56 protein-coding genes (2 of these 56 cut by a window edge) are annotated in these 55207 nt (G+C 71.4%); 29 read left to right on the top strand and 27 right to left on the bottom strand.

Annotated elements, in window-relative coordinates; genetic code table 11:
* Nucleotides 1–57, bottom strand: the 5' portion of a protein-coding gene (locus tag ACZ4EG_RS13855) for a substrate-binding and VWA domain-containing protein (protein ID WP_467790781.1). 1716 nt of this gene lie to the left of the window's left edge; the window shows 57 of its 1773 coding nt (coding positions 1–57); it begins with the start codon at nt 55–57; the stop codon falls past the left edge of the window.
* A 122-nt stretch (nt 58–179) separates the two neighbouring features.
* Here ACZ4EG_RS13855 and ACZ4EG_RS13850 point away from each other — a divergent pair, with 122 nt between their 5' ends.
* Nucleotides 180–980, top strand: coding sequence for a CPBP family intramembrane glutamic endopeptidase (locus ACZ4EG_RS13850; RefSeq protein ID WP_453554149.1), 801 nt, complete (start codon nt 180–182; stop codon nt 978–980).
* On the opposite strand, the gene ACZ4EG_RS13845 is transcribed toward ACZ4EG_RS13850, so the two are convergent.
* The 4 genes from ACZ4EG_RS13845 to ACZ4EG_RS13830 form a co-directional block, all read right to left on the bottom strand.
* A complete protein-coding gene (locus ACZ4EG_RS13845) occupies nt 970–1782 on the bottom strand; it encodes a PhzF family phenazine biosynthesis protein (protein WP_467790780.1) in 813 nt (270 codons plus the stop codon). The two genes, ACZ4EG_RS13850 and ACZ4EG_RS13845, sit on opposite strands and share 11 nt — an antisense overlap.
* Nucleotides 1783–1956: 174 nt before the next feature.
* Nucleotides 1957–2658: a response regulator gene (locus ACZ4EG_RS13840; RefSeq protein WP_467790779.1), complete on the bottom strand. Its 702-nt coding sequence runs from the start codon at nt 2656–2658 to the stop codon at nt 1957–1959.
* 148 nt (nt 2659–2806) lie between these two features.
* Entirely contained in the window at nt 2807–3271 is a 465-nt protein-coding gene (locus ACZ4EG_RS13835) for a Crp/Fnr family transcriptional regulator (protein WP_453554143.1), read from the bottom strand.
* A 191-nt stretch (nt 3272–3462) separates the two neighbouring features.
* Nucleotides 3463–5253 (bottom strand): SulP family inorganic anion transporter, encoded by a 1791-nt coding sequence (locus ACZ4EG_RS13830; protein WP_467790778.1) that lies wholly within the window; start codon nt 5251–5253, stop codon nt 3463–3465.
* A 410-nt stretch (nt 5254–5663) separates the two neighbouring features.
* On the opposite strand from ACZ4EG_RS13830, the gene ACZ4EG_RS13825 reads away from it, so the two are divergent.
* Both ACZ4EG_RS13825 and ACZ4EG_RS13820 read left to right on the top strand, forming a co-directional pair.
* Entirely contained in the window at nt 5664–6578 is a 915-nt protein-coding gene (locus ACZ4EG_RS13825; protein ID WP_467790777.1) for a universal stress protein, read from the top strand.
* 106 nt (nt 6579–6684) lie between these two features.
* On the top strand, nt 6685–7548 hold the full coding sequence (locus ACZ4EG_RS13820; protein WP_453554228.1) for a universal stress protein: 864 nt from the start codon (nt 6685–6687) through the stop codon (nt 7546–7548).
* 17 nt (nt 7549–7565) lie between these two features.
* Here the strand turns inward: ACZ4EG_RS13820 and ppk2 are convergent, their stop codons facing one another.
* Nucleotides 7566–8369 carry a polyphosphate kinase 2 gene (ppk2, locus tag ACZ4EG_RS13815; RefSeq protein WP_467790776.1) on the bottom strand — a complete coding sequence of 268 codons (804 nt, stop codon included), beginning with the start codon at nt 8367–8369 and terminating at the stop codon, nt 7566–7568.
* Between the two features lie 53 nt (nt 8370–8422).
* Between ppk2 and ACZ4EG_RS13810 the strand changes: the two genes are divergently transcribed.
* Nucleotides 8423–10804: a phosphoketolase family protein gene (locus tag ACZ4EG_RS13810; protein ID WP_453554136.1), complete on the top strand. Its 2382-nt coding sequence runs from the start codon at nt 8423–8425 to the stop codon at nt 10802–10804.
* A gap of 110 nt (nt 10805–10914) precedes the next feature.
* Nucleotides 10915–11544: a PadR family transcriptional regulator gene (locus ACZ4EG_RS13805; RefSeq protein WP_453554134.1), complete on the top strand. Its 630-nt coding sequence runs from the start codon at nt 10915–10917 to the stop codon at nt 11542–11544.
* Between the two features lie 92 nt (nt 11545–11636).
* Here the strand turns inward: ACZ4EG_RS13805 and ACZ4EG_RS13800 are convergent, their stop codons facing one another.
* Nucleotides 11637–12065, bottom strand: coding sequence for a type II toxin-antitoxin system Rv0910 family toxin (locus ACZ4EG_RS13800; protein WP_453554132.1), 429 nt, complete (start codon nt 12063–12065; stop codon nt 11637–11639).
* A 234-nt stretch (nt 12066–12299) separates the two neighbouring features.
* On the opposite strand from ACZ4EG_RS13800, the gene ACZ4EG_RS13795 reads away from it, so the two are divergent.
* Both ACZ4EG_RS13795 and ACZ4EG_RS13790 read left to right on the top strand, forming a co-directional pair.
* Nucleotides 12300–12848 (top strand): peptidase, encoded by a 549-nt coding sequence (locus tag ACZ4EG_RS13795; RefSeq protein WP_467790775.1) that lies wholly within the window; start codon nt 12300–12302, stop codon nt 12846–12848.
* Nucleotides 12849–12918: 70 nt separating this feature from the next.
* Nucleotides 12919–13935 carry an EamA family transporter gene (locus tag ACZ4EG_RS13790; RefSeq protein WP_467790774.1) on the top strand — a complete coding sequence of 339 codons (1017 nt, stop codon included), beginning with the start codon at nt 12919–12921 and terminating at the stop codon, nt 13933–13935.
* 24 nt (nt 13936–13959) lie between these two features.
* Here ACZ4EG_RS13790 and ACZ4EG_RS13785 read toward each other — a convergent pair whose 3' ends face one another.
* Together ACZ4EG_RS13785 and ACZ4EG_RS13780 are read right to left on the bottom strand one after the other, a co-directional pair.
* Entirely contained in the window at nt 13960–14592 is a 633-nt protein-coding gene (locus ACZ4EG_RS13785; protein ID WP_467790773.1) for an FMN-binding negative transcriptional regulator, read from the bottom strand.
* Nucleotides 14592–15275 carry a pyridoxamine 5'-phosphate oxidase family protein gene (locus ACZ4EG_RS13780; RefSeq protein ID WP_467790772.1) on the bottom strand — a complete coding sequence of 228 codons (684 nt, stop codon included), beginning with the start codon at nt 15273–15275 and terminating at the stop codon, nt 14592–14594. The genes ACZ4EG_RS13785 and ACZ4EG_RS13780 overlap by 1 nt, the downstream gene beginning before the upstream one ends.
* 35 nt (nt 15276–15310) lie before the next feature.
* On the opposite strand from ACZ4EG_RS13780, the gene ACZ4EG_RS13775 reads away from it, so the two are divergent.
* A complete protein-coding gene (locus tag ACZ4EG_RS13775; protein WP_467790771.1) occupies nt 15311–16642 on the top strand; it encodes an aminotransferase class I/II-fold pyridoxal phosphate-dependent enzyme in 1332 nt (443 codons plus the stop codon).
* A gap of 12 nt (nt 16643–16654) precedes the next feature.
* Here ACZ4EG_RS13775 and ACZ4EG_RS13770 read toward each other — a convergent pair whose 3' ends face one another.
* Entirely contained in the window at nt 16655–17593 is a 939-nt protein-coding gene (locus ACZ4EG_RS13770) for a DMT family transporter (protein ID WP_467790770.1), read from the bottom strand.
* 74 nt (nt 17594–17667) lie between these two features.
* Between ACZ4EG_RS13770 and ACZ4EG_RS13765 the strand changes: the two genes are divergently transcribed.
* Nucleotides 17668–18570 carry a LysR family transcriptional regulator gene (locus ACZ4EG_RS13765; protein WP_467790769.1) on the top strand — a complete coding sequence of 301 codons (903 nt, stop codon included), beginning with the start codon at nt 17668–17670 and terminating at the stop codon, nt 18568–18570.
* A gap of 48 nt (nt 18571–18618) precedes the next feature.
* Here the strand turns inward: ACZ4EG_RS13765 and ACZ4EG_RS13760 are convergent, their stop codons facing one another.
* Nucleotides 18619–19086: a pyridoxamine 5'-phosphate oxidase family protein gene (locus tag ACZ4EG_RS13760; RefSeq protein ID WP_453554117.1), complete on the bottom strand. Its 468-nt coding sequence runs from the start codon at nt 19084–19086 to the stop codon at nt 18619–18621.
* A gap of 159 nt (nt 19087–19245) precedes the next feature.
* On the opposite strand from ACZ4EG_RS13760, the gene ACZ4EG_RS13755 reads away from it, so the two are divergent.
* Nucleotides 19246–19890, top strand: coding sequence for a cysteine hydrolase family protein (locus ACZ4EG_RS13755; RefSeq protein WP_467790768.1), 645 nt, complete (start codon nt 19246–19248; stop codon nt 19888–19890).
* A 3-nt stretch (nt 19891–19893) separates the two neighbouring features.
* Here ACZ4EG_RS13755 and ACZ4EG_RS13750 read toward each other — a convergent pair whose 3' ends face one another.
* Nucleotides 19894–20421 carry a Rieske (2Fe-2S) protein gene (locus tag ACZ4EG_RS13750; RefSeq protein ID WP_453554113.1) on the bottom strand — a complete coding sequence of 176 codons (528 nt, stop codon included), beginning with the start codon at nt 20419–20421 and terminating at the stop codon, nt 19894–19896.
* Nucleotides 20422–20597: 176 nt separating this feature from the next.
* On the opposite strand from ACZ4EG_RS13750, the gene ACZ4EG_RS13745 reads away from it, so the two are divergent.
* From ACZ4EG_RS13745 to ACZ4EG_RS13715, 7 genes are all read left to right on the top strand, one after another.
* The gene (locus ACZ4EG_RS13745; protein ID WP_467790767.1) at nt 20598–21362 is read left to right on the top strand and encodes a HipA family kinase; all 765 of its coding nucleotides are present in this window, start codon (nt 20598–20600) and stop codon (nt 21360–21362) included.
* Entirely contained in the window at nt 21359–21808 is a 450-nt protein-coding gene (locus ACZ4EG_RS13740) for a DUF3037 domain-containing protein (protein WP_390710322.1), read from the top strand. The genes ACZ4EG_RS13745 and ACZ4EG_RS13740 overlap by 4 nt, the downstream gene beginning before the upstream one ends.
* Nucleotides 21809–21933: 125 nt before the next feature.
* Nucleotides 21934–22695 carry a 3-oxoacyl-ACP reductase FabG gene (gene fabG / locus ACZ4EG_RS13735; RefSeq protein ID WP_363299984.1) on the top strand — a complete coding sequence of 254 codons (762 nt, stop codon included), beginning with the start codon at nt 21934–21936 and terminating at the stop codon, nt 22693–22695.
* A gap of 30 nt (nt 22696–22725) precedes the next feature.
* Nucleotides 22726–23487, top strand: a complete 762-nt coding sequence (locus tag ACZ4EG_RS13730; RefSeq protein WP_453554107.1) for an SDR family oxidoreductase — start codon at nt 22726–22728, stop codon at nt 23485–23487.
* Nucleotides 23488–23694: 207 nt separating this feature from the next.
* The gene (locus ACZ4EG_RS13725; protein ID WP_467790766.1) at nt 23695–25269 is read left to right on the top strand and encodes an ABC transporter substrate-binding protein; all 1575 of its coding nucleotides are present in this window, start codon (nt 23695–23697) and stop codon (nt 25267–25269) included.
* A 91-nt stretch (nt 25270–25360) separates the two neighbouring features.
* Nucleotides 25361–26044: a uracil-DNA glycosylase gene (gene ung / locus ACZ4EG_RS13720; protein WP_453554103.1), complete on the top strand. Its 684-nt coding sequence runs from the start codon at nt 25361–25363 to the stop codon at nt 26042–26044.
* 120 nt (nt 26045–26164) lie between these two features.
* On the top strand, nt 26165–26677 hold the full coding sequence (locus ACZ4EG_RS13715) for a hypothetical protein (protein ID WP_453554226.1): 513 nt from the start codon (nt 26165–26167) through the stop codon (nt 26675–26677).
* A gap of 20 nt (nt 26678–26697) precedes the next feature.
* Here the strand turns inward: ACZ4EG_RS13715 and ACZ4EG_RS13710 are convergent, their stop codons facing one another.
* Together ACZ4EG_RS13710 and ACZ4EG_RS13705 are read right to left on the bottom strand one after the other, a co-directional pair.
* Nucleotides 26698–27150 carry a hypothetical protein gene (locus tag ACZ4EG_RS13710; RefSeq protein WP_453554101.1) on the bottom strand — a complete coding sequence of 151 codons (453 nt, stop codon included), beginning with the start codon at nt 27148–27150 and terminating at the stop codon, nt 26698–26700.
* 137 nt (nt 27151–27287) lie between these two features.
* Nucleotides 27288–27878 (bottom strand): TetR/AcrR family transcriptional regulator, encoded by a 591-nt coding sequence (locus tag ACZ4EG_RS13705; RefSeq protein ID WP_390710326.1) that lies wholly within the window; start codon nt 27876–27878, stop codon nt 27288–27290.
* Nucleotides 27879–27986: 108 nt separating this feature from the next.
* Between ACZ4EG_RS13705 and ACZ4EG_RS13700 the strand changes: the two genes are divergently transcribed.
* Nucleotides 27987–29162 (top strand): FAD-dependent monooxygenase, encoded by a 1176-nt coding sequence (locus ACZ4EG_RS13700; RefSeq protein ID WP_467790765.1) that lies wholly within the window; start codon nt 27987–27989, stop codon nt 29160–29162.
* 10 nt (nt 29163–29172) lie between these two features.
* Nucleotides 29173–30084 carry a Gfo/Idh/MocA family protein gene (locus ACZ4EG_RS13695; protein ID WP_467790764.1) on the top strand — a complete coding sequence of 304 codons (912 nt, stop codon included), beginning with the start codon at nt 29173–29175 and terminating at the stop codon, nt 30082–30084.
* Here the strand turns inward: ACZ4EG_RS13695 and lnt are convergent.
* From lnt to ACZ4EG_RS13655, 8 genes are all read right to left on the bottom strand, one after another.
* The gene (lnt, locus tag ACZ4EG_RS13690; protein ID WP_467790763.1) at nt 30002–31567 is read right to left on the bottom strand and encodes an apolipoprotein N-acyltransferase; all 1566 of its coding nucleotides are present in this window, start codon (nt 31565–31567) and stop codon (nt 30002–30004) included. The two genes, ACZ4EG_RS13695 and lnt, sit on opposite strands and share 83 nt — an antisense overlap.
* Nucleotides 31568–31638: 71 nt before the next feature.
* Nucleotides 31639–32124, bottom strand: a complete 486-nt coding sequence (locus tag ACZ4EG_RS13685) for a nuclear transport factor 2 family protein (RefSeq protein WP_453554093.1) — start codon at nt 32122–32124, stop codon at nt 31639–31641.
* A 64-nt stretch (nt 32125–32188) separates the two neighbouring features.
* Nucleotides 32189–34558, bottom strand: coding sequence for an FxSxx-COOH system tetratricopeptide repeat protein (gene fxsT, locus ACZ4EG_RS13680; RefSeq protein WP_467790762.1), 2370 nt, complete (start codon nt 34556–34558; stop codon nt 32189–32191).
* Nucleotides 34558–34938 carry a hypothetical protein gene (locus tag ACZ4EG_RS13675; RefSeq protein WP_453554089.1) on the bottom strand — a complete coding sequence of 127 codons (381 nt, stop codon included), beginning with the start codon at nt 34936–34938 and terminating at the stop codon, nt 34558–34560. Before ACZ4EG_RS13675 ends, fxsT begins: the two co-directional genes overlap by 1 nt.
* Nucleotides 34939–35061: 123 nt before the next feature.
* On the bottom strand, nt 35062–36018 hold the full coding sequence (gene tgmB / locus ACZ4EG_RS13670; RefSeq protein WP_453554087.1) for an ATP-grasp ribosomal peptide maturase: 957 nt from the start codon (nt 36016–36018) through the stop codon (nt 35062–35064).
* A 14-nt stretch (nt 36019–36032) separates the two neighbouring features.
* Nucleotides 36033–36224, bottom strand: coding sequence for a putative ATP-grasp-modified RiPP (tgmA, locus tag ACZ4EG_RS13665; protein WP_263206284.1), 192 nt, complete (start codon nt 36222–36224; stop codon nt 36033–36035).
* Nucleotides 36225–37007: 783 nt separating this feature from the next.
* Entirely contained in the window at nt 37008–37187 is a 180-nt protein-coding gene (locus tag ACZ4EG_RS13660; RefSeq protein ID WP_467790761.1) for a hypothetical protein, read from the bottom strand.
* Between the two features lie 414 nt (nt 37188–37601).
* Nucleotides 37602–38477, bottom strand: a complete 876-nt coding sequence (locus ACZ4EG_RS13655; RefSeq protein WP_467790760.1) for an undecaprenyl-diphosphate phosphatase — start codon at nt 38475–38477, stop codon at nt 37602–37604.
* Nucleotides 38478–38777: 300 nt separating this feature from the next.
* Between ACZ4EG_RS13655 and ACZ4EG_RS13650 the strand changes: the two genes are divergently transcribed.
* From ACZ4EG_RS13650 to ACZ4EG_RS13640, 3 genes are read left to right on the top strand one after another with little or no spacing between them, the layout of a single operon-like run.
* Nucleotides 38778–39926 (top strand): Gfo/Idh/MocA family protein, encoded by a 1149-nt coding sequence (locus ACZ4EG_RS13650; RefSeq protein ID WP_467790759.1) that lies wholly within the window; start codon nt 38778–38780, stop codon nt 39924–39926.
* Nucleotides 39923–40852 carry a DUF6807 domain-containing protein gene (locus tag ACZ4EG_RS13645; protein ID WP_467790758.1) on the top strand — a complete coding sequence of 310 codons (930 nt, stop codon included), beginning with the start codon at nt 39923–39925 and terminating at the stop codon, nt 40850–40852. The genes ACZ4EG_RS13650 and ACZ4EG_RS13645 overlap by 4 nt, the downstream gene beginning before the upstream one ends.
* Nucleotides 40846–41613, top strand: coding sequence for a cupin domain-containing protein (locus ACZ4EG_RS13640; RefSeq protein WP_467790757.1), 768 nt, complete (start codon nt 40846–40848; stop codon nt 41611–41613). Before ACZ4EG_RS13645 ends, ACZ4EG_RS13640 begins: the two co-directional genes overlap by 7 nt.
* Here ACZ4EG_RS13640 and ACZ4EG_RS13635 read toward each other — a convergent pair.
* Complete coding sequence (locus ACZ4EG_RS13635; protein ID WP_467790756.1) at nt 41591–42061, bottom strand: winged helix-turn-helix transcriptional regulator; 471 nt, start codon at nt 42059–42061, stop codon at nt 41591–41593. The genes ACZ4EG_RS13640 and ACZ4EG_RS13635 overlap by 23 nt on opposite strands.
* A 118-nt stretch (nt 42062–42179) precedes the next feature.
* Between ACZ4EG_RS13635 and ACZ4EG_RS13630 the strand changes: the two genes are divergently transcribed.
* A complete protein-coding gene (locus tag ACZ4EG_RS13630) occupies nt 42180–43349 on the top strand; it encodes a thiolase family protein (protein WP_453554073.1) in 1170 nt (389 codons plus the stop codon).
* A 47-nt stretch (nt 43350–43396) separates the two neighbouring features.
* Here the strand turns inward: ACZ4EG_RS13630 and ACZ4EG_RS13625 are convergent, their stop codons facing one another.
* A complete protein-coding gene (locus ACZ4EG_RS13625) occupies nt 43397–44182 on the bottom strand; it encodes a TVP38/TMEM64 family protein (protein WP_453554071.1) in 786 nt (261 codons plus the stop codon).
* Nucleotides 44183–44231: 49 nt separating this feature from the next.
* On the opposite strand from ACZ4EG_RS13625, the gene ACZ4EG_RS13620 reads away from it, so the two are divergent.
* The 3 genes from ACZ4EG_RS13620 (at nt 44232) to ACZ4EG_RS13610 (ending at nt 47397) form a co-directional block, all read left to right on the top strand.
* A complete protein-coding gene (locus ACZ4EG_RS13620) occupies nt 44232–44954 on the top strand; it encodes a DNA alkylation repair protein (RefSeq protein WP_467790755.1) in 723 nt (240 codons plus the stop codon).
* Nucleotides 44955–45220: 266 nt separating this feature from the next.
* A complete protein-coding gene (gene tuf, locus ACZ4EG_RS13615; RefSeq protein WP_453554067.1) occupies nt 45221–46390 on the top strand; it encodes an elongation factor Tu in 1170 nt (389 codons plus the stop codon).
* Nucleotides 46391–46551: 161 nt separating this feature from the next.
* A complete protein-coding gene (locus ACZ4EG_RS13610; protein ID WP_467790754.1) occupies nt 46552–47397 on the top strand; it encodes a spermidine synthase in 846 nt (281 codons plus the stop codon).
* 79 nt (nt 47398–47476) lie between these two features.
* On the opposite strand, the gene ACZ4EG_RS13605 is transcribed toward ACZ4EG_RS13610, so the two are convergent.
* Both ACZ4EG_RS13605 and ACZ4EG_RS13600 read right to left on the bottom strand, forming a co-directional pair.
* A complete protein-coding gene (locus ACZ4EG_RS13605) occupies nt 47477–48487 on the bottom strand; it encodes a DUF8017 domain-containing protein (RefSeq protein WP_453554065.1) in 1011 nt (336 codons plus the stop codon).
* A gap of 100 nt (nt 48488–48587) precedes the next feature.
* On the bottom strand, nt 48588–49538 hold the full coding sequence (locus ACZ4EG_RS13600) for a DUF8017 domain-containing protein (RefSeq protein ID WP_467790753.1): 951 nt from the start codon (nt 49536–49538) through the stop codon (nt 48588–48590).
* An 87-nt stretch (nt 49539–49625) separates the two neighbouring features.
* Between ACZ4EG_RS13600 and ACZ4EG_RS13595 the strand changes: the two genes are divergently transcribed.
* Nucleotides 49626–50063: a DUF4442 domain-containing protein gene (locus tag ACZ4EG_RS13595; RefSeq protein WP_390710573.1), complete on the top strand. Its 438-nt coding sequence runs from the start codon at nt 49626–49628 to the stop codon at nt 50061–50063.
* Nucleotides 50064–50165: 102 nt separating this feature from the next.
* Here the strand turns inward: ACZ4EG_RS13595 and ACZ4EG_RS13590 are convergent, their stop codons facing one another.
* Nucleotides 50166–50315, bottom strand: coding sequence for a hypothetical protein (locus ACZ4EG_RS13590; RefSeq protein ID WP_467790752.1), 150 nt, complete (start codon nt 50313–50315; stop codon nt 50166–50168).
* A 328-nt stretch (nt 50316–50643) separates the two neighbouring features.
* On the opposite strand from ACZ4EG_RS13590, the gene ACZ4EG_RS13585 reads away from it, so the two are divergent.
* Both ACZ4EG_RS13585 and ACZ4EG_RS13580 read left to right on the top strand, forming a co-directional pair.
* Nucleotides 50644–52338 (top strand): RICIN domain-containing protein, encoded by a 1695-nt coding sequence (locus ACZ4EG_RS13585; RefSeq protein ID WP_467790751.1) that lies wholly within the window; start codon nt 50644–50646, stop codon nt 52336–52338.
* A 392-nt stretch (nt 52339–52730) separates the two neighbouring features.
* Nucleotides 52731–55207: the 5' end (the start) of an SDR family oxidoreductase gene (locus tag ACZ4EG_RS13580; protein ID WP_467790750.1), read on the top strand. 4393 nt of this gene lie beyond the right edge of the window; the window shows 2477 of its 6870 coding nt (coding positions 1–2477); the start codon lies at nt 52731–52733; the stop codon falls past the right edge of the window.

Raw genomic sequence — 55207 nt, 5'->3', positions numbered from 1 at the left:
AGGGCGGGGGTCGGCCGTGCCCGCCCCGTACCGATCGGGCAAGCTGTGACGTCCCATGACGGTGGTGCCCCTCCCTGTCCCCCCGACAGTCCGTGGCGCACGTTCTTCGTAACTGCTTTCGAGACACTAGCGGGGCGAAGATGGGCATGGGGCGGGATTACCCAACCCTGGAGGCAGGTGTGCAGGTGGAGGCGGACCCGGTGGCCGATTCTTATCCGCTGGAGCGGCCCTCGCGCCGGATGTTCCGGGACGAGACGCTGCTCGTGCTGGGGCTTTCGCTGGGCGCGAGCGGAGTGTCCGCCCTGATCAGCTTTGTCGGATCGGTCACGAAACCGGGCGGCCTCAAGGACCAGGCGGCCACCCTCAATGCCTCGGCCGCGCCGGGCCGTCCCTGGCTCGATCTCGCCTGGCAGCTCTTCGGTATCGCGTCGGCACTCGTGCCCGTCCTGCTCGTCGCCCACCTGCTGATGCGAGAGGGCGAGGGCCTGCGCACCCTCGGCTTCGACCGCACCCGCCCCTGGCCCGACCTCGGCCGCGGGGCGGGCGTCGCGGCCGTGATCGGCAGCACCGGGATCGCCTTCTACCTGGCCGCCCGCGGCCTCGGCTTCAATCTCACCGTGGTGCCCGAGGCGCTGCCCGACGTGTGGTGGAAGTACCCGGTGCTGATCCTCTCGGCGCTGCAGAACGCGATCCTCGAAGAGGTGATCGTCGTCGGCTATCTGCTGCGCAGGCTGGGCCAGTTGGGCTGGACCCCCGGCACCGCGCTGGTGGCCAGTTCCGTGCTGCGCGGCTCGTACCACCTGTACCAGGGCATCGGCGGCTTCGTCGGCAACATGGTCATGGGCGTGGTGTTCGTCCACCTGTACCGGCGCTGGGGCCGGGTCGGTCCCCTGGTGGTGGCCCATTCCCTGCTCGACATCGGGGCGTTCGTGGGATACGCGGTGCTGGCGGGAAAGGTGGGCTGGCTGCCTACGGCGTGAGCAGCTCGCCCTCGATGGTGGTGACCGCTCGGCCCGTCAGCAGGGTGCGGTCGCCGCGCAGTCCGGTGCGGACGAGGCCGGAGCGCCGGGAGGCCTGGAGGCCGGTCAGATCGGGGCGGGCCAGGCGCTCGGACCAGTAGGGGGCCAGCGCGGTGTGGGCGCTGCCGGTGACCGGGTCCTCGTCGATGCCGACGTTGGGGAAGAAGCACCGCGAGACGAAGTCGTATCCCCGGGCCGGGTCCTCGGCGCGGGCCGTGGCGATGATGCCGCGCGCGGAGTAGGCGCCGAGCGCCTTGTGGTCGGGGGTGAGTCCGAGGACGGTCTTCTCGTCGGCCAGCTCCACCACCAGGTCCCCGACGTTCGGCCCGGTGTCGAACGCCGCGAGCGGCTCCGCGCCGAGCGCCTCGGCGACCCCGGCCGGGATCTCGACCGCGGTGAGCGGCGCGGTCGGGAAGTCCATGGTGATCCAGCCGCCCTCGCCGGGCGTGGCGACGAGCACACCACTGCGGGTCGCGAACCGCACCGGGCCCTCGTGGGCGCCGCTGGTGTGCAGGACGTGGGCCGTGGCGAGCGTGGCGTGCCCGCACATCGCGACCTCGGCGACGGGAGTGAACCAGCGCAGCGCCCAGTCCGCCGCACCGCCCTTCGGCAGCGGGTGCGCGAACGCCGTCTCGGCGTGATTGACCTCCATGGCGACGCTCTGGAGCCAGTCGTCGTCCGGGAAGGCGTCGAGGAGCAGAACCCCGGCCGGGTTGCCGGCGAAGGGACGGTCGGTGAAGGCATCGACGATACGAATCCGCATGCGCCGACGCTAAACGCCCCGCGCACCCGGGCACCAAGGCCAATTCGGGGATGCTGGACCGATGTCGCGGTGCGTCCCGGGGGAGCCGGCAGAGCGGCCGGGACGCGGGCTTCACCGCGCAGCGTGTGTTCCGGAGGGGGCGGGGGACGGGGGAGGGGACGGGGGTGCGGGGGGTCAGCGTGTGGCGTGGTCGGTGGTTTCCAGTTGGTCCAGGTGGGAGGCGAGGACCGCGGCCTGGACGCGGCGCTGTACGCCGAGCTTGGCCAGGAGACGGGAGATGTGGTTCTTGACCGTCTTCTCGGAGAGGTAGAGCTTCTTGCCGATCTCGCGGTTGGTCAGGCCGTCGCCGATCAGGGCGAGAATGTCGCGCTCGCGCGGCGACAGGCTCGCGAGTTCGGCCGGCATGGCCGGAGTGTCCGCGGGGTCGGCGCGCAGCGAGCGCATCAGGCGGGCCGTGGTCGCGGGGTCCAGCATCGACTGGCCCGAGGCGACGGTGCGCACCGCCGAGATCAGGTCCGAGCCCTTGATCTGCTTGAGGACATAGCCCGAGGCCCCGGCCATGATCGCGTCCAGCAGCGCGTCCTCGTCGTCGAACGACGTGAGCATCAGACACGCGAGCTCCGGCATCCGGCTGCGCAGCTCCCGGCAGACCGTGATGCCGTCGCCGTCGGGGAGACGGACGTCCAGCACGGCGACATTCGGGCGCAGCGCGGGACCGCGGACCAGCGCCTGCTCGACGCTGTCCGCGTCGCCGACCACGGAGATGTCGGGCTCGCCGTCGAGCAGGTCTGTCAGACCGCGCCGTACGACCTCGTGATCGTCGAGCAGAAACACGCGGATCGGATTCCGCTCGTCGAAAGTGCCTGTGTCGGCCATGGCGATCCCTCGCTCCCCGGTGGCGGACGGCCTGTGGGCAGTCCGTGAGGCCGATCATCACTCGCCGGGACCGGTCGTACTAGGGCCGACCGGCCCCACTCACCGGGGCCCACCGGGTCGTCGTCGGTGCCGGTCCGGTCCGGGCCGGTCAGACGAGGCTGCCGGCGCCGTACGGGGCGTACAGGTCCAGGAGCCGGCCCCGGGCGGAACGCAGCCGGTGGGCCAGTACCTCGCCGACCCACTGCGCGACGGCGTTGCCCAGCTCCGCATCCTCCCGGCACATGGTGCGCACGGTCTCGGCGTCGAACTCGTACGCACGCACCGGCGTCACCGCCTCGGCGCCCAGGTGCCAGACATGCGGCGAGAACAGCCAGGACCAGCCGACCAGCTCGTTCGGCCGGAGCATCTCGATGACGGCGGCCTTGCGGCCGGGCACATGCATGTCGAGTTCGATGCTGCCGGTGCGGAGGATCCAGAACCGGTCGGCGCGCCCACCCTCCTCGAACAGGCGTGTCCCCTGCGGGAAGGACACCTCCCGGGCGACGCTCATCAGCTGCTGCCGGTACTCGGCGGGCAGGGCCTGCAGCATGCTGGGCGTACGAGTAGTGATCATGGCGTGCCTCCCGGCGGCGCGTAGGAACTGCCGAGGCCAGCGTGTGTCCGTCGGGCGCGGCGGGCCATGGGCCACCCGGCCCGTCGGTCGGGCCACTCGGCTCTCGTCGGTTCCCACGACGGTCGCACCCGCGCCGAGGGCCCCGCCGGCCATGCTTGGCGGGGCCGCTGAAGAACGACTTGAGGATCGGTTCAGCCGCGGTCGTTCCCATCCGGAGCGCCGTCCCCGCCCGGAGCGCCGTCTCCACCGGGAGCGCCGTCCCCACCCGGAGCCCGGCCCTCGCGCCACCTCCGGTAGGCGGCCACGGCGGTCGGCAGCGTCGGGAAGATGAGATCCGACCCGACGGACTTCTCCAGGCCGTACGCCCGCAGGTCGTCCAGGAGGTCCTGCTTGACCCGGGCGAGGGCGAACACGACGCCCCGCCCGACGAGTTCACGGCGCAGTTCGTCGACCGCGTCCAGGGCCGTGATGTCGACCTCGACGTTGGCCTCCGTGTTCAGGACGAACCAGCGCACGGGATCGGTCTGTTCGTCGACCGAGGCCAGCGCCCGGCGCCGGAAGTCCTCCGCGTTGGCGAAGAACAGCGGGGAGTCGTAGCGGTAGACCAGCAGGCCGGGGATCGTACGGGCCGCGGGGTAGTCGTCCACGTCGTGCATGCCGGCCATCCCGGGCACCAGCCCCTCGACCGCGTCGTGCGGCCGGGCCACCCGCGTCAGCAGCTCGGCCACCGACAGCCCGACGGCGACCAGCACGCCGTACAGGATGTCCAGGGCGAGCACCCCGGCCAGGCAGCCGAGGGCCAGCATGAGTTCCCGGCGGCGGAAGGACGCCAGCCGGCGGAAACCCGCGAAGTCGATCATGCGGGCCGCCGCGTAGACGACGAGCGCACCGAGCACGGCCGAGGGGGTGCGGGAGAGCAGCGGGCTGAGGAACAGCAGGACGGCGAGCACCGCGGCCCCCGCCACCAGGGAGTACGCCTGGCTGCGGGCCCCCGCCGAGGAGGCGAGCGCGGTGCGGCTGGCGCTGCTGCTCACCGGGAAGCCGTGCAGCACACCGGCGCCGAGGTTGGCCGTCCCCAGCGCGAGGAACTCCTGGTTGGCGTCCAGGCCGGGGCCCTCGTCGGCGCCGCCGGTGAACGCCCGCGCGGTGAGGATGAAGTCCGTGTACGCGACGATCAGCACACCGAGCGCGGGCAGGACCAGACGCGGCAGGTCGCTCAGGTCGGGCAGGGCGAGGTCCGGCACTCCCGACGGGACCTCGCCGATCACCTTGATGCCGTACCGGTCGTCGAGGTCGAACGCCACCACCGCGGCCGTGCCGAGGACCACCGCGAGCAGGGGGCCCGGCACCACGCGGGCATACCGCGCCACCACGAACAGGAACACGAGCACCGTGGCCGAGAAGACGACCGTGGCCGCGTGGGCGTCGGACAGGTGCGTGACGAACGACCAGACCTGAGGGAAGAACTCGGTGCCCGTCGTGGCGACTCCGGTGAGCTTCGTCAGCTGATCCACGGTCATGATCAGCGCCACGCCCGCGAGATAGCCGATCAGGACCGGCCGGGAGAGCAGATCGGCGAGGAATCCCAGCCGCACCGCCCACGCCACCACGCACAGCAGCCCGACCGTGACCGCGAGCGCGGCCGCCAGCGTCGCGTACCGCCCGGAGTCGCCCGCCGCCAGCGGACCGACCACGGTGGCCGTCATCAGGGCGGTCGTGGACTCGGGGCCGACCGAGAGCAGCCGGGAGGAGCCGAACAGTGCGTACAGCGCGAGCGCGGGCAGGATCGCCCACAGCCCGGCGACCGGCGGCAGCCCGGCCACTCCGGCGTAGGCCATGACCTGCGGCACGAGATACGCGGCGACGGTCGCGCCGGCCAGCAGGTCGCCCCTCAGCCACGAGCGGCGATAGCGGAGCAGGACCGCGAGCCCCGGTACCGGACGGCGCCACCACGAAGCCTGTGCGGCCGAGCCCTGGGACATGCGCCACCCTTCTCCGTGCCTGACCTCATGATCCACCGACGTACGACCCGTTGCGAGACGTATCCGCGAACTCGTCCGCCACGCCCGCGCCGTCGAGCCCGACGAGCCCCGCGTGCGGGACCGTTCAACCCCGTGGCCACCGGCCTTCGGCATCGGACCTGCCCTGGTCGGAGGTATCGCGCTGCGGATCGCGGCAGTCATGGGCACCATGATGAGGGCGTTGATGAGGCGCGCCGTCCTCCTGATCGTCCTGGCCGCCGTGTCCGCCGCCGACCCCCTCCACGGCGGCGGACCGCGGGCCCCGGCTCCCCGAGGGCCCATCGGCCTTTCTCCGGGACCTGCGGCCCCTGCCCCCCGCCCGGTCCCTGCACGAGGCTCGAATCGCGAACCCCACTCAGGAGGTGGAGATCATGACCCGCACCGTCACGGTCGGCCTGGACGGCTCGGCAGAGAGCCGCGCCGCGGCCGAATGGGCGGCCCGCGAGGCAGAACTGCTAGGTCTGCCGCTGAAGCTGCTCCAGGTGTGGGAGCCGGTACCGGAGCCCATGGCACAGGCCCCGCTGCTCGGGTCCGAGACCCACCAGCACTGGACCGACCGGATCACCCGCGAGGCGGCCGCAGACATCGCCCGGCGCCACCCCGGCCTCGAAGTGACCACCGAGCAGCTGTCCGGCACCCCCGGCGAGGTCCTCGCGAACGCGGCGAAGGACGCCGAACTGCTGGTCCTCGGTTCGCGCGGGCTGGGCGGCGCGGCCGGTTTCATGGTCGGCTCGGTCGGACTCTCGGTCGTCGCCCACGCCGAACGACCCGTCGTGCTGGTCAGGGCGGGGAAGCAGGCCGCCGACGAGCACGAGACGGACCCGACGGGCAGCCCGTCCGCCGCGACACCGTTCCGCCCCGTGGTCCTGGGCCTGGACGTGGACTCCCCGGACGAGGAGCTGATCGGGTTCGCGTTCCAGGCGGCGGCCCGGCGCGGTACGACCCTGCGTGTCGTCCACGGCTGGACCCCACCGCCGTACTACACGGAAGCCGTCACCGCGGACCTCGTGATCCAGGCGCCCGAGGCGCCCGAGACGCTCGGCGAAGAGACCCCCCTGGCCGAGACCCTCCTGCCGTGGCGGCAGAAGTTCCCGGGCGTCGAGGTCACCACCGAGTGCCACTGCGGAACCCCCGCCGACCATCTGGTCGACGCCGCCCGCGAAGCCTCCCTGCTGGTCGTGGGCCGGCGGATCCGCCGCAGCCCGTTCGGCACGCACATCGGTCCCGTCACCCACGCCGCCCTGCACCACGCCACCGCTCCGGTCGCCGTGGTCGCGCACGACTGACCCAGCGATTCGACCGACCCACCCCGGAGGAGAGGAAACCCATGAAGGCAGCGGTTGTTCGGGCCTTTGGTGAGCCCCTGGCGATCGGGGCGGGGCGGTGAGCGCGGTGGACCTGCCCCTGGTCGTAGGGGTCGACGGGTCGGAGCCGAGTCTGCGCGCGGTGGACTGGGCGGCGGACGAGGCGGTGCTGCGCGGGGTGCCGCTGCGGCTGGTGTACGCCTCGCTGTGGGAGCGCTACGAGGGCACCTCGCCGGCGCAGGACGTGGGCAGGCCGTCCGAGCAGGTGATGGCCGAGGACATCGTTGCCGCCGCGGCCCGGCGCGCGGCGCGGCGTCAGGCCGGTGTGAAGGTCTCCACCGACGTTCTGCCCGAGGAACCCGAATACGCGCTGGTCCGTGAGAGCCGCGTCGCGTCCGCGCTGGTGATGGGCGCACGGGGCCGTAGTGGAGTCGCCGAGATGCTGCTCGGCTCGGTCAGCCTGGCCGTGGCCGCCCATGCCGACTGCCCGGTGATCGTGCTCCGCGGCGGCCAGGACCAGCACGGCGGGCCGGAGACGCACGGCCGGATCGTGGTGGGCGTGGCGGAAGGGCCGGCCGGTTCTGCGGCGGTGCGCTTCGCCGCCGCGGAGGCGGAGCTGCGCGGGGTGCCCCTGGAGGCCGTACGCGCCTGGCGGCACCCGGCACATCCGGCCGGCGGTGAGTCCGCCCGGTTGCACGAGGAGCGGGCCGCCGAGACCCTGGAAGCGGCCGTGAGCGAGGCGGCCGAGCAGCACCCTGGCGTCGACCTGCGACGGCGTACCGTCGAGGGCCACGCACGCCGGGTGCTGCTGGACGTCTCGCGCGACGCGGGCCTGCTGGTCGTGGGTGCCCAGCGCACGCAGGGCGCCGTCGGGCTCCAGCTCGGTCGCGTCACTCACGGCGTTCTGCACCACGCCGCCTGCCCCGTCGCGGTCGTACCCCATCGGTCGTGAACGCGGTGGGCGGTGGTTCAGAGGCTCGCCGCGTGGTCCGGGACGTATGTCTGCAGATCCCGCGGCGGGCGCTCGTAGCCGGTCGGCGGCGGTCGCTCCGGCAGCTTCAGCACCGGCGGCTTCACCTCGTGGTACGGGACGGAGTCCAGCAGATGGGCGATCATGTTCAGCCGGGCGCGGCGCTTGTCGTCGCTCTCGACGACGTACCAGGGCGCCTCGGAGACGTCGGTGTGGACCAGCATCTCGTCCTTGGCCCGGGAGTAGGCCTCCCAGCGGGTGATCGACTCCAGGTCCATCGGCGACAGCTTCCAGCGCCGCACCGGATCGTGGAGGCGCCGCCGGAACCGCTCCTGCTGCTCGGTGTCGCTCACCGAGAACCAGTACTTGCGCAGCAGGATCCCGTCCTCCACCAGCATCCGCTCGAAGATCGGGCACTGGCGCAGGAAGCGCTGGTACTCCTGCTGCGTACAGAAGCCCATCACATGCTCGACACCGGCCCGGTTGTACCAGGACCGGTCGAACAGCACCATCTCCCCGGCGGCCGGCAGGTGCTCCACATACCGCTGGAAGTACCACTGCGTGCGCTCGCGCTCGGTCGGCTTGGGCAGCGCCGCGACGCGGGCCACGCGCGGATTGAGGAACTGGGTCACCCGCTTGATCGCGCCGCCCTTGCCCGCCGCGTCCCGCCCCTCGAAGACGACGACCAGCCGGGCGCCCTCCGCCCGCACCCACTCCTGCAGCTTCACCAACTCGGTCTGCAGGCGCAGCAGTTCCTTCTCGTACACCTTCCGCGGCAGCTCCGCCGCTTTTTGGTCGGCCATGCCGCCTCCACCGCCCGATGACCTCTACGTCGACGACTTCCGGAGTCTCACCCATGTCCAAGGTCGAACACCAGGACGCCACCGTACTTTCCGACGACGAACTGCGCACCCTGGACGCGCACTGGCGCGCCGCCAACTACCTTGCGGCGGGCCAGATCTATCTGATGGCCAACCCGCTGCTGACCGAGCCGCTGAGGCCGGAGCACATCAAGCCGCGGCTGCTCGGTCACTGGGGCACCTCGCCCGGCCTCAACCTCGTGTACACCCATCTCAACCGTGTGATCAGGACGCGCGGCCTCGACGCGCTGGCCATCTGGGGGCCGGGGCACGGCGGGCCCTCGGTGGTGGCCAACTCCTGGCTGGAGGGCAGCTACAGCGAGACCTACCCGGACGTGTCGCGTGACGGGGCGGGCATGGAGCGGCTGTTCCGGCAGTTCTCGTTCCCGGGCGGGGTGCCCAGCCATGTGGCCCCGGAGACACCCGGTTCGATCCACGAGGGCGGCGAACTCGGCTACTCGCTCGCCCATGCCTACGGCGCCGCCCTCGACAACCCGGACCTGCTGGTCGCCTGTGTGATCGGCGACGGCGAGGCGGAGACCGGACCGCTGGCCGCCTCCTGGCACTCGAACAAGTTCCTGGACCCGGTGTACGACGGAGCGGTCCTGCCGATCCTGCACCTCAACGGGTACAAGATCGCCAACCCGACGGTGCTCGCCCGTCTTCCCGAGTCCGAACTCGACGAGCTCCTGCGGGGATACGGCCATGAGCCGATCCATGTGACCGGCGACGTCCCGGCCGAGGTGCACCGGGCGATGGCCGCGGCGCTCGACGAGGCGCTGGACCGTATCGCGGTGGCACAGCGGACCGCCCGCGAGGACGGCGTCGGCGAGCGCGTGCACTGGCCGGTGATCGTGCTGCGCACGCCGAAGGGCTGGACCGGTCCGGCCGAGGTGGACGGCAAGCCGGTCGAGGGCACCTGGCGCGCCCACCAGGTCCCGCTGGCCGGTGTCCGCGAGAACCCCGAGCATCTGCGGCAGTTGGAGGCCTGGCTGCGCTCGTACCGGCCCGAGGAGCTCTTCGGCTCCGACGGCAGGCCCGTCCCCGATGTCCTGGCCTGCCTTCCCGAGGGCAACAAGCGGCTCGGTGCCACGCCGCACGCCAACGGCGGCCTCCTCGTACGGGACCTGCCGATCCGCGGCCTCGACGACTTCGCGGTCCCGGTCGACAAGCCGGGGACGACGCTGCACGAGCCGACCCGGGTCCTCGGCGACCTGCTCGAACAGGTCATGAAGGACACCAGCGGGCGCCGGGACTTCCGCGTGGTGGGTCCCGACGAGACCGCCTCCAACCGGCTGCAGGCCGTCTTCGACGCCAGCGGAAAGGCCTGGCAGGCACAGATCCTTCCGGTCGACGAACACCTGGAGCGGCACGGCCGGGTGATGGAGATCCTCTCCGAACACCTCTGCCAGGGCTGGCTGGAGGGCTATCTCCTCACCGGCAGGCACGGACTGTTCTCCTGCTACGAGGCCTTCGTGCACATCGTCGACTCGATGGTCAACCAGCACATCAAGTGGCTGAAGACCTCCAGGGACCTGCCCTGGCGCGCGCCCATCGCCTCCCTCAACTACCTGCTGACCTCGCATGTGTGGCGCCAGGACCACAACGGCTTCTCCCACCAGGACCCCGGCTTCGTCGACCACGTCCTCAACAAGAGCCCCGAGGTCGTGCGCGTGTACATGCCGCCGGACGCCAACACGCTCCTGTCGGTCGCGGACCACGCCCTGCGCAGCCGGGACTACGTGAACGTGATCGTGGCCGGGAAGCAGCCGTGCTTCGACTGGCTGTCCATGGACCAGGCCCGGGTCCACTGTGCGCGGGGAGCCGGCATCTGGGAGTGGGCCGGCACGGAGAACGGCGGCGAACCGGACGTGGTGCTGGCCTGCGCCGGGGACGTGCCCACCCAGGAGGTCCTGGCCGCGGCCCAGCTGCTGCGCAGGCATCTGCCCCAGCTCGCGGTGCGCGTCGTCAACGTGGTCGACATGACACGGCTGATGCCGCGCGAGGAGCATCCGCACGGCATGACCGACTTCGAGTTCGACGGTCTCTTCACCACCGACAAGCCGGTGATCTTCGCCTACCACGGCTACCCGTGGCTGATCCACCGCCTCGCCTACCGCCGCGCCGGGCACCGGAACCTGCACGTCCGCGGCTACAAGGAGTCCGGCACCACGACCACGCCGTTCGACATGGTCGTGCGCAACGATCTCGACCGCTACCGCCTGGTGATGGACGTCATCGACCGCGTCCCGGACCTCGCGGCGGGCGCCGCCCGCGTGCGCCAGCAGATGGCCGACGCCCGCACCCGCCACCACGCCTGGATCCGCGAGCACGGCGTTGACCTGCCCGAAGTCGCCGAGTGGAGCTGGAACGCCTGATTCAGGAAACGGCGGAGCCGCCGTAGGTGCCGAAGAGGCTTGTCATCCGATCGCTTCCGATATATCGTTGACGCATCGCGATAGATCAACGATGAAATGGAGTGATGGCGATGCGTTCCCACGGATACGAGCACGGACATCGACACGACGGCGGCTCCCGGCGCGACCGGGGCGGTTTCGAGGGGCTGCGGGCGGCCTTCGGGCCCTTCGGCCCGGGCGGCGGCCCCGGCTTCGGTCCCGGCGGACCCGGTTTCGGGCCGGGCCCCTGGGGTCATCGAGGGCGCGGCGGCCCCAGGGGAAGGGCGCGGCGCGGTGACGTACGGGCCTCGATCCTGGCCCTGCTCAAGGACCGGCCGATGCACGGTTACGAGATGATCCAGGAGATCGCCGAGCGCAGCGGCGGCGCGTGGAAGCCGAGCCCCGGCTCGGTGTACCCCACCCTGCAACTGCTGGAGGACGAGGGCCTGATCGCCAGCGAGTCCGAGGGTGGCAAGAAGCTGTTCTCGCTCACCGAGGACGGCCGCACCGCGGCGGACGAGGGGCCCGACGCGCCCTGGGAGGAGGCCTCGCGCGGGGTCGACTGGGAAGCCCTCGGTGAGATCCGGCAGGCCGGTTTCGGTCTGATGGAGGCCTTCGGGCAGGTCTGGAAGACCGGCAGCAAGGAACAGCGCGAGAAGGCGCTGGCCGTCATCAACGACGCCCGCAAGAAGCTGTATCTGATCCTCGCCGACGAAGGCTGAGCCTCCTCCTCACGAGGAGCGAGGGCACTGACCGAGGCGCCCCGCGGAGCAATCCGCGGGGCGCCTTCCGTCATGCCTTCTGTCCTGCTGTCTCAGGCCACCAGCCCGCCCAGCTTGCGCAGCGACTCGTTCAGGGCCGCCGTCGCCGAGTCCTTGAGCTTGCCCGCCATCAGCGACACGGCGGCGCCGGTGAACTCGCCGTCGATGCGCACCGTCGTGGCGTCGCCGTCCGGGGTGAGCGTGTAGCGCGTGGCGACGGTCACCGCCATCGGGCCCTTGCCGCGAATGGCGAGCACCCGGGCCGGATCCAGCTCCTCGATGGTCCACTCGACCTCGGCCGGGAACCCCATCAGCTTCATGTTCTCCTGGAAGGTGCCGCCCACCGCCAGGGTCTCGGGGCCGCCCTTGGGGAAGTTGGTGTGGGTCGCGTTCCACTCCCCGTACGCCGGCCAGTCCGTGAGCTGCGCCCACACCTTCTCGGCCGGTGCCCCGATGCGTGCCTCCGCGCTGACTTCGGCCATGCGACCACCTCTCAGTGTCGGGCTGTGGTGTCGCGGAACGTAGCCGCAGGGCCCGGAACATTCAATACTGATGAACTGTCAGAAAGTGTGGAGAGCGCGCGCTCCCGCAGGCGCATCGGCCTGATCTCCTCCGTAAGGAGGAGATTCCGGCCGGGGTTGTCCACTCACCGTGGGACGCGAAAATGCTTCCCCTCGGCGATGACCTCGGCCCGAGAGGCTGATGGGGTAGGGGATGTGCAACCCCGTATTCCCCACCAGTCCGCCCATGACCAGGGAATCCTCCGCGCGGATGCCGATGCCGGGCTCAGTGCCGAGCTGGCAGCGGTGGTCGCCGGTGCCCGCCGCAGGGCTGTTCGGGACGGGGACCGGCAGATCGACACCGCCCATCTGCTGCACTCGCTCCTGGAGTCCGATCCCGACGTACGGGCCGTGATCGGCGCCCCTCCGCAGATCGCCCGCCTGCTCGGCTACCTCGTGCAGCGCAGCATCGGCTACGGCCTGCGCTGGCAGAGCACCGTGGAGGACTCGGGCGCGATGCCCACCCCGAAGGGGGCCGAGGGCTGGTCGCCGCTGGCCTCCGCCGCCATGGTCCACGCCGTCGAGCGGGCCCGGCTGCGCGGCGGCGAACGGGCGGGCGGCACCGATCTGCTCGTCGCGCTCGTCCGGGACCCGCAGGCCCGGGCCGTCGAGGTGCTCGCGCGCGCCGGGATCGAGGTGACCGGCCTGCCGGCCCGGATCGCCGGCTGGGGGGAGTACGCGGGGGACGGCGGCGCGGCCTGCTGAGCGCGCGCCCCGTCCAGCCGCTGAGACAGGTGCCATTGGGGGTGACGCTCATGTCATCGCCTGTCATCATGTGCCGGTGCATACGTCTGAAAGCAGCCAGGGCAGCCATGGGAAGGGCGTCGGGCTCGGCCTCGCGCTCGCCTCGGCGCTCGCCTTCGGGGGATCCGGTGTCGCGGCCAAGCCGCTGATCGAGGCGGGGCTCGACCCGCTGCACGTGGTGTGGCTGCGGGTGGCCGGTGCCGCGCTGGTGATGCTGCCGCTCGCCGTGCGCCACCGGGGGCTCGTGCGCCGTCGCCCCGCGCTGCTCGCCGGGTTCGGACTGCTCGCCGTGGCCGGTGTCCAGGCCTGCTACTTCGCCGCGATCTCACGCATCCCGGTCGGGGTCGCGCTGCTCGTGGAGTACCTCGCCCCCGCCCTCGTGCTCGGCTGGGTGCGATTCGTGCAGCGCCGGCCGGTCACACGGGCCGCCGCACTCGGTGTGGTGCTCGCGGCCGGCGGCCTCGCCTGCGTCGTCGAGGTCTGGTCGGGGCTGGGCTTCGACGCGCTCGGGCTGCTGCTCGCCCTGTGCGCGGCCTGCTGCCAGGTCGGCTACTTCGTCCTGTCCGAACAGGGCAGCGAAGCGGGCGAGGAGGCGCCGGATCCGCTCGGTGTCATCGCGTACGGACTGCTCATCGGCGCCCTCGTGCTGACCGCCGTGGCCCGCCCCTGGGCCATGGACTGGTCCGTCCTCTCCGGCACCGCCCACATGAACGGCACCCCGGTCCCGGCGGCCGCGCTGCTGGCGTGGATCGTCCTGGTCGCCACGGTCATCGCCTATGTCACCGGTGTGGTGTCCGTGCGGCGGCTCTCCCCGCAGGTCGCGGGCGTCGTGGCCTGCCTTGAGGCGGTCGTCGCGACCGTGCTGGCCTGGGTGCTCCTCGGCGAACACCTCTCCGCGCCCCAGGTCGTCGGCGGTGCGGTCGTCCTGGTCGGCGCGTTCATCGCCCAGTCCTCGACGCCCGCCAAGGGCTCCGCGGACCCGGTGGCGAGCGGCGCACCCCCGCGCGAACTCGCCGCCAGGGGAACGGCGGCACACTCCGCCGAGTGAACCGGGCCGAACCGGCCCGTCCGCTCACGCCCCGCGCCTGCGCACCATGTGCTCCCGTGCCGCCGCGTCCCCCGGCCCGCTCCGCCCCGCCAGCGCGTCGGCGATCCGCTCCCGCACCTCCTCCGGCTTCTTGCCCGCGTACTTGAATTTCGCGCGTACGTCGGTCACCACGAGCCGCAGCCCGCGGATGCCGGACAGCAGGCGGCCGTACGGAGCCTCCTCCGGTGTCGCCCGCGACGAGCCGCCCTCCGGCTGGAAGTGGCCGAGCTGGCGGTTGAGCAGGTCGGCCTTCTCCGCCGGGTCGTCCACGACCTGGGCCGTGCAGCGGAGCTGGACGGCGGCGTAGAAGCTCGTCGGGACGCCGTGCTCGGGCGGGCCGTCCGGCGCGGCCTGCCAGGGGCCGGGCACATAGACGTAGTCGTCGACCACGCTCAGCAGCACCTGCGGGTTCGCCTCCAGGGCGGGCCACAGCGGATTGGGGCGGGCGAGGTGGGTGACCGCCTCGCCGCGGGCGGCGTCGAAGGCGAAGTGGAGCGGCTGCACGAAGGGCGGCTCACCGGACAGTCCGTTGACCGCGAGCTGGCCGAAGTCATGGGCGGCCAGCCAGGTCTGCCACTCGGTGTCGTCGCGGGGCGCGTCCCAGGGGTGGATCAGCATCACAGCGCCCTGAGGTAGTCGGGGAGCTCGATGCCGGGGACGAGGTCGGCGTTCGCGACCGGCGCGTCGTACCCCTTGCGCAGCGGGACGACCCCGGCCCAGTGGGCGAGGGCCAGGTCCTCGGGCTCGTCGTTCGCGCCGCCGGTACGGACCTTGGCGGAGACCTCGTCCAGGTCGAGCCGGATGACCGCGGTGGCCGCCAGCTCCTTCTTGTTGGCGGGCCGGGAGTCGGCGGAGCGCCCCGGTACGACGTGGTCGACCAGCGCGTCCAGGGCCAGTCGCCGCTCCTCGGGGTCGGTGACCTGGTGGGCGATGCCGTGCACCACGACCGAGCGGTAGTTGATCGAGTGGTGGAAGGCGGAGCGGGCCAGGACCAGTCCGTCGACATGGGTGACCGTCAGGCACACCGCGAGCCCCGGGTCGCTCCCGCCCGTCATCAGCAGCGGGCGCGACCCCGTGGAGCCGTGCACATAGAGCCGCTCGCCGACCCGGCCGTACAGCGTGGGGAGCACCACCGGCGCGCCGTCGCGGACGAAGCCGAGGTGGCAGACGTAGCCCTCGTCGAGTATCGAGTGCACCAGCTCCTTGTCGTACGACGCCTTCTCGGCGGCGCGCGTCGGGACGGTGCGGTCGGTCGGGGTGTAGGCGGCCGACGACGGCGGCGTCTGCTGGGTCCCCTGCATGGCGTTCTCCATTGCACTAATGCATAATCTCTTTTGTGCTAGGAGAGTATCCGATCGAAGGCCGCGGCGCAGCAGAGATCGCGGCGAGCGTCGAGCGCGCGGTGGGAGCCGGTGGCCTGCAGCCGGGCCAACTGCTGCCACCCATGCGAGAGTTGGCCGCCCGGCTGGGGGTGAATCCCAATACGGTCGCGGCCGCCTACCGCACCCTGCGGGAGCGCGGGGTCATCGAGACGGCGGGTCGCCGCGGCAGCCGTATCCGGCCCAAGCCGGCCACGACGGGCCGCGAGCAGCTGCATGTGGCCGTGCCGGCCGGGGTGCGGGACCTGTCCAGCGGCAACCCCGACCCGGCACTGCTGCCTCCGCTCACGCCCGCCCTCGCGGCGGTGGCGGCGGAGGGGGACCGGGACCCGGTGCTCTACGGAGCCGAGCCCGTCGAGCCGGAACTGGCCCGGATCGCGCGGGCCGAACTCGACACCGACGGGGTGCCCGACGGGCCGCTCACCGTGACCTCCGGTTCGCTGGACGCCGTGGAGCGCGTCCTCGCGGCCCACCTCAAGCCGGGGGACGCCGTCGCCGTCGAGGACCCCGGCTGGGGCCGGACCCTCGACCTCGTGCCGGCGCTGGGGCTGCGCACGGTCCCCGTGGGCGTCGACGACGAGGGCCCGCGCCCCGAGGACCTGCGCGCGGCCCTCGCCTCCGGAGCGCGCGCCCTGATCGTCACCGACCGCGCGCAGAACCCCACCGGAGCCTCCGTGAGCGCCACGCGCGCGCGTGCCCTGCGGTCCGTGCTGCGTGAGTACCCGCAGACCCTGCTGATCGAGGACGACCACGGCCACGGCATCGTCGACCTGCCCCTGCACCCCCTGGCCGGTGTCACCCACCACTGGGCCTTCGTCCGCTCCGTCGCCAAGGCATACGGCCCCGACCTGCGCCTCGCCGTCCTCACCGGCGACTCCGTCACGGTCGACCGGGTGCGCGGGAGACAGCGGCTGGGGCCGGGATGGGTGAGCCGTCTGCTGCAACGTGCCGTGGTCCACCTCTGGAAGGACGGCGCGGTGGACGGACCGGCGGTGGCGACGGCGTACCGGTCCCGCCGGGACCTGCTGATCGACGCGCTCGCGGAGCGCGGGGTCCCCTCGCACGGCCGCAGCGGCATGAACGTCTGGGTACCGGTCCCCGACGAGACGGGCGCGGTCGCCCGCCTCCTTCACGCCGGCTGGGCCGTCTCCCCGGGCGCCCGCTTCCGCCTGAGCGCCCCACCCGGAATCCGCATCACGATCTCGACCCTGACTCCGGAGGAGACCGGACCTTTGGCGGAAGCGGTGGCGGCAGCGGTGGGCCCGATGCCGGTGAGGACTTATGTCTAGGTGCTTACGGCCTTACGAGGCGTCCTCCTTGGACCTCACCTGAGTGAGCGCCGCCCCGGCAAGAACGATCACCGCCCCCACCGGAGTGGTCCACCGAAGCGACTCCCCCAGAAGGGCAACCCCCGCCGCGGTCGCGATCACTGGGATGAAGTAGGTCACCATCTGCGCCGTGGTGGGCCCGACCTCGGCAACCAACCCGTACTGGATGAGAACAGCCAGCCCGGTCCCCAGCGCACCCAACGCGGCAACGGCAAACAGCGGAACAAGAGAGAAGTGCCCCGGAACCGAGGTGAACAGCGGGGTCACAATGGCCAGTTGCCCGGTGGCCATCAACAACTGCGCCCCGGTCATCGCCAGATGCGAATGCCCCGTCCCGGCCAGCGTCCGCCGGACATAGATCCACCCGATCGGATAGCTCAGCGAAGCCAGCAGAGCCATCGCCGTACCCGTGGCATCCAGGCCGTGGAATCCCTGCCACGCGCCGAGCACCGTCAACACCCCGAGGAAACCGATGCCGAGGCCGGCGAAGCGAACCCGGGTCGGGCGGTCCTCCGAGAGGGCGACCAGGGACAGCACCATGCCCCACAGTGGCGAGGTGGCGTTGCAGATGCCCGCCAGCGTGGACGGGATGGTGAGCTCCGAGTAGGCGAAGAGAGAGAAGGGCAGGGCGTTCAGCAGGAACGCGGCGACCGCCAAGTGGCCCCAGGTGCGTGCCCCGCGCGGGAGCCGCTCCCGCTTCACCGCCATTGCCGCCGCGAGCACCGCCGTACCGAACACCAGCCGTCCCAGGGTGACTTGGAAGGGCGCATACCCCTGCGTGCCCACCTTGATGAGCAGGAAGCTGAAGCCCCATATCAGGGACAGGGCGCCGAAGCGCAGGCGCCAGTCGAGGCGGGCGCGCGGCTGCCGGACGGTGGCGGCCTCGGTGCGGGGGGTCGTGACGGTGGTCATGGACCGTACGATGCCGGAGGCAACCTCGTAGCACAATCGAGAATTCTCGCGCGATACGTCGTAGCATTGCTTACATGTTGAATCTGGAGCGCCTGCGCACCCTGGATGCCCTCGCCCGGCACGGCTCGGTCAGTGGCGCGGCCGAGGCGCTGCACGTCACCACGTCCGCGGTCTCGCAGCAGATGGGCAAGCTGGAGCGGGAGGTGGGACAGCGGCTCCTCGCCAAGAACGGGCGGGGGGTGCGCCTCACGGACGCGGGACGGCTGCTCTCCGAGCACGCGGCTCGGATTCTGTCCCAGGTGGAGCTCGCCCAGTCCGACCTGGAGGCGCATCGCGGGCAGGTCGTCGGCGAGCTGCGGCTGTCCGCGTTCCCCACCGCCGCCCGTGGTCTGTTTCCCGCCGCGCTCACGGCTCTGCGCGCCCGGCACCCGGCGCTGCGGGTGCGCTCCAGCGAGTTGGAGCCGGAGAACGGCGTCGCCGGAGTCGTCCGCGGCGATCTCGACCTCGCGGTGGTCCTGGACTGGTACAACAAGCCGATGCCGGTCCCGGACGGCCTGGTGAAGGCGCCCCTCCTCGACGACCCGGCCGATGTGGCCATGCTGGCCGGTCACCGGCTCGCGGACCGGGACGAGGTGGACCTCGGGGAGTTCGCCGAGGACGAGTGGATCACCTGGGGCGAGGGCGAGTTCTGCCACGAGTGGCTGATGTTCACGCTGCGCTCGCGCGGCATCGAGCCGAACATCGGCCATCGCGCCGCCGAGACCCACACCCAACTCGCCCTGGTGGCAGCGGGGTTGGGGGTGTGCATCGCGCCGCTGCTGGGACGGCACCCGGTGCCCCCGGGCGTCGTCATGGTCCCGCTCAAGCAGCGCGTGCGCCGTCATGTGTACGTCGTCTGGCGGGCCGACGCCGACCGCCGCCCCTCCATCCGCGCGGCGGTGGAGGCGCTGCAGGCGGCGGCCGCGACAGTCGGCTGAACCGAGTCGGCGCCTCGGCCGAACGGAGCCGGTCTCGGCCCAACAGCCCTACATCGAGCCCAGCTTGCGGAAGTCCCAGGAGACGACCTTCTCCGGGGTCAGCCGCGCCCAGGCATGCCGACCGTCGTGCGGCATCTCGTCCAGACCGAAGTTCTTGCGGGCGAACAGCGTCTCCGCGGTGTCGAGTTCGGCGCACAGCTCGCCGGTGCGCGGGACCTCGCCCACGAACTCCACGGTTCCGGACAGCTCGACGCCGCGCAACTGGTCGTACTCCTCGCCCGAGTCCACCACGACCGCCACCCGCGGATCACGGCTCAGATCGGCCCACCGCTTGCTGCGCACCACCGAGTACAGCCACAGCGACTTGCCGTCCCAGGCGAACCACAGCGCGCTGACGTGCGGGGCGCCGTCCGCGGACACGGTGGCGACCCGGCAGGTGCGCTGAGTGGTCAGGAATTCGTCCAGCTCGCCCGGCGTCATCATGATCTTCCGGCCCCGGCGCTGAGTGACGGTCATGCGGCCCCCTCTTCTCCCACGTCGTGTCAGAGGAGGTGGTCCAGGTCCCGTCGTCGCCCAGATCCTCTGACATCACGTCAGAAAAGAATGAGTCGTCTTCCGTTCATGCGCAATGGTGGTTAGTCTCGCCCGCCCCGCATCCCGGCGAAAGGGGGCCTCATGGCGTCGTACGAAGAGCTCGGAGAACTCCTCGACCCCGCGAGCACCGTGCTGCTCACCGTCGAGTGCCAGCAGGGGGTCGTCGGCCCCGACAGCGCGCTGCCCGAACTCGCCCGGGAGGCCCGTGCCTCGGGTGCCCTCGGCAATGTCGCCCGGCTGGTCGCCGCCGCGCACGAGAGCGGCCTCCAGGTGATCCACGCCGTCGCCGAGCGCCGCCCGGACGGCCGGGGCGCCAACCGCAACGCCCGGCTGTTCCGCGCCGCCGAACGGCTCCCCGTCCAGCAGCTGTCCGGCACCACGGCGGTGCGCATCGCGCCCCCGATCGAGGTCACCGAGGAGGACTTCGTCGTACGGCGGCTGCACGGGCTGTCGCCCGTCCAGGGCACCGACGTCGACGCGCTGCTGCGCAACCTCGGCTGCCGCACGCTGATCGTCACCGGTGTCTCGGCCAACGTCGCGATACCCAACGCCGTGTTCGACGCGGTGAACCGCGGCTACACCGTCGTCGTGCCGCGCGACGCCATCGCGGGGGTGCCCTCCGACTACACCCCCGCGATGATCCGCAACACGCTCGCCCTGGTCGCCACGGTCGCGACCACGGACGAGGTGCTCGGCTGCCTCAAGCGTCCGCGCCGAAGGCCCTGACCCTCACGCGAGCTTGATCTCGTCCCCGGACACGGTGATGTTCGCGGCCGTGAGCCCCGTGGTCGCGGGACCCGCCTTCCGGCTGCCGTCCGTGACGGAGAACTGGCTGTTGTGGCACGGACAGACGATCACACCGTTCGCGACGCTGCCCACCGCGCACCCGGCGTGCGGGCACTTCGACGAGAACGCCTTGTACGTGCCCGCCGCGGGCTGTGTGACCACGACACCCTGGTCCTTGAAGATCTTGCCGCCGCCCTCGGGGATGTCCGCGGTCTTGGCGAGCGCGGTGCCGCCCGCCGCGGCATTGTCGCCGCCGCCCGAGCCGCCGGTGCCCGAACCGCTGCCGTCCTGCGTCCCGGTGGAACCGGTCGCCCCGGTGCTGCCGGAAGACCCGGACGCATTGGAGGAGTTCGACGAATCGTCGCCCGATCCGCAGGCGGTCAGCGCGGCGGCGAGCCCCGCCGCTCCGGCCGCGGCCACGACCGTACGGCGGGCCGGTCCCGTTGCGGGCTTGGGCGATGCGCTGCTCATGTGGGGATTCCCTTCCGCGAAGCCTTTTCGGTGATCCGTCCAGGGGTACGGCCGCTGGGCACGACCCGTTCAGACGGTGTCGAGATCCTGACGCCGGCGCGGTCGGAGCGCCGTAAGCCAGAGCTGTCGTTCCGCTGTCGGCCGGAGGGCCGGCGACTCCCCAGTAACCTGGGGCGATGCTCAAGGAAGTCATCGCGACCCGCTACATCACGCCCCTGCGTGAGGGCGGCTCGCTGCCCGGGCTCGTCGAGGCCGACGACTTCGGGACGTACGTCATGAAGTTCACCGGCGCGGGACAGGGCCGCAAGACACTGGTGGCCGAGGTCGTCTGCGGGGAGCTGGCCCGCCGCCTGGGCTTCAGGATGCCCCGCCTCGTGACCATCGAGCTCGATCCGGTGCTGGGGCTCGGCGAACCCGATCAGCAGGTGCAGGAGCTGCTGAGGTCCAGCGGGGGCACCAACCTCGGCATGGACTTCCTCTCCGGCGCCCTCGGCTTCGATCCGCTGGCCTTCACGGTGAGTCCGGAGGAGGCCGGACGGATCGTCTGGTTCGACGCGCTGATCAACAACGTGGACCGTTCCTGGCGCAACCCCAACCTGCTGATGCACCGGGGCGACCTGTGGCTCATCGACCACGGCGCGACCATGATCTGGCACCACAACTGGCCCGGCGCCGAGGCCTCCGCGGCCCGGCCCTACGACGCCTCGGACCACGCACTCGCCGGCTTCGGCCCCGATGTCGCGGGCGCCGCGGCCGAGCTGGCCCCCCTGGTCACCGAGGACCTCCTCGCCGAGGTCACCGCCGAGATCCCGGACGCGTGGCTGGCGGGCGAGCGCGGCTTCGACAGCCCGGACGACGTGCGGCGGGCCTACGCGCGGCCCCTGCTCGCGCGAGCCGCCGTGGTCCACGAGCGCATCACCGGCATCGAGGGGGACCAGTGAGCGAGCACCACATCCACATGGCAGGCCATGTGGCCGAGCGCCACATCACCCGGGCCGGCCAGGGTGGTGGCCGGGACGTCTTCGAGTACGCGCTGCTACGGGTCGTACCCCGCGTCGAGCGCGGTGAGTGCATCAACGCGGGCGTGGTCGTGTACTGCCGCGCCCAGGGCTACGTCGGCGCCCGCACCCACCTCGACGAGGCCCGGCTGCTGGCCCTCGACCCGGACGCGGACGTCGCGGGCGTGCGGGCCGCGCTCGGCGCCGTCGAGGGCGTGTGCGGCGGCGGCGCGGCTGCGGGACCCGCGGCCCAGGACGACGCGGGGCGGCGTTTCCGCTGGCTGATCGCGCCGCGGTCGACCATCGTGCAGCCCGGGCCCGTCCACACGGGGCTCACCACCGATCCGGCGGCCGAGGCGCTGCGGTTGCTGGACCTCCTGGTGAGGTAATGGATCACACGGACCCGGTGTGCCGTTGACACCGGGTGCCAGGGCTTCTAGCGTCACGTCTGTCGAAGGTACTAAGCGGTCGCTCACCGCGGCTGGGGAATTCTCAAGGGCGAGGAGAAGCAGCAATGTCCACCACTGACCAGCGGGTCGCCATCGTCACCGGAGGTGCGCGCGGCATCGGCGCCGCCACCGCCGTACGACTGGCCGCCGAGGGCCGCGCCGTCGCCGTCATCGACCTCGACGAGGCCGCCTGCAAGGAAACCGTGGAGCGGATCACCGCGGCCGGCGGCCGGGCGATCGCGGTCGGCGCCGACGTCTCCGACGAAGCGCAGGTCGAGGCCGCGGTCGCCCGCGTGGCCGAGGAGCTCGGCGCGCCGACGATCCTGGTCAACAACGCCGGTGTGCTCCGCGACAACCTGCTGTTCAAGATGACGGCCTCCGACTGGGACACCGTCATGAACGTGCACCTGCGCGGCTCGTTCCTGATGACCAAGGCCGTCCAGAAGCACATGGTCGACGCCGGTTTCGGCCGGGTCGTCAACCTGTCCTCCTCCTCGGCCCTCGGCAACCGCGGCCAGGCCAACTACTCCGCCGCCAAGGCCGGTCTGCAGGGCTTCACCAAGACCCTCGCCATCGAGCTCGGCAAGTTCGGCATCACCGCCAACGCCGTCGCCCCCGGCTTCATCGCCACCGAGATGACCAAGGCCACCGCCGATCGCGTCAAGATGGGCTTCGAGGAGTTCAAGGCCGCCGCCGCCACCCAGATCCCCGTGCAGCGCGTCGGCGAGCCCGAGGACATCGCCAACGCGATCGCCTTCTTCACGGGCGAGGCGGCCGGCTTCGTCTCCGGCCAGGTGCTGTACGTCGCCGGCGGACCGCTCGACTAGTAGGCACCCGGAAATCTGAGGAACACGGACATGACTGAACTGCCTGAACTCTCCGGCAAGGTCGCCCTCGTCACGGGCGCCAGCCGCGGTATCGGCTACGGCGTCGCCGAGGCGCTCGTCGCGCGCGGTGACCGCGTGGTCATCACCGGCCGCAACGAGGACGCCCTCAAGGAGGCCGTCGAGAAGCTCGGCTCCGACCGGGTCGTCGGTGTCGCGGGCAAGGCGCACGACCTGACGCACCAGACCGAGGCCGTCGGGCGCGCCATGGAGGCCTTCGGCCGCGTCGACTTCCTGGTCAACAACGCCGGGACGAACCCGGTGTTCGGGCCGATGGCCGACCTCGACCTGGACGTCGCGCGCAAGGTGTTCGAGACCAACGTGATCTCGGCGCTCGGCTTCGCCCAGAAGACCTGGCACGCCTGGCAGAAGGACAACGGCGGCGCCATCGTCAACATCGCCTCCGTCGCGGGCCTCGCGCCCTCGCCGTTCATCGGCGCCTACGGCGTCAGCAAAGCCGCGATGATCAACCTGACCCAGCAGCTCGCGCACGAGTTCGCGCCCAAGGTGCGGGTGAACGCGATCGCCCCGGCCGTCGTGAAGACCAAGTTCGCGCAGGCCCTGTACGAGGGCCGGGAGGCGGAGGCCGCCGCGGCCTACCCGCTCGCCCGGCTCGGCGTGCCCTCGGACATCGGCGGCGCCGCCGCGTTCCTCACCTCGGAGCAGTCCGACTGGGTCACCGGACAGACGCTTGTCGTCGACGGCGGGATCTTCCTGAACGCCGGCGTCGCCTGACCTCGTTCGGGCATAACGATCGGGCGCACAAGGGCGCCGTTTCCTTGACGTAAACGGCGCCCTTGTCATTGTTCGGGAGGGGCCCGGAGCGATGACAACGTAGTCATGAGTAAGCCGATCAAGACCCATGTACGAAGCAGGTTCGCCCGGCGTGTCACTGCGGTATCGTCTGCCGACCCTTGGTATGGCGGATCGAGGAGCGTGCGCGTGTTCAACCGGAACCGATGCCTACAGAGAATGGCGGCGGTTGCGTCCATATCCCTGGTGGCCGGGTGCAGCGTCTTTTCAGACGGCAACCAGGACAGCGGTGGACCGATCGTGGTGGGTACGACCAGTGCCCCGAGCACGCTGGACCCGGCCGCTTCCTGGGACCAGTCCTGGGAACTTTTCCGCAACATCTACCAGACCCTGCTCAGTTACCCCGACGGCGCGACCTCACCGCAGCCCGACGCGGCCGAGAGCTGCAAGTTCTCCGAGTCGAACACCGTCTACACGTGCGAGCTCCGCTCGGGCCTGACCTTCTCCAACGGGCACAAGCTGGACGCACAGGCTGTCAAGTACTCGATCGACCGCATCGAGAAGATCAACGTCAACAGCGGTCCGGCCGGGCTGCTGGGCAGTCTCGACCGGGTCCAGGCGGTGAGCGAGCGCGAGGTCGTCTTCCACCTGAACAAGCCGGACGCCACGTTCCCGTTCGTGCTGGCCACACCCGGTATGTCGATCGTGGATCCCGCGGAGTACCCGGACAAAGCGCTGCGCAAGGACGGCAAGGTGCTCGGGTCCGGCCCGTACACCCTGGAGTCCTACCAGGAGGGCAAGCAGGCCGTCCTGGTCGGCAACAAGCACTACGAGGGCGCCGCGGACCGCAGAAACGATGCGGTGACCATCCGCTACTACCAGGACTCGCGTTCGCTGGCCGACGACCTGCGTGCCAAGAAGCTCGACCTCACCTTCCGCGGCCTCGCCGCCGATGACGTCATCTCCTTCCAGGGCCAGGGCTCCAAGGACATCGACCTCATCGACGGGCCGAGCAACGAGATCGAGTACCTGGTGTTCAACCCGAAGGACCCCTGGGCGCGCAAGACCGCCGTCCGCAGGGCCGTCGCCCAGATCATCAACCGGAGCGAGATCGCCCACCGGATCTACAAGGACACCGTGGAGCCGCTGTACTCCATGGTCCCGGCCGGCCTGACCGGGCACAGCACCGCCTTCTTCGACGACTTCGGAGACCCCGACGTCGGCAAGGCCGCCAAGATCCTCAGCCAGGCGGGCATCAACCAGAAGGTGCCGCTCACCCTCTGGTACACCACCGACCGCTACGGCTCGGCGACGGCGAAGGAGTTCCAGGAGATCAAGCGCCAGCTGGAGGCGTCCGGCCTGTTCACCGTCACCGTGCACGGCCGTCCCTGGAACAAGTACGTGGTGGGCTACCAGAAGGGCGAGTATCCGGTGTTCGGGCGCGGTTGGTCCCCCGACTTCCCCGACGCCGACAACTTCATCGCCCCGTTCGTCGGCCAGAACAACGCCGTCGGCACGCCCTACCCGTCACCCAAGATCACCGATGATCTGCTGCCCGCCTCCCGCCGCGAGAGCGACCGCTCCCGCGTGGTGAAGGAGTTCCGGGAGGCGCAGACGATCCTGGCGAACGACGCACGGCTGCTGCCGCTGTGGCAGGGCAAGCAGTACCTGGCCGCGAGCGCCGACATCTCCGGCGCGGAACGGTCGCTGGACCCGTCGGCGATCATGATGATGTGGGAGCTGCACCGCAAGACGAGCTGGTGATGCCGACTCACGGCACCGATTGTCAGTGGGCGCCTGTAGGTTCTGAGCACTGCACGACCTGCAAGTGACCGCACACCGTGAGGACGTTGACGTGACCGACATCGCCATGCTGCCCGAGTCCTGGCGCGGGGTTCTGGGCGACGAACTGCAGCAGCCCTACTTCAAGGAGCTGACGGAGTTCGTGGAGGAGGAGCGGGCGAAGGGTGCCGTCTACCCGCCGCGCGAGGAGGTCTTCGCGGCCCTGGACGCGACACCGTTCGAGAAGGTCAAGGTGCTGATCCTGGGCCAGGACCCCTATCACGGCGAGGGCCAGGGCCACGGCCTGTGCTTCTCGGTCCGGCCCGGGGTGAAGACCCCGCCCTCGCTGCGCAACATCTACAAGGAGATGAAGGAGGAGCTGGGCACGCCCGTCCCGGACAACGGATATCTGATGCCGTGGGCCCAGCAGGGCGTGCTGCTGCTCAACGCGGTGCTCACGGTCCGCTCCGGTGAGGCCAACTCGCACAAGGGCAAGGGCTGGGAGAAGTTCACGGACGCGGTGATCAGCGCGGTGGCCGACCGGCCCGACCCGGCGGTCTTCGTCCTGTGGGGGAACTACGCGCAGAAGAAGCTGCCCCTGATCGACGAGACCCGGCACGTCGTGGTGAAGGGCGCGCACCCCTCGCCGCTGTCCGCCAAGAAGTTCTTCGGCTCCCGCCCGTTCACACAGATCAACGAGGCGGTCGCCGCGCAGGGCCACGAGGCGATCGACTGGACGATCCCGGACCTGGGCTGATCCGCCCCGCGGGCGGTCCCGTGTCGTACGGGGCCGCCTGACCGGGTTTGTCCGTGCCGCCGGTTAGCGTCGGAGGGACAGCCGACTGGGCCTGTCGTGCGGATCAGCCTGGAGGACTCGGTGGCGGAGCGGCAGGAGCGGACGGCGCCGGACGCCGTGCTGACCCGGATCGGGCAGGTCGTCATGCTGCATCACGGCGGAGACCGCGAGGAGGCAAGGAGCCGTCTGCTGGACCTGTGGGCGGAGGTCGGGCAGGACGGGGACCCGGTGCACCGCTGCACGCTCGCGCACTACCTGGCCGACACCCAGGACGATCCCTCGGACGAACTGGCCTGGGATCTGAGGGCGTTGTCGGCGGCGGAGGAAGTCTCGGCAGGGGCGACGGACCCGGCGGCGCTGCGCACCTTCTACCCCTCCCTGCACCTGAATCTCGCCACCGACTACATGAAGCTGGGCCGCTCCGAGGCCGCCCGCGCCTATCTGCATCGCGCCCGCGGCGCGGCCGGCGCCCTCACCGACGACAGCTACGGGGACGGCGTCAGGGCGGCGATCACCCGGCTGGAACACCGACTGCGCGAGGAGGACCCCCCGGGAGGAGACCCCTGGGGCCCACCACGCCAACGACCGACCTAGACCTCGCCCGCACTACCGCCTCACTGTCCGTACGTCCGGCGGCAGATCACTGCCTCGGGACTGTCCTGCCGCCAGCCGCCGTATTCCGTCCCCAGCGAGCACACGTCGGGGGCCTTGGGGACGGACCGGGGCACGTCCGGGATGACGGCGGGGGGCTGGTGCCGGGGCACACCGTGTGGCTGGGGGGCCAGGGGCGCGGCAGAGCGGTGGGGCCCGGGCGGCTGTGGGGGAGGAGCCGCGTCGCCGGAGCGCTTCGGGCGGCGGGACGGGCCGACCATTTCCAGCGCCTCCCGGGCCGGTGCCTGTACGACCCTCGGCTTCGCGCTGCCGTCCGTCCGGGGCGCCGAGGACCGCGACGGCGCCCCCGCCGGTGGTGGCCCGGGCGTCGGCGGCCGCTGGACGGTCACACAGCCGGAGAGGGCCGAGACGGCCACGGTGACCAGGAGCGCTGCGGAGGTCGTCGATCGATACACCCGCGCAACTCTGCTGCGTCGGCTGCGGCGTTGGAACAGGGTGAGGGCGGATGATCCCTCACAAGGGTGGTCTCCCGCCCCGTACGAGGGGCATGGGAGGACCCGAGCTGACGTCGGCCCCCCCGAGGGGGGCGGCTTCAGCGGCCCAGCATGCCCCTGAGCAGCTCCCGCAGCCCCGCCCGCACCTCGTCCAGATCCGGCACCTCCGCGTTGAACGTCCCGGCCACGCAGGAGAACATCAGCCCGTCCGCCCACGCGACCAGCGACAGCACATGCCGGGCCGGGTCGGGCGAGCCCACGGCGGTGAGAAGGGCGGTCAGCTGCTCGCGGAAGACGGCGCCCGTCGCGTCGTAGAAGGCGCGCAGCTCGGGGCGGCGGGTGGCCTCCAGGGCCAGTTCGTAGCGGGCGACGAGCAATGCGCGGTTCTGGGTCAGCGAACGGTGCACCGCCAGGGCCAGCCCTTCGGTCAGCGCGTCGAGCCCGCCGCGCGCATCCGGCATCTCGCTCACCGCCAGTACCCGCGCCTCCCGCTCGGCGTGCCGCCGCACGGCGAGCTCCAGCAGTGCCTGCCGGGTGCGCGCCAGATTGGACGTCGAGCCCTGCGGCAGCCCGGCCGCCTCGTCGACCGCCCGGTGCGTCAGCCCGCGCATACCGCGCTCGGCGAGCAGGGCCAGGGCGGTGTCGGCGATCAGATCGGCACGGGAGGCGCTCGGGGTGCGTACGGACATGGGACGACCCTACCCGCGCAACTACGCCTGTAGTACAGTCGAGGAGTCGCTCAACTACATCTGTAGTGCGCCGGGTCCGTCGCGGCGCGCCCGGCATCAGGAGGAGCCATGGCACAGTCGCCACGCGCCGTCGTCATCGGCGGCGGGATCGGGGGCCTGACCGCCGCCGCGGCCCTGCACCGCCGGGACTGGCAGGTCACCGTCCTGGAGCGGGCCCGCTCCCTGGAGCCGGTCGGCGCGGCCATCTCGCTGGCCCCCAACGCCCTGCGCGCCCTGGACGTCATCGGCATCGGTGACGAGATCCGCGACCTCGCCGCCTGGCAGGGCGACGGCGGACTGCGCACCCCGCGCGGCCGCTGGCTCTCGCGCACCAGCGCCGACGCCGCCGCGGCCCGCTTCGGCGGCCCCCTCGTCCTGCTGCACCGGGCCACCCTCGTCAACAGCCTCGCCGCGCAACTCCCGCCCGGCACCGTCCGCACGACCGCGGCCGCCACCGTCACCGACCCCGGCGACACCGACCGGCCCGCCCGAGTCACCACCGCCGACGGCGAACTGGAGGCCGACCTGGTGGTCGCCGCCGACGGCATCAACTCCGCCGCACGCCGCGTGCTCTTCCCCGGGCATCCCGGTCCGGTCTACGCCGGGTTCACCACCTGGCGTGTCGTGATCCCGGTCCCCGGCACCGAGTTCGCCTCGCACGAGACCTGGGGCCGGGGCCGGATCTGGGGCACACACCCCCTCAAGGACGGCCGGGTGTATGCGTACGCCGCCGCCATGGCCCCCGCCGGGCAACACGCGCCGGACGACGAGCGGGCCGAACTCACCCGCCGGTTCGGCGACTGGCACGACCCGATCCCCGCCGTCCTCGCGGCCGCCCGCCCCGAGGACGTGCTGCGCCACGACGTCCACCACCTCGCCGACCCGCTGCCCGCCTTCCACCGCGGCCGGGTGGCCCTGCTCGGTGACGCCGCGCACGCCATGCCGCCGACCCTCGGGCAGGGCGGCAACCAGGCCGTAGAGGACGCCGTCGTCCTCGCCCATCACGCCCGCGACCTGCCCGCCTACACGGCCGCCCGGCTGCCCCGTACGACGGCGATCGCCCGCCGGGCCGTCAAGGTCGCCCGGCTCGACATGACCCGCAATCGCGCCGTCATCGCCGTACGCAACACCACGCTCGCCGCACTGTCGCTCGCCGGACCGGCGCTGCTGCTGCGCGGCTTCGACGACATCGCCGACTGGCGGCCGCCGTATGCTTCCGGGAGGGCACCGGTAGGCAACCGCTAGGGGAGAGCACGTGAAGGTCGGCTGCATCGGACTCGGCGACATCGCGCAGAAGGCATACCTGCCGGTGCTCGGCATGCGGCCCGGCATCGAACTGCACCTGCAGACCCGCACGCCCGAGACCCTCGCCCGGGTCGCCGACGGCCTCCACCTCCCCGCCGGCCGGCGGCACACGACCCTGGACTCGCTGCTCGCCCAGGACCTCGACGCTGCCTTCGTGCACGCGCCCACCCCCGCGCACCCCGAGATCGTCACCCGGCTCCTGGAGGCGGGCGTACCGACCTACGTCGACAAGCCGCTCGCCTATGAACTCGCCGACTCCGAGCGCCTGGTGAAGCTCGCCGAGGAGCGCGACGTCTCCCTCGCCGTCGGCTTCAACCGGCGCTACGCCCCCGGGTACGCACAGTGCGCCGACCACCCGCGCGAGCTGATCCTGATGCAGAAGAACCGCATCGGGCTGCCGGAGAAGCCCCGCACGATGATCCTCGACGACTTCATCCACGTCGTGGACACGCTGCGCTTCCTGGTGCCGGGCGCGGTCGACGATGTGACCGTGCGCGCCCGCCTGGAGGACGGGCTGCTCCACCACGTCGTGCTCCAGCTCGCCGGGGACGGCTTCACCGCGCTCGGCGTGATGAACCGGCTCAGCGGCTCGGCCGAGGAGATCCTCGAGGTCTCCGGGCAGGACACCAAGCGCCAGGTGGTCAACCTCGCCGAGGTGATCGACCACAAGGGGCAGCCGACGATGCGGCGGCGCGGGGACTGGGTGCCGGTCGCCCGGCAGCGCGGCATCGAGCAGGCCGTGCTCGCGTTCCTCGACGCCGTGCGCGCCGGCAAGGTCCTCAGTGCCCGTGACGCACTGGCGACTCACGAACTGTGCGAGCAGGTCGTACATGCGGTCCAGGAGCGCTCCGGCGCAGCCTGACCGCCCGTACGCCCTCGGTCACGCCCAGGGCGGCCAGCGCGAGCAGGGCGCCCTTCACCGGCCAGTCGCCGTAGCGGACATACGGAGTGATGCCATGGGCCAGGGGCACCTCGTACACCTGGGCGGTGCTCGCCTCGGTGCCGAGCCACGGACCCAGACGCTGTCCGCTCGGGCCGTAGACGGCCGAGACGCCGGTCAGCGTCGAGTGCACCATGGGACGGCCGGTCTCGGCGGCACGCAGCGCGGCCAGTGAGGCATGCTGCTCGGGGGCCCAGCTGTGCTGGAACGTCGACGTCGCGGACTGGCCGAGCAGCACGTCGGCGCCGTCCTGAGCGAGGTGACGGCTCATGTCCGGGAACGCGGTCTCGAAGCACACCATGGGGCCGATGCTCAGGCCGTGCCCGACGTCCATCACCACCTGCTCGGTGCCGCGCCGGCGGTCCTCGCCCGCCGCCTTGCCGACCGAGGTGGCCCAGCCCAGGACCGAGCGGGCCGGGATGTACTCACCGAACGGGACGAGCCGCATCTTGTCGTACCGGGCGCCGGTCGGGCCGTCCGGGCCGATCAGGACCGAGCTCTTGTAGATGCCGGGCCGGTCGGAGCGGCGGGCATCCACGTTGACCAGGATGTCCGCGCCGGTCTGCCGGGACAGGGCCGCGACCCGTTTCGCCAGGTCCGGCCGGTCGCCCAGATCGAAGCCGATGCTGCTCTCGCCCCAGACGATCAGGTCGAGGCGCTGCCCGACGAGCCCCCGGGTGAGCTGCTCCTCGCGGTCGAAGCGCTGGTCGGCGCCGTTGATCACACCGGGCTGTACGACGGCGATCCTGACCCGTCCGTCGACGTCCGGGCGGGGCGACCACGCCCAGGCCGCCGAGGTCGCGGCGGCCGTGGCGACCAGCGAGGCGAGGGCGGGTACACGGACCGCGCGTATCGCCACCAGCATGGTGACCGCGACATTGACGGCCACCACCAGGAAGCTGAGCAGCCACACCCCGCCCACCGAGGCGAGCCGGAGCGCCGGTTCCACCTGCCACTGGCTGGAGCCGAGCAGGCCCCAGGGACCGCCGAGCCCCTGCCAGGACCGGACGAGCTCCACCGCCAGCCAGCCGGACGGCAGCACCACCAGGGCGGCCGCGCCCCGGCCCGGCGAGGGCACCCCGCCCAGGAACCGGCGCACCAGCCATCCCCAGGGCGCCCAGAGCGCGCCCAGCAGCCCCGCGATCAGGAAGAGGAAGACATTCAGACTGGGCAGCAGCCAGTGGTGCACCGCCACCATGAACCCGAGCCCGCCCAGCCAGCCGTCGTACGCCGCCCGCTTCCCGGTCGGGGCCGAGCGGACGAGCAGGATCCAGGGGACCAGCGCGACGTACGCGAACCACCACAGCGCGGGCGCCAGGAAGGCGAACACGGGCAGGGCTCCGGCGAGGACGGCGGAGACGGAGCGACGCCACGGGGAGGCGAGCCAGCGATCGGTCGTCTTCATACGTCGCCTCCTACCCAGCCGCTCCTTCCAGTGTGGCCGCCGGGGAGCCCTCCCGGACAGAGGGCCTCGGCTCAGCCGGTCACGGGAGCCGGACGGGGGTCGGGCAGACGGCGCCACTTCTCCTGGACGACGACCTCGCGCAGCCGCCAGCCCTCGGCCGTCCGCAGCAGCCCGAAGGAGTACCGGCCGCCGCACACGAAGTCCGGCGCCGTGGAACCGCCGTCGCCGCCCGCGAAGCGCATCGGATTGACGTAGTCGGCCTGCACCCGCGCGGTGTCCCCGGCGTCCTGCTCCAGGACCCCGAACCGTATCCGGCGGTTGACGATGAGATGCTGCCGCATCGAGAACAGCCCCAGACTCTCGGCCAGCCACCCGGCGACCTGGCCGGCGTCCCCCTCGATCCCGCCGGCGGAACGGTAGTCCGCCCGTCCGTCCCTCGTGAAAAGTGTCCGGTACGCCGCCCAGTCACCGTCGTCCACGGCCACCGCGTACTCGGTGACCACGCCGTCCACGGCCAGCCGGTCCATCACGGTCGCGAGCTCCACGCGCTGCGTCATCGGCACAGTGTTGAGCACGGGACGGGCGGAGCCAAGAGGTGCGCGGGGACATCTTCCGCTCCGTCTACTGCGAGCTACGAGCCTTGTAGGCGAGCTTGAGTCGATTGCGTCGGGCGAGCGCGCTGGGGTGGTCGGGTCCGAGCACGCGCTCGGTATCGGCCAGTGTGGACTCGAACAGGGCGATCGCGCGCTTCAGTTCCCCGGCGTGCTGGTAGGCGGTCGCGAGGTTCTGGCGAATCGTGAGGGTGTCGGGGTGGTCGGGTCCGAGAACCCGCTCCGAACCGGCGAGTGCGGACTCGAAGAGGGGGATCGCGCGCTTCAGGTCGCAGGTGCGCTCGTAGGCGTTTGCGAGGTTGTTGCGGCGCATGAGGGTGTCGGGGTGGTCGGGTCCCAGAACGCGCTCGGTATCGGCGAGAGTGGACTCGAACAGTGAGATCGCGCGCTCTGGATCACCGGCGTGCTGGTAGGCCGCCGCGAGGTTGCTGCGGCAGGTGAGGGTGTCGGGGTGGTCGGGTCCGAGATCGCGCTCGGCATCGACGAGAGCGGTTTCGAACAGAGGAGTGGCGCGCTCCAGATCACCAGCGATCTTGTACGCGAGCGCGAGGTTGTTGCGGCGCAGCAGGTTGGTGGGGTGCGCGGGGCCGAAGATGCGCTCGTTGTCGGCGAGAGCAGACTCGAACAGGGGGATCGCGCGCTTCAGATCGCCGGCGTCCTGGTAGGCGCTGGCGAGGTTATTTCGGCTGGCCAGTGTGTCGGGGTGGTCAGGGCCGACGATGCGTTCGGTGTCCGCGAGATTGGACTCGAGCAGCTCGACGGCACGCTTGAAGTCCCCGGCCGCGCGGAGGGCGTTCGCGAGGCTGTTGCGACTGTTCAAAGTGGCGTGATGTGTCTTTCCCAGCAGTCGTTCGTGAATGTGGGCCGCCCGGATTCCAGCGGCTGTGCCCCGGGCCACAGCGCCCCGCCGCGAGTAGAACGTCGAGGCTTCTCTCAGGAGTCGGGCAGCGGTGAGCGATTCCGACTCCGGCGGTATGTGATCGGTGTGAGCGGACACATGAGGCAACAGTGTGTGCCATGTCGGCCAGGTCTCGGGATCGTGCGAATCTGCGGGGAGCAGGCGCTCCAAGGTGTTCGCCGCGATCTGCTGTGCGTGTGCGATGTCCTTGGCGCGGCGGTGCGGATCCTTGGGGTCGGGCGTCCGAGCGAAGGCCTGTACGAGCCGGTGCACCGTGATGATGCCGTCCTGTTGGCTGATCATGCTGTAGGCGGCCAGTTTGCCGATCGCCGTGTTCAGCGCCAGCGGATCGGCTGTCCTTTCCACGTAGGTGCGGGCGAGTTGGTGAAGCCGGACACGCAACGCACCGACGTTGTCCGCGGGCCGAGAACGTATCTTTGCGAGCCTTGGCCGAAGCGGGGACGGGTAGGCAAGGTCGTCGAGAAGGTTGCGCGGGATGCCGTCGGGGGCGTACCAGGCCAGCACCCGCAGAACCTCCCCTGCCAGAGGCAGGTCTCTGAGGCGGTCGAGTGTGATGCTCCAGATCCGGGCGATCGTGCGCTCCGCGTCCCCGCCTTCCGCGGCGGTGGCGAACATCTCGGCCGGCCTGCTGGTCAGCAGGTCCAGGTAGGCCCTGGGCGAATCCCCGGTCTCGGCGCAGTACGCGGCTGCCTGTTCCACGGCCAGCGGCAGATGGCCCACTGCCGCGCAGACCTCGGCCGCACCGTCACTGTCCCGCTCCCCGCCGTGGTTCAGGATGCGGGTGAACAGCTCAACCGCTTCCCCTTCGTCCAGGACGTCCAGGGACACCGTGGAGGACATGTGGTGCCAGCCGGTCGCGCGGCGGCTGGTGATGAGGAAGCGTCCACCGCGACCGGCCCGGTCGATGACCGGACGGACATGCTCGGGGTCGTTGACATTGTCCAGCACGATCAACCAGCCCCGATGGGCGGCAAGCCACGACAGAGCCCACTCCCGTAGCTCGTCGGCTCCGGTCTCCACGCTCCTGAACGTGGGTTGCAGGGAGACCGCGAAGTCCGCCAGCCCGGAATCCAGGGAGTCGGGCGACTCGGCCGTGATCCACCACTGCGGGGAGGTGCGTGACCGTGTCCTGGCCCAGTGGGCGGCCAGCGTGGACTTGCCGACTCCGCCCAGGCCATGGAGCGCCTGCACAACCACTTCTCCGGACGTGGCGAACGCGGCATCCAGCGCGGCCAGTTGACGCTCACGGCCGACGAAGCCGTGCGGACGCGGCACGTTGCTGCAGTCGCGCGGCGCCTTCACCTTCGACGGGCTCTTCAGCGCTCCGGCGGGCAGTACCGTGGTGTGCGCATGGATGGACGTGGCGTTCTTGATGTCACGGCCCGCCACGATCGAGCCCCGGTCGGCAGACAGGCCCGATGCCTCACGACCGGCCTTCGCACGGGGCTTGCGGCGACTCATCACGAACCCCGCCGTGCCTCGGAGTCGTCGACGTCACCGCGAGCCGCGATCGACCCCTGGTCGGCCGACGGTCCTCCGCCCGGCGGCGTGGTCCATGAACCGGACGGAGCACCACCCGAACCGGTGTCGACGGCCCTCGAACCGCGCACGCTGCCGCCCGATGCGATCGACCCTGCACGCGCAACCGGCGATGGCCCGTTCGCGGGCCTCTGCTGCAGATGGCCGATGACGGCCAGCACGAACCCGGCCACCGTGAAGAACAGACTCAACACGCTGCTCAACTGATCTGCCCGATCCAGCCCCACCAAGGCGAAGAACGCAATCAGGGCAGCCAGACCGACAGCGGCCCCCACCCAGCGCAATACCTTCCAGACCGTCATACGGGCATCATTCCGAAGCGCCCGTGCCCCCAAGCCCCTTTTCGGGCAACTGACGTGCAACAGAACAGATGCACCCAGTGCGCGGCCCGAACCGCAGGGTCCGCGCACGAGGTGCCTGACGCCTCACCAGTGGAGCTCCGGCACGCGGTCGGCCACCGTGCACTGTGACAGCCACAGGGCGACCGCCTCCGACACCGGCTGTCCCGTCTCCAGCTCGATGAAGCCGAACTGGCCGCCCTGGTTGCACTCCAGGAACCACCAGATGCCGTCCTCGTCCTCGGCGAAGTCGAAGGCGGCGTAAGCCAGTCCGCCGAGGGCGAGGTACTCGCGCACGGACCGGCCGATGCGTTCGGGTACGGGGACCGCCTCCCAGGCGTGCTCGGTGTCGCCGTAGCGCCCGTCGACCTGGTCCGGCTCGGCCGTCTTCCGTGCGGCGAACAGCCGTGTGCCGACACAGGTCAGACGGATGTCGGCGCGCTTGGGGATGTAACGCTGCAGCAGCGCGGGGCCGGCCGCGACGGCCGAGAAGTCGGCGTCGGGCCCGATCAGGGTGGTGGGCAGGGCCACGCCGGGGTCTCCGGGCGGCGGCCCCGAGGCGGACTTCACCACCACGTGCCGGTGCTCCTCCGCGAACTGCCGTGCCAGCCGCGGGGCCGTGGTGAAGACGGTCGGCGGTACGGCGAAGCCACTGAGGTGAGCCGTCTTCAACTGCCAGGGCTTCAGGCGGGCCCGGTCGGCGTTGCGCGGATGGTTCATCCACCGGGTGGAGGCGGAGAAGAGCATCCCGAACAGCGCCTGACGGGCCTCGGCGGTCAGCCACGGCGAGGGGTGCGTCGCGTGCGCCGCCGGTTCGCCGGGCCTGCGCACCCATACGGAGCGCAGGCCTCCCATGCTGAGCACATGTCCGTTCACGGACAGGTGACCGTCGAAGTCGCCGTGGGCGTAGTGGGCGGACAACACGACCTTGTCCGGCAGGTCCGCAGGGTCCAGCCGCACGAAAGGGGTCCCCTTCTCGTGCAGCTTGGCCACCACCATGTCGGCGGTCACGTCCTCCTCGGACGTAAGGATCAATACTGTCATTCGGTTACGAAGCGTCAGTCATCGAAGTGGGTCTGGGAACCGGCGGTGGACGTGGTCGTGCCGACAGCCAGCAGCAGGTCCGGGTCGCTGACGGCGGGGCGGCCGTCGGGAAGCACGTTCAACTGACGGGTCTCGTCGAAGTGGTACGGCGTCACCACGGTCGGAAACGCCTTGGGCAGGGCGTAGTTGAGGGTGAATGGTCGCACTCGGAACCTCCACGGGTGCAAAGGGGTTGTACGCAGCACTTACGCGCCCTTGCGTAAGGAACTGCCTCTTTCGGTCACATCGTGGCGAAGGTCATCACATTCACACCGCATGCTTCGCATCGTCTGCAACAACAGCATCACTGTTCTCACCTTCCCCACAAGTCACACATCGGATGGAGCATCAGATCTGTCACTGGGGCACGAACGGTGACTGGGTCGTCACTCCGGGAAGATCTTGTGGCCCCTGGCGGAAAGGGCGACGTCAGCCGTCGAACCGGTCTCATTCGACCGAGGCGTCGGCCGGCGGGGCGAGGGCGCCGCGGTGGGTGGCGCCCGCCCAGAAGTCCTTCGGTGAGCCGCTCGACCTGTTGCGCAGTGAGCCGGTTGCGGAGTGCAAGGCAGCCGGCGCCCACGGCGGCCTCGTAGAGCGAGAACTGGATGAGGAAGCCGCGGAGCGGTTCCTGCTCGGCGACGGGAGGTTCGTCGTACTCACGGAGCCAGACCGTCGGATCGGCCTGGGGGCCGTCCAGCGTCCACAACAGCGCCCAGAAGAACCCTCCCTGCCGCCGCCCGTCCGGCAGGTCGAGGGCGGGCCCGTGCCCCGTATCCGGAGCCCACCCACAAGTCTCTCCGTGACCGGCGTTGGCGCTTCGCCGAGAAGACGGACCTCGGGACCGTGGCGCTGTCAAAGGTGTAGCGCTCGGTGGCTGCCGTGGCACCGGCGAGCGCGGGTGCCTGCAAGTCGCACGCCACCGCCACCGCCCCGCTGATGCCGCCGAAGGATCAGGCCGCCTCGATGATCTCGTCGCGGATCGCCTCGGCCCACTCGACCACCAACAGCTCGTACTCCGCGCGGTCCTGGGCCGACAGGTATCCGCCCGCACGCAGCCACAGCGCCCGGATCTGCTCGTTCACCTCTGCAGCAGACCGCACGGAACCATGGGTCACGGAATCGGGGGGCATGCGGACAAGCCTAGGGGCAAGTACTGACACTGCGCTACCGGACCGCTACTCAGACCGTATGCGGTTGGTCACGGCCGCGACGGCGAAGGCATGCGCGAGCCACGGCTTTTGCGTGACCGCACGCCGCGGCGCGGTGAGGGCCGTACGGCGCCGTGGGCGCCTTCGCCCTTGCCACGCCCGGGTACGACGCGCCCAAAGTCCCGCAGCCCGCTGGTCTTTGGGGGATGGCCGAGATGAATCTGCTTCGGCTGGGGGTGTTGTTTGGATCAGGTCGGCTGTGACGAACGGTGCGGGTTGGCCGACCCCGAGCGGGGTCATGGGGGTGCCTGCTGCTCGAGCGAAGCCGAGAGCTTGGGGGAGTGCGTGCCAGGGCCCGCGACGCCGGGATGGTCCGAACGACACCCCCTAGCCCCCCTAGCCCGTGGACTCCGCCGCATCCGGGCTGAGTGCCCCCGTCGCCACCAGCGCGATGATGACGATGCCCAAAGCGATCCGGTACCAGACGAACGGCATGAAGCTCTTCGACGAGATGAACTTCATGAACCACGCGATGACCGCATAGCCGGACGCGAACGCGATCACCGTCGCGAAGAGCGTCGGCCCCCACGCCACGTGCCCGCTTCCCGCGGCGTCCTTCAGCTCGAACACCCCGGAGGCGAGCACCGCCGGAATGGCGAGCAGGAACGAATAGCGGGCCGCGGCCTCGCGCTTGTAGCCCATGAACAGGCCGCCGCTGATCGTGGCGCCGGAGCGGGAGACGCCCGGGATGAGGGCGCAGGCCTGGCAGAGGCCGAAGATCAGGCCGTCCTTGACACGGAGGTTCTCCAGGGTCTTGCGCTGCTTCGGCGCCCGGTGCCGGCCGCCCGTCTCGTCGCGCGCGGCCAGCCGGTCGGCGATGCCGATGACGACGCCGACCACGATCAGCATGGTCGCCGTGATCCGCAGATCGCGGAACGGCCCCTCGATCTGGTCCTTCAGCGTCACGCCCAGCACACCGATGGGGATGGACCCGACGATCACCAGCCAGCCCATCTGGGCGTCGTGGTCCTGGCGCATCGCCTTGTCGAACAGCGAGCGGAACCAGGCCGAGATGATCCTCCCGATGTCCTTGCGGAAGTAGATCAGCACCGCGGCCTCCGTACCGATCTGGGTGATCGCCGTGAAGGCCGCACCCGGATCCTTCCAGCCCGAGAAGGCCGCGGTCAGCCGCAGATGCGCGCTGGAGGAGACGGGGAGGAACTCGGTCAGCCCCTGGACGAGTCCGAGGACGAGCGATTCAAACCAAGACATGGAGTTAGGGCGTCCCAGCGCTGATCGGGAAAAGTCCGGTGAAGGTGATCATCATTCGAGTGGTGATCATGTGTACCGAAGGCAGCGTAGCGCCCCGCGACGACGGCCCGGACACAGGGGGTTTGGGCAGTCCTTTGCCAGCCGCTTACCGACTTGGGGTGTTGACCGTCCACTGGGCCGCCGCTTACTTTGCAGCGTGAGAAAGCGCTTGCTGCACGGCTTGCCGCACCGCGTGCCGTATCGCTTGCCACCCCGCTCGCCCTACGTGCCCGCCGTCCCGGAGGAGTGCTGATCACGTCCATGCCCCGCTCCACAGCCCCGCTCACCGGCAGGCGCATCAGGGCCGCCGTCATCGGCACCGGCGCCATAGGACGCGGTTCCCATCTGCCGGCGCTCGCCCGGCTCGCCGAGGAGGGCGAGACGGAGGTCGTGGCCGCCGTCGACATCGACGCGGGCGCGGCCGGGGCCTTCTGCGCGGAGGCCGGCATCCCGCACGCCTACACCGACCTGGACCGCATGCTCCAGGAGCAGCGGCCCGACCTGGTCACCATCTGCACGCCGCCGACGCTGCACCGCGAGCAGACCGTGGCCGCGCTGCGCGCCGGGGCCTGGGTGTGGTGCGAGAAGCCGCCGGTGCCGACGCTGGCCGACTTCGACGCGGTCGAGGCGGAGGAGGGCGCGGTCGGCGGCCCGTACGCGGCGATCGTCTTCCAGCACCGCTTCGGCTCCGGCTCCCGGCACGTACGCCGGCTGCTCGCCGAGGGGGCGCTGGGGCGGCCGCTGGTGGCGCACTGCCAGACCACCTGGTACCGGGACAGCGCGTACTACGCCGTGCCCTGGCGCGGCCGCTGGCACACCGAGGGCGGCGGCCCGGCCATGGGGCACGGCATCCATCAGATGGACCTCCTGCTCGATCTGCTCGGCCCGTGGAGCGAGGTGCGGGCCATGGCCGGACGACTGGTCCACGACGTGGAGACGGAGGACGTCTCGACCGCCCTGGTCCGCTTCGCGAGCGGCGCCCTCGCGACCGTCGTGAACAGCGTTCTGAGCCCCGACGAGGTCAGCCGTATCCGCATCGACTGCGAGCGCGCCACCGTCGAACTGACCCACCTCTACGGCCACAGCAACGGCAACTGGCGCATCACCCCGGCCCCGGACGTGCCCGGCGAGCAGGCGGCGGCCTGGCGGGACTTCGGTCCGGACGTGCCCAGCTCGCATCTGGCCCAGCTGCGCGAGCTGGTCGCGAGCATGCGCGCCGGGGAGCGGCCGCGCAGCAGCGGCCCGGACGGGCGCACCAGCCTGGAGCTGATCACCGCGCTGTACAAGTCGGCGTTCACCGACGCGACCGTACGCGCGGGGGAGATCGGACCGGGGGATCCGTACTACACCGCCCTGCACGGCGGCGCCCCCGGCTGGGCGCCGGCCGGGCGCGAGGAGGTGTCCGCGTGAGCGGCGAGCTGCGCGTCGTCCACGCACACGGCGACTGGATCACGGTGACCGAACCCGTCACCGGCGTCGAGCTGCTCGCCTATGTCTACCGGCCGGAGGCGGCCTGGGAGGCGCCGAAGCCGTACCTCCACCCGATGCGCACCCTGGCGGGCGGCGTCGTCACCGACTACCGGCCCAATGACCACCGCTGGCACAAGGGCCTGTCGCTGACCGCCTCGCATCTGTCCGACGCGAATCTGTGGGGCGGCAACTCGTATGTGCACGGGGAGGGATATCTCGAACTCCCGGAGCGGGTCGGCTCGATGAGGCATGCCGGCTTCGACGAGGTGGCCTCGGACGGCGGGCGGTTCGTCATCGCCGAGCGGCTGACCTGGCACCCGTACGACGGCACGCTGTGGGCGGACGAGGAGCGCCGGATCGAGGTGCACGACGTCGACCCCGGGGCCGGATCATGGGCACTGACCTGGACCAGCGCCGTGACCAACCGCAGGGACGAGCCGCTGCGGTTCGGCAGCCCGACCACCGCCGGGCGTGAGATGGCCGGCTACACGGGCCTGTTCTGGCGCGGTCCGCGAGCCTTCCGGGGCGGGCGGATCATCGGTCCGGACGGCGAAGGACCGGGGTTGATGGGTACCCGGTCGCCGTGGCTCGCCGTCACCGGCGAACACGACGGCACCGACGGCCACGCGACCCTCGTCTTCGCGCACGCCCCCGAGAACGACCACTCCGGCGCGGGCGGCGCCCACCCCGCCCACTGGTTCGTGCGCAACGACCCGTTCGCCGGGGTCGCACCCTCCTGGGCGTTCTTCGACGAACTGGAACTCGCCCCCGGCGACACGCTCCGGCGGCGCTACCGGGTCGTCGTCGCGGACGGCGCCTGGGAGCGGGCGGACATCGCCAAGTATCTGGACGCCCATCCGTGGTGAGCGGAGGGGAGTTCACGGGTCTGCCGGGCGGCGTCGCGGTCTCGCGCCTGTGCGTCTACGACTGGCCCGCGCCCGACGCCACCCGGGGCGGAACTCCCCATCTGCACCTGGCCTGTTCGGAGGCGTACGTCGTCACCGCGGGGCGGGGTGCCGTACAGACGCTCACCACGTCCGGGTACGAGGTGACGCCCCTGGAGCCCGGCACGCTGGCCTGGTTCACGCCGGGCACCATCCACCGGCTCGTCAACGAGGACGATCTGCGCATCACCGTCCTCATGCAGAACAGCGGGCTGCCCGAGGCGGGCGACGCGGTGCTCACGCTGCCCCCGCAGTATCTGGCCGACCCACAGAGGTACGCCGCCGCCACCACGATCCCGGCGGACGCGCCGGAAGCCGAACGGGCGCGGGCCGCCCGCGCCCGGCGCGACCTCGCGCTGCAGGGCTACCGGGCGCTGCGCGAGGCCTCCGGCCCCGAGGCGCTGGCCGCCTTCCACCGGGCCGCCGCCGCGCTCGTACGGCCCCGGCTCGCCGAGTGGCGCGAGCGCTGGCGGCGCGGCGCCGAGGCCGCGGCGGCGGCCACGGGGGAGCAGCTCGACCGCCTCGGACGGGGCGATGTCTCCCATCTGGCCGAGGCCGTCGTACGGGCCGAACGGCCTTCGTTCTACGGGAAGTTCGGGATGTGCGGGCGGCTCGACGTATATGGACTCGACGTGTATGGGCAGGGGTTCGTAGGGCCGCCTACGCCGCCGACGGTCCCGTGAGCGTCCAGCCCGGGGCCTGCGGGTGGGCCGTGAGGTCCTCGTGGCGCACGGGGTCGCCACAGGTCGAGCAGGTGACGACCGCGACGAGCTCGTTGCCGCAGATGTGCTCGATCACCATGGGGCGGTCGTTGTCCCCGCGGAGATGGCGGTCGCCCCATGCCATGAGGGTCATCAGGACCGGCTCCAGCTCCAGGCCCGCCTGTGTGGGCCGGTACTCGAAGCGCTGCGGGCGCTCGCTGTAGGCGCGCTTGGTGAGGATGCCGGCGTCGACGAGCCGGCGCAGCCGGGTGGCCAGGACGTCGCGCGGGGCCCCGATGTTGCGGACCAGCTGGTCGAAGCGGCCGTTGCCCAGGCACACCTCCCGCAGCACGAGCAGGGAGTACTTCTCGCCCACGAGCGCGAGGGCGTCGGCGATGGAGCAGGGGCGCGGGTCTTTCGTGGCGGCCATGACGCCCAGTCTAGGTGAGGGTTTGATTTTCCAACTCGGCGAGCTATGGTGAGTTTGGATTTCCTACTCACCGGTAATCGCGCCGGTTATCGCCCCGGCGGCCAAGGAGGCCCGCACCATGCGTGACGCAGTCATCGTCGAAGCCGTACGCACCCCCATAGGGAAGGGCAAGCCGAACGGCTCCCTGGCCCACGTCCACCCCGTGGAGCTCCTAGCCCACACCCTCCGCACCCTCGTCGAGCGCTCCGGCGTCGACCCGGCCCTGATCGACGACGTCATCGGCGGCACCGTCGACCAGGTCGGCGAGCAGGCCATGAACACCACCCGCTACGCCGTCCTCTCGGCGGGCTTCCCCGAATCGGTCCCGGCGACCACGGTGGACCGCCAGTGCGGCTCCTCCCAGCAGGCCGTCCACTTCGCCGCCCAGGGCGTGATCTCCGGCGCCTACGACCTCGTCGTCGCCTGTGGCGTCGAGTCGATGAGCCGCGTGCCGATGTGGTCGAACGTGCCGCCCGGCAAGGACCCCTTCGGCCCCGGAGTCGCCGAGCGCTACCCCGAGGGGCTCCTCCCGCAGGGCATCAGTGCCGAGCTGATCGCGGCCAAGTGGTCCCTCACGCGCGAGCGGATGGACGCCTTCGCCGTCTCCTCGCACCACAAGGCGGCCGCCGCCTGGGACGCGGGCCTGTTCGACGCCGAGGTCGCCCCCCTGCAGGGCGTCAGCCGCGACGAGTGCGTACGGCCCGGCAGCACCCGCGAGATCCTCGGCGGTCTCAAGCCCGCCTACCACGACCCCGCGTTCGCCGAGCGCTTCCCGCAGATCGAGTGGAACGTCACCGCGGGCAACGCCAGCCCGATCAACGACGGCGCGTCCGCCGTGCTGATCACCTCCAGCGAGACCGCGGCCCGCCTCGGCCTGCGCCCGATCGCCCGTCTGCACAGCTTCGCCGTCACCGGCTCCGACCCGCTGCTGATGCTCACCGGGGTCATCCCGGCGACCGAGAAGGTGCTCCGCAGGGCGCACCTCACCCTCGACGACATCGACCTGTTCGAGGTCAACGAGGCCTTCTCCAGCGTGGTCCTGGCCTGGCAGCAGGAGACCGGCGCCGACCTCGCCAAGGTCAACGTGCACGGCGGCGCGATCGCCATCGGCCACCCCCTGGGTGCCAGCGGTACCCGCCTGACCACGACCCTCGTCCACGCGATGCGCGAGCGCGGCGCCCGCTACGCCCTGCAGACGATGTGCGAGGCGGGCGGACTCGCCAACGCGATGATCCTGGAAGCCGCGTAACGGCATGTAACGGCGCGTCAGGGCGATTCAGGGTGCGTCAAGGCGCTTCAGGGTGCGCGCAGGTGGTGGCGCTTGCGCCAGGCCACCACCGCGCCCACCAGGGCCGGTACGGCGATGCACGCCATCGCGAGCAGGAAGGCCGGGGACGTCGGCGCCGAGGCACGGGCCCCGGCGACGGCGTACGCGGCGGTGTTCGGCACCGAGCCGAGCGCCGTCGCGAACAGGAACGGCAGCCAGCCCATGCGGGAGACGGCGGCGCAGTAGTTCGCCGCCCAGAACGGCACGCCGGGGAACAGCCGCGCCGCCATCATCGAACGGAAGCCGTGCCGGCTGAGCTGGCCGTCGGCGGCCTTCAGCCAGCGGCCGCGCAGCAGCGGACGCAGCGCGTCCTGGCCGAGCACCCGGCCCAGGCCGAAGGCGACCCCGGCGCCGAGCACCGTACCGGCCAGCGCCGTGCCGAGCCCCATCTGGGAGCCGAACAGGGCACCCGCCGCCAGGTTCAGCAGCGGCCGCGGCACGAACGCCACCGTGCACAGCCCGTACGCCGCCGCGAAGACCACCGTCGCCGCGGCGCCACCGACCTGGGGCGGCCAGCCGTGGGTGATCAGTCTCTGTGGCTCGAACAGCAGCATGGTCGAGGCGGCGGCCGCGAGCAGCGCCACGAGAAGGGACAGCCGCGACCAGGGCGAGAGCAGCACGCGCGTGCAGCGCGCGACGAAACCCGCGCGCGTGAGCGGCGGGACCGTGACGGCCGTGGGGACGGCGACGGCGAGCTCCGTGGCGGCGGCCCGGGGAGAGGCCGTGGCGGTGCCAGAGCGGTTGGCATCGAGCATCCGGTGACACTAACCGACGCATGTGTGTGATCGCCGTATGGTTCGTCTCATGACCGTCACAGGTGCCCGCCCGGCGGACGTGCCGCCCAGCGAGCTCGCCGACACCGTGCTGGAGCGGGTCACCGCCGTCTACGCCGCCGCGGCCGACCCGGAGCGGGCCGCGGCTATGCGGGCCTACATGAAGGACGTGGCCCCCTTCCTGGGCATTCCCACCCCGGCCCGCCGCGCCCTGTCCCGCACCGTCCTCGCGGGCACCCCGCGCCCCGACGAGGCCGACTGCACGGCGATCGCCCTGCGCTGCTGGGTGTTGCCACAGCGGGAGTACCACTACTTCGCCGCCGACTATCTGCGCCGCCACGCCGGGCGCTGCTCGTCGGCCTTCCTGCCGGTGGCCCGGCACCTCGTCACCACCGTCTCCTGGTGGGACACGGTCGACCTGCTCGCCGCCCATGTCGTCGGCGCGCTCGTCGCCGCCGACCCGCGGCTGGCCGCCGAGATGGACCGGTGGATCGCGGACAAGGACCTGTGGGTCGCCCGCACCGCCCTGCTCCACCAGTTGCGCTACAAGGAGCACACCGACGCCGACCGTCTGTTCTCCTACTGCCTGCTCCAGTCCGGGCACTCCGAATTCTTCATCCGCAAGGCGATCGGCTGGTGCCTGCGTGAGTACGCCAAGACCGACCCGGAGGCCGTACGGTCCTTCCTCGCCCGTGAGCGGGGGAGGTTCGCGCCGCTGACGGTCCGGGAGGCGCTGAAGAACATCGGCGGCTGAAGCGGCCCGACGGCCGGACCCGCCCCGGGAAAACCATTCGACGCGGGACAGGGCGTCGGCGATGATCGTCGCATGTTCCGGTACGCCTTCGTTCTCGCAGCATCCGCGGTCGCGGATGCTCCGAAGGCTGCCGTCCCGATCTTCCTGGCCGCTGTCGACGGCGCCCGAAGCTGACCCTCCCCGGATCGTCCGGCGGACCCCGCAGGGGGAGGGTCGGCCAGTTCCTCGGGGTCCCATCACCACTTACGAGGCTTCGAGGTAGAGCCATGCCCAAGACGGCATACGTGCGCACCAAGCCGCATCTGAACATCGGCACGATGGGCCACGTCGACCACGGCAAGACCACCCTGACCGCGGCCATCACCAAGGTGCTGGCCGAGCGCGGCACCGGCACCTTCGTGCCGTTCGACCGCATCGACCGCGCCCCGGAGGAGGCCGCCCGCGGCATCACCATCAACATCGCGCACGTCGAGTACGAGACCGACACCCGGCACTACGCGCACGTGGACATGCCGGGCCACGCCGACTACGTCAAGAACATGGTCACCGGCGCCGCGCAGCTCGACGGGGCGATCCTCGTCGTCTCCGCGCTCGACGGGATCATGCCGCAGACCGCCGAACACGTCCTGCTCGCGCGGCAGGTGGGCGTCGACCACATCGTGGTGGCGCTGAACAAGGCCGACGCCGGCGACGAGGAGCTCACCGACCTGGTCGAGCTGGAGGTACGGGAGCTGCTCACCGCGCAGGGCTACGGCGGCGACTCCGTACCCGTCGTACGGGTCTCCGGGCTGAAGGCCCTGGAAGGGGACCCGCGCTGGACGGCGTCGATCGAGGCGCTGCTCGACGCCGTGGACACATATGTGCCCATGCCCGAGCGGTATCTGGACGCGCCGTTCCTGCTACCCGTGGAGAACGTGCTCACCATCACCGGGCGAGGCACGGTCGTGACGGGCGCGGTCGAGCGCGGCACGGTCCGGGTCGGTGACCGGGTCGAGGTGCTCGGCGCGGACATCGAGACCGTCGTGACCGGCCTGGAGACCTTCGGCAAGCCGATGGCGGAGGCCCAGGCCGGGGACAACGTGGCGCTGCTGCTGCGGGGCGTCCCCCGGGACGCGGTCCGTCGCGGGCACGTGGTGGCCGCGCCGGGCAGCGTGGTGCCCAGCCGGCGCTTCTCCGCGCGGGTGTATGTGCTGTCGGGGCGCGAGGGCGGACGTACGACGCCGGTGTCGAGCGGTTACCGGCCGCAGTTCTACATCCGTACCGCGGACGTGGTCGGGGACGTCGACCTCGGTGAGGTGGCGGTCGCCCGGCCCGGGGACACGGTGACCATGACCGTGGAGCTGGGGCGGGACGTACCGCTGGAGCCGGGGCTCGGGTTCGCCATCCGCGAGGGCGGACGGACGGTCGGAGCGGGGACGGTGACGTCCCTGGGCTGACGGGTGCGCCGGGGAGCTGCGTGGCTTGTGGAGCGCGGGCGACTGCGGGTCGTTCGTGGCTGGTCGCGCCCACGCGGCGGAGCCGCATGTCGGTACGGCCCCGCGCCCCTTCCAGGGACGCGGCAACCTCGGTGTCAACTCTCACCGGCACAATGGGGGACGTGAACGAAGCCATACCCGTCACCCGTGCCACCGATCACGGCACCGCCAAGCTGATGCCCGACGTCGACCGTGAGCGGGCCTGGTTGCTCACGGTCGACGGGGCGCCGCAGTCGTACGTGGACCTGGACGCGCCGACGCATCTGGAGTTCGAGTACGCGCGGCGGCTCGGGTACGTGCTGGACACCGTGGGGGAACCGGGGCGGCCGCTGGACGTCGTGCACCTGGGCGGGGGAGCGCTCACCCTGCCCAGGTACCTCGCGGCGACCCGGCCGGGCTCCCGGCAGGACGTCGTGGAGGCAGACCGGGGGCTGCTGGAACTGGTGGCGGAGCATCTGCCGCTGCCGGAGGGCGCCGGGATCGCCGTGCACTCCGCCGATGCCCGCGCCTGGCTGGAGTCCGCCCCGGACGACTCGGCCGACGTGCTGATCGCCGACGTCTTCGGCGGCTCCCGGGTCCCCGCCCATCTCACCTCGCTCGCCTACGCCCGCGAGGCCGAGCGGGTCCTACGGGCCGACGGCGTCTATCTGGCCAACCTCGCCGACGCAGCGCCGTTCGCCTTCCTCTGCTCCCAACTCGCCACGTTCGCCGCCGTGTTCGCGGAGCTGGCGCTGATCGCCGAGCCGGGCGTGCTGCGCGGCCGCCGGTTCGGCAACGCGGTGCTCGTCGCCTCGCACCACCCGGTCGACACGACCGCCCTGGCCCGCCGCACGGCCTCCGACGCCTTCCCGGCCCGGGTCGAACACGGCCCCGCGCTGCGCGAGTTCATCGGTGGCGCCCGTCCGGTACGCGACGAGGACGCAGTACCGTCCCCCGAGCCCCCCGACGGCGCGTTCGGCATCGGCTGAGCCGTTCGCGGTCGTGTGCGGCGGGCCGCCCGGTACGCGTGCCAGAGCTGGTGAGGGCACCGGGCGACCAGCCCCGCGGTCAGCTCCCGGTGGGGTCCCCGTGCAGTCGTACCGTGCTGAGGATCTTCATGATGGTCGCCGTGTCGACCTCCTCCTTCACGCCCTTGGCGCCGTAGAAGTTGAACGACACGATGTCTCCGGCCGAGTTCTCGAAGCCGAAGGTGAGCGACTTGCCGTCGGTGGCGCACTTGCCCTTGCGCGGGGTGTTCGTCGAACGCGCCCAGGCGTAGGCGCCCTTGACGCCCGACTTGGTCGTGAAGTCCGTGGCCTTCTTGTCGTAGGTGATGCTCTTCTTGTCCGGCTGTGTGTAGCCCCCGTACACCCACCAGGGCACTTCGCGGATCGCCGCGTCGCCGGCGCTCTTGGCGCTGCTCTCGCCCTTGGTGCCCACCACGGCCAGCGCCGTGTCGTCCGACCTGCCGTCCTTGTCGTCGTCGGACGTGCACCACTTGGACTTGTACTCGGCCGGTGCCGACATCATGATGAGGGCCTTGCCGTCGCTCGACTTGCGGTCCTCGAAGCCGATCAAGGTGCCCGGGCTGTCGATCTGCCAGTCCGCCGGCACGTCGAAGGCCGTGCCCCACTTGGGGTTGACGACGACCTTCCAGCCCGCGACGAGCGGCTTCTCGGTCTCGTCGCCCCGCGGGTTGTCGTTCGAACCGGACGAGGTGGCGGTGGGCTCCGGGCTCGGCGACTGACTGGTCTTCTTGCCCGAACCGCCGTCCGCCTTGTCGTCCTTGTTCCCACCGAGGACGAGGAATCCGGTCACACCGGCCGCGACGACCACGGCCACCGCCGCGACGATCGCTATCAGCTTGGTCCGGTTCCCGCCGCCACCGCCCTGCGGCGGCTGGGGTCCGCCCACCGGTCCTGGGGCGCCCCACTGCGGCTGCTGCCCATGGGGGTTCGGCTGCTGATACTGCTGGTAGCCGGGCTGCTGATACGGATTCGGCTGCTGGTAACCCGGCTGCTGATACGGGTTGTTCTGCGGGTTCTGCTCGCCCCCGGGCGGCTGCTGTCCTGGCCACATGGGCAGTTACCCTAACGGCGCCAGGGACACGATTCGGTCACCGCCCCTTGTCAGGGACGTACCGAATCAACCACTGCACCGAATCACCACACGTGCCGGCTCAGGAATCCGACCCGACGTCGTACAGCCGCACCGTACGCAGGATGCCGCGGACCGTGGTGTCCGGGACCTCACCGCTGACGCCCGTGGCGCCGACGAACGACCACGACAGCACACTCCCGTCCGGGTCCTTGAAGGCGAACGTCGTCGCCCTGCCGTCGGAGTCGCACTTGTGCTTCCTGACAACCCCGGACGACTTCGAGGTGGCGAGGCTGCCCGTGATGCCGGAGGCGGTGGTGTACGACGTCACCGGGCCGGTGGTGACCTTCTTGCGGTCGGGCTGGGTGTACCAGCCGTAGACCCAGTCCGCCGAATCGGAGCGGGCGGCCTCCTCGGTGCTCTTGTCGTCGTTGCCGCGTGTGCCCACGTTCGCCAGGGACGTGTTCTCGCTGCTGCCGTCCTTGTTGTCGTCGGAGCTGCACCACTTCTCCTTGTACACGGCCGGTGCCTTCATGCCGATGATCACCTTGTCGCCGGAACCGGCGTCGTCCGTGACATAGGTGATCCAGTCCTTCGAGCGCGGCGCCCAGTCCGGGGGCACGTCGAAGGCGATGCCCACATCCGGGTTGACCACGACCTTCCAGCCGGTGACGGTCGGCTTCAGCTCGCCTCCGGCGCGCGGGTTGTCCTGTGCGGAGGAGGCGGACGGCGAGGCGGAGGAGGCCGTCGGTGAGCCGGTGGGACCGGGGTCGGCCTTGTCGTCCTTGCCGCCGCCCAGGACCAGGAATCCGGTGACTCCGGTCGCGACGACGACGGCCGCCGCCGCGACGACCGCCACCAGCTTCGTGCGCCGGCCACCGCCGTCCGGCCCGGGTGCCGTCACGGTGGGCGGTGCGGGCCACTGGGCGGGCTGCTGTCCCAGGTACGGGTTCGGCTGCTGATAGCCGGGCTGCTGGTACGGATTTTGCTGCGGATTCGCCCCGCCACCGGGCGGCTGTTCCCCTGGCCACATGGGCCGTAACGATACAGCGATCATCGGACCGGCTCTGGTCAGGTACTGCTACTCGTGAGTAACATGGCGGCCATGAGCACAGACCAGATGTCGATCGGCGAATTGCTCGCCGCCACGGTTCCGATGGTGCGGACCCTGAACCTGGAGTACCTGGAGACCACTCCGGAGCGGGCCGTGCTGTCCCTGCCGGACCAGAGCGAGTACCGCAATCACGTGGGCGGGCCGCACGCGGGGGCGATGTTCACCCTCGGTGAGTCCGCCAGTGGTGCGATCGTCCTCGCCGCCTTCGGCGACCAGCTGGCGCGCGCCGTGCCGCTTCCGGTCACCGCCGAGATCGCGTTCAAGAAGATCGCCCTCGGTCCGGTCAAGGCCACCGCGACCCTCGGCCGCCCCATTGCCGACGTCGTCGCCGAGCTCGACGAGGGCAAGCGTCCCGAGTTCCCGGTGGCCGTCGCCATCCAGCGCGAGGACGGCGCCGTCACCGGTGAGATGACGGTGACCTGGACCCTCCGCCCCAACGGCTGACGTCCGCCTCGCGGATCTTGGGAGAGGCCCCGGCCGGATGGTGGATCCGACGGCCGGGGCCTCGGCGTGTGCGGCGTCGGCCGCCGTCCGCGTCTTGAGTGCTCAGGCGGCCCGGTTCCGCTCCGGCGGAAAGCGGGTGCCGAGTCCGGCGGCGGGGACGACCGCCTTGCGGACGGTGCGTGGGGGCGTGGGGGCGGTTGAGGAGCGCGGGGCGATCATGCGGCCCATGCCGGCGCACGGGGATGAGAGCACGCCGGGAGAAACATGGGAGCTTCCTGTGGGCGGGCGCGTTCCGCTTTCAGTGGGAAGGTTGAAGATTCGGTGCGCCATCTGGCTTTCTGTGTATGCAGGTTGAGCCTTGAGTGACGAACGCGTCGAATGCCGGTACGGATACCGCCGGTAACTCATCTTGAATTCCCCGGACCTTGCACTTGGGCGCTCGAACTTCTTGTTACTTGTGAGTTGGGTGTGCGAGGGTGAGCCTCCTCCTGGGAGGGCAGAGGCGGCACCGAAGGGACACTGCTTTCCGGCGGGGCGCCATTCCTTGTGTCGTCCTTCGGCTTGGAAAGGAAATGGTTCCGTGCAGTCCCGGTCCGATCGCAACCTCGTCGCACAGCTCGGCGCCAAGGGCGACGGCAGCCATCGTGCCGTCGCCCTTCTGCTGGCCCGGCACTGGCGGGCGACCTGTGACTACGCGGTCGTCTGCCTCGCCTCCGCCGGTGGTGCCGCCCAGTTCGTCGCCACCACGGCCTTCCATCGCGTCCTCGGCCGGCTCGCGGGCGGGGCGACCGGCGGCCCGCTGCGCCCGCAGTTCCTCGTGGCCGTGCGGGAGACCGTCCGGGAGTGGGCCGCCGACGAGGGCATCTGCGTGGTCCTGCCCGAACTGCGCAAACCGACCGGCGGCCGTGGTCTACGCGCGGTGAAGTCCGGCATCCCCGAAAGAAGACAACTCGCCGAGCGTGCTTTCCGCGCCCTTCCCGGAGCGTCCCAATGTCTGCTGTGGCACACCGAGGTCGAGGCGGAGCCGATATCAATTCCCGCCGGACTGCTGGGCGTGGACACTTCTGCCGCCGCGGCAACGCTGGAGCAGGCGCGTGAACAATTCCGGGCGGAACTGGTACGCGCCCACCGCGAACTCGCACCCACCGCGGAATGCCGTCACCACAACCGCCTCCTCGATATCTCCATTCGCCGCGGCGGTTCCCTGTTGCCCGACGCGCAACGGCATTTGACGGTGTGCCAGTACTGCCGTCGAGCCGCGGAACAACTCGGCCGTGTCGAGGGCGGACTGGAGATCCTGCTCGCCGAGACCGTGCTCGGCTGGGGCGCGCGCCGCTATCTCGACTCGCGCCCGGGACGCGGCGCCGTCGAGGAGCTGCCTCCCGCGCCGGAGGCCGTAGGCCCGGAGGGCGTACACCCGGAGGTCCCGCACTCGGAGGTCGTACGGTCGGCGTACGCGAGTCGAAAACGGACGCGGCGCATGGCGGTGGCCGTCGGAGTCGGGCTCACCTGCCTCGTGCTGCTCGCGACCGTGCTGGTGGTCAGGGGCTGGACCGACGGCATCCACGGTGTCTCCGTACCCGGTGACACCTGGGGAGCCGCCGGCCGCGGCTCCGTCCGGTCCGGCGCCACCCGCGAGCCGTCCGTCGTCGCCTCCCCGTCCGCCGCCTCCGCGAGCGAGCCCGTCGAGGTCGCGCACGGCAGACTGCGCAGCCCCGCCACCGGACTCTGCCTGGATGTCGAGGGCGGCCGGGTCGAGGCGGGTGCGGGGGCGGTGCTCGCGCCGTGCTCGTCCGCGGGGTCCCAGCAGTGGTCGTACCGGCGCGACGCAATGCTGCGCAGCGCCGCCGACCCCACCCTCTGCCTCGCCGCCGAACCGCAGGCCCGGAAAGTCCTGTTGTCCGGCTGTGTCGGGCACGCGGGCGAGGCGTCCTACGAACTGACCCTGCGCGGCGAACTCCTCCTGCGCCGGCACAGGGGACTCGTCGTCGCCCCGGGCTCGGGCAGGGCGAGCGCCCGTGTGGTCGTGACGAAGCGGGACGGTGACCGGCGGCAGCGGTGGACGCCGGAGGCCGGAGTCGGCCGGACGGAGCGGAAGGCGCCGGCGAAGAGCCGCCCCGAGCGGCCGCGACAAGTCCGGGCAGACCCAGGAGCGGTACGGCACTCGGATCGCGCAGGTCGGCTGCCGCGGCGACAGCGGTCCGGTGCCGGAGCGGGGCCGGGGGACCGGCGTTCCCCGGCCGTTTCTTCAAGGATTTACAAGATTTTTCCATGATTCACGTTTGACCTGAATGGAATTCAGTCGCCGACGGGTTCGATCGAGCCACGGCGCTGAAGTCATGCGGAATTTACAGAGCCCGGTCCGGCCGCCCGCCGCGTTGCGGAGGGGTGAGTGGGGGTGAATCCGCCGGACGCTTTGACGGGCTTGTGGCGTTGTGGTGCCTGGGGCTCGTGGTGCGGACGGCCGTACGGTGGATGGGACTTGCTCGGATTTTCGGCTCTTGCGTCGACTCTCGTCCGCTGGCCGAATTGATTCCACCGCAAGCGGAATTGCCGCATCGTTATTGACCCGCCAGTAATAAGTCGCTAGTTTCCGGTGGCCCCGACCAGCGCTTCCACGTCGCACAAACCCCCCACCGTGCTGTCTCGCCGATTATTCGGAGCATCATGACGTCTGCTGCGCGCGCTCTGGACCTGATCATTTGCATCACCCCTTTCGGAGAACCCGATGCCAGGCTCACCGCGGCCGTCTGCCGGGCCGGCGGACTCGGGATCCTGGACCTCGGCAACGGCGACCGAAGATCCCGTGAGGCCCTCGGGCGCCTGAGACATATGGCGCCGGGCCCGTTCGGGGTGCGGGTCACGGGCCGGTGCCGGATGCGGCCCGAGGACATCGAGGCGGTCGACACCGTGGTCCGCACGGCCGACGCCCCGTGGCCGCTCGCCGAAGTCGCCGCGAGCCACCGGGTGTTGGCCGAGGTCACCGACCTGGAGCAGGCGCGGGACGCGGTCCGTGCGGGAGCGTACGGACTCATCGCCCGCGGCAGCGAGAGCGGCGGCCGGATCGGACAGCTCAGCACCTTCGTACTGCTCCAACAGCTGCTCGCCGAGCCGGAGTTGGACGTGCCGGTCTGGGCGTGCGGCGGCATCGGGCCCCGTACGGCGGCCGCCGCCGTGGCCGGTGGGGCGGCCGGAGTCGTCCTCGACACGCAACTGGCCCTGCTGGCCGAGTCGACGCTGCCCGAGGCGGCCGCGGCCGCGCTCCGCTCCCTCGACGGCTCGGAGACCGTCGTCGTGGCCGGTCACCGGGTACTGCACCGCCGCGGCCCCGACGCTTTACGCCCGCCCGCCGACGACCCCGCCGCCGTCGCCGCGCTGCTGGGCGCCCAGGACCCGCACACCCAGCTGCTGCCGGTCGGCCAGGACGGCTTCCTCGCGACACGCTTCGCGGAGCGCTGGCAGGACGTGGGCCGCACGCTGCGCGGACTGACGACCGCGATCCGGGAGATCCTGCCCGGTCGGCCCGCCGACCCCGCGCCCGCCCGCGCGCTGCGGTCCGGCTCGGGCATGAGCCGGGCCCTCGGGACACGGCTGCCCGTGGCGCAGGGGCCGATGACCCGGGTCAGTGACCGGGCGGGATTCGCCGCGGCCGTCGCCGAGCACGGTGCGCTGCCCTTCCTGGCGCTGGCGCTGGCCGACGGAGCGCAGGCGCGGGCGATGCTGGAGGAGACGCGCGTAGCGCTGGACGGGCGGCCCTGGGGCGTCGGTGTGCTCGGGTTCGCGCCCGAGGACATCCGCGGCGCCCAGCTGGAGGCCGTACGGGAGCTGCGGCCCAGCCACGCCATCATCGCGGGCGGCCGGCCCGCCCAGGCCGAAGCGCTGGAGCGGGCCGGAATCAGCACCTTCCTGCATGTGCCCTCGCCCGGGCTGCTGCGGCAGTTCCTGGAGGCCGGAGCCCGCAGGTTCGTCTTCGAGGGCTCCGAGTGCGGCGGACACGTCGGACCGCGGGCCGGCTTCCCGTTGTGGGAGGCCCAACTGGCGGTGCTGGAGGACTTCCTGGCCGACGCCGGAGCTGACGACGACACGGTCCGGCGGATCGAGGTGTTCTTCGCGGGCGGCGTCCACGACGAGCGCTCCGCCGCGATGATCGCGGCGCTCGCCGCACCGCTCACGGAGCGCGGAGCCGCCGTCGGCGTCCTGATGGGAACCGCCTATCTGTTCACCGAGGAGGTGGTGGACCGAGGCGCGATACAGCCCCTCTTCCAGAGACAGGTCGTGGCGGCCGGGGCCACCGCCCTCCTGGAGACCGCCCCCGGCCATGCCACCCGCTGCGTGCCCAGCCCGTTCACCCTGAACTACCGGGACCGCGAAGCCGAGTTGCGCGCTCAGGGTGTGCCGGACCGGCGCGTCTGGGAGGAACTGGAGCGGCTCAACGTCGGACGGCTGCGCATCGCCAGCAAGGGCGTCGACCGGACCGACGGCGGCGTCCTGGCGCCCGTGGGCGAGCAACGCCAGATGGACGAGGGCATGTTCATGGCCGGGGAAGTGGCCGTGCTGCGCTCCGCGACGACCACCATCGAGGCCCTGCACCGTTCGGTGACCGACGGCGCGGCCGACTTCCTCGCCGCCCGTACCGGGGAGCTGAACCAACGGCTCGGCGCCGACCGGACCGCGGAACCGGCGCAGCCCGCACCCCTCGACATCGCGGTCGTCGGCATGGCCTGCATGTTCCCGCAGGCCCCCGACCTGGCCTCCTTCTGGGCGAACATCGTCGCCGGGCACGACGCCGTCACCGAGGTCCCACACGACCGCTGGGATCCCGACCTGCACCACGCCGACGGCAGCACCACCTCCAAGTGGGGCGGCTTCCTGCCGCGCATCCCCTTCGATCCGCTCGCCTACGGCATCCCGCCCGCCTCGCTCGGCAGTATCGAGCCCGTCCAGTTGCTCTCCCTGGAGGCCGCCCGGCGCGCCCTGGAGGACGCCGGATACGGCGACCGCGGGCGGGAGTTCGACCGCTCGCGCACCTCCGTCGTCTTCGGGGCCGAGGCGGGCAGCGACCTGTCCAACGCCGCCACCCTGCGCGCCGTACTGCCGTCGTACTACGGCAAGGTGCCCGACGGGATCGAGGAGCAGCTGCCCCG

The sequence above is a fragment of the Streptomyces sp. NPDC025638 genome (genome assembly GCF_055558775.1).
This window is presented reverse-complemented; position numbering and strand designations above follow the sequence as displayed.

What these genes read in the sequence shown, in the direction of transcription:
- ACZ4EG_RS13845 (WP_467790780.1), bottom strand. Translation starts at nt 1,782, where the DNA reads ATGCGGATTCGTATCGTCGATGCCTTCACCGACCGTCCCTTCGCCGGC.
- ACZ4EG_RS13840 (WP_467790779.1), bottom strand. Translation starts at nt 2,658, where the DNA reads ATGGCCGACACAGGCACTTTCGACGAGCGGAATCCGATCCGCGTGTTT.
- ACZ4EG_RS13835 (WP_453554143.1), bottom strand. Translation starts at nt 3,271, where the DNA reads ATGATCACTACTCGTACGCCCAGCATGCTGCAGGCCCTGCCCGCCGAG.
- ACZ4EG_RS13830 (WP_467790778.1), bottom strand. Translation starts at nt 5,253, where the DNA reads ATGTCCCAGGGCTCGGCCGCACAGGCTTCGTGGTGGCGCCGTCCGGTA.
- ACZ4EG_RS13825 (WP_467790777.1), top strand. Translation starts at nt 5,664, where the DNA reads ATGACCCGCACCGTCACGGTCGGCCTGGACGGCTCGGCAGAGAGCCGC.
- ppk2 (WP_467790776.1), bottom strand. Translation starts at nt 8,369, where the DNA reads ATGGCCGACCAAAAAGCGGCGGAGCTGCCGCGGAAGGTGTACGAGAAG.
- ACZ4EG_RS13810 (WP_453554136.1), top strand. Translation starts at nt 8,423, where the DNA reads ATGTCCAAGGTCGAACACCAGGACGCCACCGTACTTTCCGACGACGAA.
- ACZ4EG_RS13805 (WP_453554134.1), top strand. Translation starts at nt 10,915, where the DNA reads ATGCGTTCCCACGGATACGAGCACGGACATCGACACGACGGCGGCTCC.
- ACZ4EG_RS13800 (WP_453554132.1), bottom strand. Translation starts at nt 12,065, where the DNA reads ATGGCCGAAGTCAGCGCGGAGGCACGCATCGGGGCACCGGCCGAGAAG.
- ACZ4EG_RS13785 (WP_467790773.1), bottom strand. Translation starts at nt 14,592, where the DNA reads ATGCTGATCCACCCCTGGGACGCGCCCCGCGACGACACCGAGTGGCAG.
- ACZ4EG_RS13780 (WP_467790772.1), bottom strand. Translation starts at nt 15,275, where the DNA reads ATGCAGGGGACCCAGCAGACGCCGCCGTCGTCGGCCGCCTACACCCCG.
- ACZ4EG_RS13770 (WP_467790770.1), bottom strand. Translation starts at nt 17,593, where the DNA reads ATGACCACCGTCACGACCCCCCGCACCGAGGCCGCCACCGTCCGGCAG.
- ACZ4EG_RS13765 (WP_467790769.1), top strand. Translation starts at nt 17,668, where the DNA reads ATGTTGAATCTGGAGCGCCTGCGCACCCTGGATGCCCTCGCCCGGCAC.
- ACZ4EG_RS13760 (WP_453554117.1), bottom strand. Translation starts at nt 19,086, where the DNA reads ATGACCGTCACTCAGCGCCGGGGCCGGAAGATCATGATGACGCCGGGC.
- ACZ4EG_RS13755 (WP_467790768.1), top strand. Translation starts at nt 19,246, where the DNA reads ATGGCGTCGTACGAAGAGCTCGGAGAACTCCTCGACCCCGCGAGCACC.
- ACZ4EG_RS13750 (WP_453554113.1), bottom strand. Translation starts at nt 20,421, where the DNA reads ATGAGCAGCGCATCGCCCAAGCCCGCAACGGGACCGGCCCGCCGTACG.
- ACZ4EG_RS13745 (WP_467790767.1), top strand. Translation starts at nt 20,598, where the DNA reads ATGCTCAAGGAAGTCATCGCGACCCGCTACATCACGCCCCTGCGTGAG.
- fabG (WP_363299984.1), top strand. Translation starts at nt 21,934, where the DNA reads ATGTCCACCACTGACCAGCGGGTCGCCATCGTCACCGGAGGTGCGCGC.
- ACZ4EG_RS13730 (WP_453554107.1), top strand. Translation starts at nt 22,726, where the DNA reads ATGACTGAACTGCCTGAACTCTCCGGCAAGGTCGCCCTCGTCACGGGC.
- ACZ4EG_RS13705 (WP_390710326.1), bottom strand. Translation starts at nt 27,878, where the DNA reads ATGTCCGTACGCACCCCGAGCGCCTCCCGTGCCGATCTGATCGCCGAC.
- ACZ4EG_RS13700 (WP_467790765.1), top strand. Translation starts at nt 27,987, where the DNA reads ATGGCACAGTCGCCACGCGCCGTCGTCATCGGCGGCGGGATCGGGGGC.
- lnt (WP_467790763.1), bottom strand. Translation starts at nt 31,567, where the DNA reads ATGAAGACGACCGATCGCTGGCTCGCCTCCCCGTGGCGTCGCTCCGTC.
- ACZ4EG_RS13685 (WP_453554093.1), bottom strand. Translation starts at nt 32,124, where the DNA reads ATGACGCAGCGCGTGGAGCTCGCGACCGTGATGGACCGGCTGGCCGTG.
- fxsT (WP_467790762.1), bottom strand. Translation starts at nt 34,558, where the DNA reads ATGAGTCGCCGCAAGCCCCGTGCGAAGGCCGGTCGTGAGGCATCGGGC.
- ACZ4EG_RS13675 (WP_453554089.1), bottom strand. Translation starts at nt 34,938, where the DNA reads ATGACGGTCTGGAAGGTATTGCGCTGGGTGGGGGCCGCTGTCGGTCTG.
- tgmB (WP_453554087.1), bottom strand. Translation starts at nt 36,018, where the DNA reads ATGACAGTATTGATCCTTACGTCCGAGGAGGACGTGACCGCCGACATG.
- ACZ4EG_RS13660 (WP_467790761.1), bottom strand. Translation starts at nt 37,187, where the DNA reads ATGCCCCCCGATTCCGTGACCCATGGTTCCGTGCGGTCTGCTGCAGAG.
- ACZ4EG_RS13655 (WP_467790760.1), bottom strand. Translation starts at nt 38,477, where the DNA reads ATGTCTTGGTTTGAATCGCTCGTCCTCGGACTCGTCCAGGGGCTGACC.
- ACZ4EG_RS13650 (WP_467790759.1), top strand. Translation starts at nt 38,778, where the DNA reads ATGCCCCGCTCCACAGCCCCGCTCACCGGCAGGCGCATCAGGGCCGCC.
- ACZ4EG_RS13635 (WP_467790756.1), bottom strand. Translation starts at nt 42,061, where the DNA reads ATGGCCGCCACGAAAGACCCGCGCCCCTGCTCCATCGCCGACGCCCTC.
- ACZ4EG_RS13630 (WP_453554073.1), top strand. Translation starts at nt 42,180, where the DNA reads ATGCGTGACGCAGTCATCGTCGAAGCCGTACGCACCCCCATAGGGAAG.
- ACZ4EG_RS13625 (WP_453554071.1), bottom strand. Translation starts at nt 44,182, where the DNA reads ATGCTCGATGCCAACCGCTCTGGCACCGCCACGGCCTCTCCCCGGGCC.
- ACZ4EG_RS13620 (WP_467790755.1), top strand. Translation starts at nt 44,232, where the DNA reads ATGACCGTCACAGGTGCCCGCCCGGCGGACGTGCCGCCCAGCGAGCTC.
- tuf (WP_453554067.1), top strand. Translation starts at nt 45,221, where the DNA reads ATGCCCAAGACGGCATACGTGCGCACCAAGCCGCATCTGAACATCGGC.
- ACZ4EG_RS13605 (WP_453554065.1), bottom strand. Translation starts at nt 48,487, where the DNA reads ATGTGGCCAGGACAGCAGCCGCCCGGGGGCGAGCAGAACCCGCAGAAC.
- ACZ4EG_RS13600 (WP_467790753.1), bottom strand. Translation starts at nt 49,538, where the DNA reads ATGTGGCCAGGGGAACAGCCGCCCGGTGGCGGGGCGAATCCGCAGCAA.
- ACZ4EG_RS13595 (WP_390710573.1), top strand. Translation starts at nt 49,626, where the DNA reads ATGTCGATCGGCGAATTGCTCGCCGCCACGGTTCCGATGGTGCGGACC.